Raw genomic sequence first — 57,671 nt, 5'->3', positions numbered from 1 at the left:
CCACGCGGCCGACAAGCCACCCGACGGGCCGGACGCCGCCGCCACGAATGCGGTACCGATCCGCACCGAGTTCTCCCCGGTCGTGACGTTCGCCGATCACGTCCTGCGCACGAGCGCCCGCGAGCGCCGCGCCGCCGCCCACGCCGGCACCCCCTTCCCGCGTCTGGCCGAATCGCTCGACGTTCCCTTCCTGCCGATCGCGATCACCGCACCGGACACCGAACCCGCCGACGCGGACCTGGTCCTGCAGTTCCTGCCCGCCGCGCCCGGTCGGGCGCCGGCGGTCGTCGCACATCACGCCAACGACGTGTTCGAACCGGAGGTCGTCGCCGCCCTGGTCACGCGGCTCCGGCTGGTGCTGTCCGCGGTCACCGCGGATCCCGAGACCCTGTGCGGCGACGTGCCGATCACCTCGGACGCCGAGGCCACGGCCCTGACCCCGGTGTGGGGACCGGAGGCCGTCGCCCCCCGCACCCTGGGCCGGATCCTCGCCGACGCCGCCGCGGCGCAGCCGGATCACGACGCCGTCGTCGCCGGTGACCGGACCGTGACCTATCGGGAGCTCGACCGCCGGTCCCGAGCGCTGGCCGCACGGCTCGTCGCCCGGGGCATCGGACCGGGTTCCGTGGTGGCACTGTCGATCGCCCGGTCCGTCGAGTCGGTGACCGCGCTGTGGGCGGTCGCCAGGAGCGGGGCCGCGTTCGTCCCGGTGGACCCGAACTACCCGCCGGACCGAACCCAGCACATGCTCACCGACTCCGGTGCCGCGCTGGGCCTGACGGTGCGCGCCCACCGGCACCAGCTGCCCGCCGTCGTCGACTGGGTCGACGTCGACGAGCTCGACCTCGACGCACCCGCCGGGGTCGAGGGCACGCCGGTGCACCCGCCCCGGCTCGACGACGCCGCCTATCTGATCTACACCTCCGGCTCCACCGGTGTGCCCAAGGGCGTGGTGGTCACCCACCGTGGCCTGGCGAACTTCGCGGAGGAGCAGCGGCAGCGGTTCGCGGTGACTCCGGACGCGCGGACGCTGCACTTCTCGTCGCCGAGCTTCGACGCGTCGATCCTGGAACTGCTGCTGGCCGTCGGGTCGGCCGCGACGATGGTCGTCGCGCCGCCCACGATCTACGGCGGCGCCGAGTTGACCGCGCTGCTGCGCCGCGAACGCGTGACCCACGCGTTCGTCACCCCGGCCGCGCTGGCATCGGTGGACGCGGACGCGCTGCCGGACCTGGTGTGCGTCGCGACCGGTGGCGACGTCTGCCCGCCGGAACTGGTGCGGCAGTGGGTGACGCCGCCGTCCCCGGGTACCGCGGCGGGCCGGCGCATGTTCAACGCGTACGGACCCACCGAGACGACCGTCGTCGCCGGGATCAGTTCCCCGCTGGCGCCCGGGGCGCCGGTCACGATCGGTGGGCCGTCCCGCGGCAGCGGGTCGATGGTCCTCGACTCGCGTCTGCATCCGGTTCCCGTCGGGGTGACCGGCGAGTTGTACGTCACCGGACCGAGTCTCGCGCGCGGCTACCGGGGCCGGCCCGGCACCACCGCGGAGCGGTTCGTCGCGGACCCGTTCACCGGCGGGCGCATGTACCGCACCGGCGACCTGGTGCGCTGGAACGACGTCGGCGAACTGGAGTACCTGGGGCGCAGCGACTTCCAGATCAAGATCCGCGGCTTCCGGATCGAGCTGGGCGAGATCGACTCGGTGCTGCGGGCCCATCCGACCGTCGCGTTCGCGGTCACCACCGGCCACACCCGCCCGTCCGGCGACGTCGCCCTGGTCGGCTACGTGCGGCCCGCCGCAGGCGCCACCGTCGTCGAGTCGGACCTGCTGGCGCACGCCGCCGAGTCGCTGCCCGCGCACATGGTGCCCGCGACGATCGTCGTGCTCGACGAGATCCCGCTGACGCCGGCCGGGAAGGTGGACCGGAAGTCGTTGCCGCAGCCCCGGTTCGACACCCCGGTCGCCGAGTACCGGCCGCCGCGCACCGACACCGAGACCACGGTCGCGGCGGTGTTCGCGGACGTGCTCGCGGCGCCGCGGGTCGGTGTCGACGACAGCTTCTTCGATCTCGGCGGCGACTCGCTGATCGCGACCCGGGTGGTCGCCCGCACCAACGCCGCCCTCGGCACCTCGCTGGGCGTCCTGGACCTGTTCGAGGCGCCGACCGTCGCCACCCTCGCCGCCCGCGCGGACCGGGCCGCGGCGGCGCCGACGCGACCCGAACTGGCGCCGCGACCGCAGGTCGGCCCGGTGCCGGTGTCGATGGCGCAGCAGCGCATGTGGGTGGTCAACCAGTTCGACACCCGTTCGGCCGTCTACAACATCCCGATCGCGGTGCGCCTGTCCGGCACCCTCGAAGTCGCGGCGCTCACCGCGGCGCTGGGCGACGTGATCGCCCGGCACGAGACGCTGCGCACGGTCTTCCCGAACACCCCGAGCGGACCGGTGCAGCAGGTGCTGCCTGCCGCCGATGTCATCCCGGATCTGACCCCGGTCGACGTCGACGTCGACGAGCTGCGACCTCGGGTGCGCGCGCTGGCGACCGCCGGATTCGACGTGACCGCGACGATCCCGCTCCGCGCCACCCTGCTGCGCGTCTCGGAGTCCACGCACATCCTGGTGCTCGTCGTGCACCACATCGCGGCGGACGGGCTGTCGATGGGCCCGCTCGCCCGGGACGTGCTCACCGCGTACACGGCCCGGGTCGCCGGCGACGCCCCCGACTGGGCGCCGCTGCCGGTCCAGTACTCGGACTACGCGCAGTGGCAACGCGACCTGCTCGGCGACCCCGACGACCCCGACTCCCTGATGGCGCGGCAGCTGCGGTACTGGACCGCGGCGCTGGAGGGCGCACCTGAGGTGCTGGCGCTGCCCGCCGACCGGCCGCGGCCCGCGCGGGCGTCGATGCGCGGCGGGACCGTCGACGTCACCGTCGACCCGGTCCTGCACGGCCGCCTGCAGGACCTGGCGCACGCCCACGGCACCAGCCTGTTCATGGTGCTGCACGCCGCGCTGGCGGTGCTGCTCGCCCGCTCGAGCGGCGACACCGACATCTCGATCGGGTCGCCGGTGTCGGGCCGCGGCGAGGCCGGACTCGACGACCTCGTCGGCATGTTCGTCGGCACGCTGGTGCTGCGCGCGCAGGTCGATCCGGCGGAGCCGTTCACCGCCCTGCTCGACCGGGTCCGCGCCGACGACCTCGCCGCGATGGGGCAGACGGACCTGCCGTTCGAGGCGCTCGTCGACGCGATGCACCCGACCCGCACCACCGCCCACTCGCCGTTGTTCCAGGTGATGCTCGTGCTGCAGGGCGCGGTAGAGGCGCATCTCGAGATGCCCGGCATGACCGCGGACATCCGCGACGTCGACACGGGCACCGCGAAGTTCGACCTGCAGGTGATCGCCACCGAGCACACCGGCGAGGACGGGCGACCCGGCCAGCTGCACACCCAGTTCGCCTACGCCCTGGATCTCTTCGAGCACACCACGATGTCCGCGATGGCCGACCGGTTCCTCCGGCTGCTCGAGGCGGTGGCCGCCGACCCGGCGGCCGTGGTCGGGGACCTGCCGTTCGTCGGCGCCGACGAACGGCGTCGCGTCGTACAGGACTGGAACGACACCGCCGCCGCCGTCCCGGTGGACACCCTGCCCGGACTGCTGCACACGCAGGTCGCCCGCACTCCAGACGCGGTCGCGCTGGTGTTCGGGGACCGCCGCCGCACCTACGCGGAGTTCGCGGAACGCGTCGACCACCTCGCCCGCGTGCTCGTCTCGCGGGGGGTCGGCCCGGAGTCCCGGGTCGCGGTGGCGCTGCGTCGTTCGGAGGAGCTGCTGGTCGCGATCCACGCCGTCGTCCGCGCCGGCGCGGCGTACGTGCCGCTCGACCCGGACCACCCGCCGGCCCGCACCCGGCACGTCCTCGAGAACGCCGAACCGGTGTGCGTGCTCACGACCGCGTCCCACCGACCGGAACTGCCCGAGGGCGTCGACGTGCTCGAGCTGGACGGCCTGGACGGGGTGACGGCACCCGAGGTCACCCTGCCCGTGGTGCGGCCCGACACGGCCGCGTACGTGATCTACACCTCCGGCTCCACCGGCCGGCCGAAGGGTGTCGCCGTCTCGCACCGCGCCATCGTCAACCGGCTGCGGTGGATGCAGGACACCTACCCGCTCGACACCTCCGACGTGGTGCTGCAGAAGACCCCGGTCACGTTCGACGTGTCGGTGTGGGAGCTGTTCTGGCCGCTGATGACCGGCGCCCGCCTGGTCGTCGCCGCCCCCGACGGGCACCGCGACCCCGACTACCTGTCGCGGACCATCGCCGCCGAGCACGTCACGACCGTGCACTTCGTCCCGTCGATGCTCGCGACGTTCCTGTCCGCCGCCCGCCCCGACGACTGCGCCGGGCTGCGGCGGGTGTTCTGCAGCGGTGAGGCGTTGCCGCCCACCACCGCCGAGACGTTCCGCCGGTTGTGCGGTGCCGCCCTGCACAACCTGTACGGCCCGACCGAGGCGGCCGTCGACGTCACCGCGTGGGAGACCTCGGCCGCCGACACGGTCACCGTGCCGATCGGCGCACCGGTGTGGAACACCCGCCTCTACGTCCTCGACTCCCGGCTGCACCCGGTCCCGGTCGGGGTCCGCGGCGAGCTGTACCTCGCCGGCGTGCAGGTCGCGCGCGGCTACGTCGGCCGCCCCGACCTGACCGCCGACCGGTTCGTCGCGGACCCGTTCGGCGGCCCGGGCGAGCGGATGTACCGCACCGGCGACGTGGTCCGCTGGCTGGAGCGGCCCAGCCGGGCCCCCGGCCGGCCCAGCATCGGGGTGCTCGAGTACCTGGGCCGCACCGACTTCCAGGTCAAGCTCCGCGGCCAGCGGATCGAGCTGGGGGAGGTGGAGGCCGCGCTGCTCGCGGCACCGGGGGTCGCGCAGTCCGTGGTCCTCACCCACCGCGACGACATCACCGGCGAGTCGCTGATCGGGTACGTCGTCGCCGAGCCCGGCATCGCCGTCGACCCGGCGGCCGTGCGGGCCGCCGCGGCCGGCGAACTGGCCGCGTACATGGTGCCGGCCCAGATCATCGTCCTCGACGAGTTCCCGCTCGGCCCGTCCGGCAAGCTCGACCGCCGGGCCCTGCCGGAACCCGAATTCCTGGTGTCGTCCGCCGAATTCGTCGGACCCCGCAACCCGGTCGAGGAGATCCTCTGCTCGACCGTCTCCGACCTGCTGTCGATGCCGCGCGACGGTGTCGCCACGATGCGCCGCGTCGGCGTCCACGACAACTTCTTCGACCTCGGCGGAAACTCGCTGATCGCGGCGCGCCTCGTCGCCCGGGCCAACAGCGCCCTGGGCGGGCACATCGGTGTCCGCGAGGTGTTCGACGCGCCGACCGTCGCGACGCTGGCGCTGCGGGTGGAGTCCGGGATCGCGGCCGCGGCGAACCGGCCGCCGTTGCGGGCCGCGGACCGCCCGGACCCGGTGCCGATCGCGTTGGCGCAGCAGCGGATGTGGTTCGTCAACCAGTTCGACACCGCCTCCCCGGCCTACAACATCGCGATCGCGATCCGGCTGTCCGGTGCCCTCGACACGGGGGCCCTGCAGGCCGCGGTCGCGGACGTCCTCGACCGGCACGAGGCGCTGCGCACCCGGTTCCCGCTGGTCGGGCGCGAACCCGCCCAGGAGGTCCTGCCCGCCGACGCGGTGACCCCGGATCTGACGCCGGAGCCGGTGCCTGCCGCGGACCTGCCTGCCCGGATCGCGGAACTGACCGGCACCGGATTCGACGTCACGACCGCGGCGCCGCTGCGGGCCCGGCTGCTGCGCCCGGCCGACGACGAGCACGTCCTGGTCATCGTCGTCCACCACATCAGCGCCGACGGGTTCTCGATGGCCCCGCTGGCCCGCGACGTGATGGCCGCCTACGGCGCCCGCACCGCCGGGCTGGTGCCGCAGTGGACGCCGCTGCCGGTGCAGTACGCCGACTACGCGTTGTGGCAACGCCACGTCCTCGGCGACCCCGGCGACCCGGCCGCACTGATCGCCGAACAGCTGGCGTACTGGACGCGGACCCTCGACGGGCTGCCGGACCTGCTGCCGCTGCCGACGGACCGGCCGCGACCGGCCACCCAGTCGCTCCGCGGCTCCGCGCTCGCCTTCGACATCGGCGCCGACCTGCACCACCGGCTCGTGGCGACCGCCCGTGAACGCGGCACCACCGTGTTCATGGCGATGCACGCCGCACTCGCGGTCCTGCTCGCCCGGTCCACCGGCACCACCGACATCGCCGTCGGCACGCCGATCGCCGGACGCGGCGAACCCGAACTCGACGACATGGTCGGCATGTTCGTCAACACGCTGGTGCTGCGCAGCGAGGTGCCGCCCGAGACGTCGTTCACCGAGCTGCTCACCGCGATCCGGGAGACCGACCTGCAGGCGTTCCACCGCTCCGACCTGCCGTTCGAGCGGCTCGTCGACGCGCTCGCCCCGGAACGCAGCACCGCGCACTCGCCGCTGTTCCAGGTGATGTTCGAGTTCCGCAACAACGAGCGGCCCCGCCTCGAGCTGCCCGGGCTGTCGGTGTCCGCACTGGACCTGGGCACCGAGATCGCGAACTACGACCTGCAGCTGACCTGCACCGAACAGTTCGACGACACCGATGCGCCGGCCGGCATCGCCGCCGGATTCACCTACGCGTCCGACCTGTTCGAACCGGCCACGATCGAGGAACTGTCCCGGCGGCTGCGGCGCGTCCTGGCCGCCGTCACCGCGGACCCCGACGCCCCGGTCGGCGACATCGAGATCCTCGACCCGGCCACCGCGAGCGCACTGACCCCGGTGCCGGGCCCGGACCCGGTACCGCCGCGGATGCTCCCGGACCTGCTGTCCGCGGCGGCGGCCGCGAACCCGGACGGCGTCGCCGTCGTCGCCGAACCGTGGAACGGTTCCGCCGGGGCGGCGCTGTTGGACATCGCCGCCGTCGGCGACGGCGAACTCCGTTACCACCAGCTCGACGAACAGTCGAACCGGTTGGCCCGGATGCTGATCGGGCTCGGCGCCGGACCCGAAACCGTGGTCGCGCTCGCCCTGCCGCGGTCGCTGCCGTCGATCCTCGCGGTGTGGGCGGTCGCCAAGACCGGCGCCGCCTTCGTGCCGGTCGACCCGACGTACCCGCGGAACCGGATCCTGCACATGCTCGAGGACTCCGGTGCGGCGCTGACGGTCACGCTGGCGCAGTACCGGCAGATCGTGCCCGGCGACATCGCGTGCCTGGCGCTCGACGACCAGCTGACCGCCCTCGCCGTCGACGGCATGTCGGCCGCCCCGATCGACGACCGCGACCGGACCGCGCCGCTGCGTCTCGACCACCCGGCCTACCTGATCTACACGTCCGGGTCGACGGGTGTGCCGAAGGGTGTGGTGGTCACCCACCGCGGACTGGCGAACCTCGCCGAGGACGAACGCGTCCGCTTCGGTGTCACCGCGCGGTCGCGGACGCTGCACTTCTCGTCGCCGAGCTTCGATGCGTCGATCCTGGAGCTGCTGCTGGCCGTCGGGTCGGGCGCGACGATGGTCGTCGCGCCCCCGCAGATGTACGGCGGCACGGAACTGACCGCGCTGCTGCGCCGCGAACGCGTCACCCACGCGTTCGTCACCCCGGCCGCGCTGGCGTCGGTGGACCCCGACGACCTGCCCGCCCTCGTCTCCGTCGTCACCGGCGGCGACACCTGCCCGCCGGAACTGGTCCGGCAGTGGACCCGTCCCGGCCGGAGCCTGTTCAACGCGTACGGCCCGACCGAGGCCACCGTCGTCGCGGCCGTGACCGGACCGATGACCCCGGACGTCCCGGTCACGATCGGCCGGCCACCGACCGGTGCCGCGGTCGTCGTCCTCGACGACCGCCTGCACCCGGTGCCGATCGGGGTGACCGGCGAGCTGTACGTCACCGGGCCCGCGGTCGCGCGCGGCTACCGCAACCGCCCCGGCACCACCGCCGAACGGTTCGTCGCCGACCCGTTCACCGGCGGCCGCATGTACCGCACCGGCGACCTGGTCCGCTGGACCGCGGTCCGGGCGGACGAGGCGACCGGGGAGGCCACCGCGGAGCTGGAGTACCTGGGCCGCAGCGACTTCCAGGTCAAGATCCGCGGGTTCCGGATCGAGCTCGGCGAGATCGAGTCCGCGCTGATGCGGCACCCGTCGATCGCCCGCGCCGTGGTGACCGCGCACACCGACGACACCGGCCGCTCCCGGCTCGTCGGCTACGTGGTGCCGGACGAGGCGGTCGCGCCGATCGTCGACGTCGCCGAGGTGCTCACGTTCGCAGGCACCCAGCTCGCGCCGTACATGGTCCCCGCCACCCTGATGGTGCTGACCGAACTGCCCGTCACCCCGGTCGGCAAACTCGACCGTCGCGCGTTGCCTGCACCCGACTTCACCCGACGCACCACCACGCGCCGCGCCCCGACCGGCCCCACCGAGACCGTCCTCGCCGAGCTGTTCGCCGACGTCCTCGGGGTCGACGAGGTCGGCGCCGACGACTCGTTCTTCGCGCTCGGCGGCGACAGCATCATGTCGATCCAGCTCGTCGCCCGCGCCAAGGCGGCCGGGGTGTACCTGTCGCCGCGAGAGGTGTTCGAGCACAAGACCGTTGCCGCACTCGCCGCGGTCGCGCAGACCGGCGACGCCGAGACCGCGGTGCTCGAGGAACTGCCCGGCGGCGGGGTCGGCGACGTGCCGGCGACCCCGATCGTGCGGTGGCTGCTCGAGCGCGCCGGTCACCGGGGCGCGTTCGACCGGATGTCGCAGCCGACGCTGCTGCGCGCGCCGCAGCACCTGACGACGATCGAGCCGCTGATCGCGACCGTGCAGGCCGTGCTCGACCGGCACGACATGCTCCGCGCACGGTTGCGGTACGACGACGACGCCGCAGGCGGGGCGGTGCTCGAGGCGCGCCCGGTGGGGGCGGTCGACGCCGCGACCTGCGTTCGTCGCGTCGCGATCGACGCCGCACCCGGCACCCCCGCGTACACCGACGCGGCCCTCGCGGTCCTCGACGACGCCCAGGACCGACTCGACCCGGCCGGTGGCGTGATGGTCCAGGTGGTGTGGCTCGAGTCCACGACCGGTGAGGACCGTCTGCTGATCGTCGTGCACCACCTGGTGGTCGACGGCGTCTCGTGGCGGGTGCTGGTGCCGGACCTGGCGACCGCGTGGGCGCAGATGACCGCCGGGCAGGCCCCGACCCTGCCCGAGGTCGGCACCTCGATGCGCAGCTGGGCACACGCCCTGGTCGACGCCGCGCCGGGCCGCCGCGACGAACTGGCGTTGTGGCGCGCGGTCCACTCCGGTGCGGACCCGCTGCTGGGGTCGCGGCCGCTCGACCCGGCCGTCGACGTCGAGGACACCGTGCGCCGCGTCACCGTCGCACTGCCCGCCGAGGTGAGTGCCGCGGTGCTGACCACGGTCCCGGACCGCTACCACGGCACCGTCACCGACGGGCTGCTCACCGCGCTGGCGATGGCGCTGACCCGGTGGCGGCGCCGCCACGGGCAGCCCGCCGACGGCGGCACCCTGATCGGAATCGAGGGCCACGGCCGCGAGGACCAGGTTGTCGGCGGCGCGGACCTGTCCCGGACCGTCGGCTGGTTCACCGCCGTCCACCCGCTGCGCCTGCACCTGCCCGACGTCGACCTCGACGACACGTTCGCCGGCGGTCCGGCCGCGGGCGCCGCGATCAAGGCCGTCAAGGAACAGCTGCTCGCGATCCCCGACCACGGCGTCGGTTACGGGATGCTCCGCTACCTCGACCCCGAGGCCGGCGCGGAACTCGCCGACTTCGCCGCCCCGCAGGTCAGTTTCAACTACCTCGGGCGGATCGCCGCCGACCTCACCGAGGAGGGTCCGGCGACGGGGTGGACGCCGTCCGCCGACGTCGACCTGCAGCGCGTCCAGGACCGGGACCTGCCGATCGCGTCGACGCTCGACGTGAACGCCGTCACCACCCTGGTCGGGGACCGCCCGCAGCTGCGGGCGACCTGGGCGTACGCGTCGGGTGTCCTGACCGCCGAGCAGGTCGACGAGATCACCGGCCTGTGGGTCGAGGCGCTGACCGCGCTGGCCCGGCACGCCGCCGGCCCCGACGCCGGCGGACTGACCCCCTCCGACGTCGACCTCGTCGACCTCGACCAGCCGACGATCGACCGGCTCGAGGCCCGCCACCCGGGCCTGCAGGACATCTGGTCGCTCTCGCCGCTGCAGTCCGGACTGCTGTACCACGCCGACGCCGCCCAGACGCCCGGCTCGGTCGGCACCCGCGCGGTCGACTCCTACACCGTGCAGCTGACCCTCGAGGTGCGGGGCGCGGACCCGGCACGCGTGCGGCGGGCCGGGCAGGCGCTGCTGGACCGGCATCCGAACCTGCGGACCGCGTTCGTCACCGACGACGGCGGCCGGCCCGTCCAGATCGTGCACCGCCGGGTCGACCTGCCGTGGGCCGAGGTCGATCTCGGCGATCTGCCCGCCGCCGAGCGGGACCGCGCGCTGGCCCGGCTGACGGACGAGGACCGGGCCCGCGGCTTCGCCATGGACACCGCGCCGCTGCTGCGGATCACGATGGTGCGCACCGGCGCCGACGAGCACCGGATCGTGCTGACCAACCACCACATCCTGCTCGACGGATGGTCGATGCCGCTGGTGCTGCGGGACCTGCTCACCCTGTACGCCACCGACGGCGACGCGGGCCCGCTGCCGCGGGTCCAGCCGTACCGCGACTACCTGACGTGGCTGTCGCGCCGGCCGGTCGAGCAGTCCCTCGCCGCGTGGCAGCAGGCCCTGGCCGGGGCCACCGATCCGACGCTGCTCGATCACGGGACCACGCCCCCCGCGACGGCCGACGAGATCGCCGTCGACCTCGGCACCGACGTCACCTGGGGGCTGCGCGCGCTGTCCCGCGAACGCGACGTCACGATGTCGACGATGATCCGCGCCGCCTGGGGAATCGTGCTGGCGGAGTTGACCGGACGCGACGACGTCGTGTTCGGCGGCACCGTCGCCGGCCGGCCGCCGCAGATCCCCGGCATCGAGTCGATGGTCGGCCTGTTCATCAACACCCTGCCGGTGCGGGTGACCCTCGACCCCCACGACACGCTCGCCGGGCTGCTGGCCCGACTGCAGTCCGAGCAGTCCGCCCTGCTCGACCACCACCACGTCGGGCTCTCCGACATCGTGACCGCCGCCGGGCCGGGTGCCGTGTTCGACACCCTCACCGTGTTCGAGTCGTACCCGATCGACCGGGACGCGCTGACCGCCGACACCGACATCGCCGGCATGCACGTGACCGGCGTCCACGACACCGCGAACGCCGCGCACTACCCGTTGGCGCTGATCGCGGGCGACGACGACGCCCTGACCCTGACGCTGGCGTTCTCGCCGGAACTGTTCGACGCCGCGCTCGTGCACCGGCTGGGGGACCGGATCGCCGGGGTCCTGCGCGCCCTCGTCGACACCCCGGACCTGCCGCTGGCGCGGCTGCGGCTGCTCTCCGACCGCGAACACGCCGACCTGGTCCCGGCGCGCGGTGCCCCCGCCACGCCGCGGCGGACCCTGCCGCAGATCCTCGCCGACGCCGCCGCGATCGACCCCGACGCGATCGCGCTGCGCAGCGGCGACCGGTCGGTCGGCTACCGGGAGCTCGACGAGACGTCGAACCGGCTGGCACGGCTGCTGATCGCCAACGGCGCGGGCCCCGACACGCCCGTCGCGTTGTGCCTGCCGCGGTCGATCGAGTCGGTGACCGCGATGTGGGCGATCACCAAGTCCGGTGCCGCGTTCGTGCCGGTCGATCCCCACTACCCGCCGGACCGGGTCGCGCACATGCTCACCGACTCCGGCGCGGTCCTGGGCGTCACCGACGCGGCCACCGTCGACCGGCTGCCCGGCGAGACGGTCTGGCTCGTCCACGACGCCGCCGACACCGCCGACCTGCTCGCGTCGGTGTCGGCGGCGCCGATCACCGACGCCGACCGCCGGGCGCCGCTGCGGCTCGACCACGCCGCGTACGTCATCTACACCTCCGGGTCGACGGGCACCCCGAAGGGTGTCGTGGTCCCGCACCGCGGCCTCGACAACTTCGCCCACGAACTGCAGCAGCGGATGGGCGCGGACCGGCACAGCCGCACGATGCACTTCGCGTCGCCGAGCTTCGACGGATCGGTCCTCGACTACCTCCTCGCGTTCGGTCCCGGCGCGACGATGGTCATCGTCCCGCCGACCGTGTACGGCGGCGCCGAACTCGCCGACCTGATCGCGCGCGAACACGTCACCCACTCGTTCGTCACCACCGCCGGCCTCGAGTCCGTCGACCCCTCCGGGCTGGACGAGTTCGAGTCGGTCATGGTCGGCGGTGAGGCCTGCCCGCCCGAGCTGGTCGCCCGCTGGGCGGCACCCACCGTGCCGAGTCCCCGAGGAGTCACACCCGGCACCCCGCATCCCCGCCGGTTCTTCAACGGCTACGGACCGACCGAGGCGACGATCATGGTCGCCATCAGCGACCCGTTGGAACCCGGGGAGCGGGTCGGGATCGGCGGACCGCTGCTCGGAGTGTCCGTGGTGGTGCTGGGTTCGCGGCTGCAGCCGGTGCCCGCCGGGGTGCCCGGCGAGCTGTACCTGTGCGGCCCCGGCCTCGCCCGCGGCTACCACGGCCGGCCCGGCTTCACCGCCGGCCGCTTCGTCGCGAACCCGTACGGCGAGCCGGGGGAGCGGATGTACCGCACCGGGGACCTGGTCCGCTGGGCACCGGACCGCACCGGCAGCTACGCGATCGAGTACCTGGGCCGCAGCGACTTCCAGGTCAAGATCCGCGGTTTCCGGATCGAGCTCGGCGAGATCGACTCCGCGGTCGCCGCACACCCGGACATCGACTTCGCGGTCACCGTCGCCCACCAGGTCGGGGGCGACACGCACCTCGCCGCCTACGTCACCACCGCCGACCCCCGCCCGACGGCCACCGCGATCCGCGAGTTCGTCCGCGGCCGGCTGCCCGCCCACATGGTCCCCGAATCCGTCACGTTCCTCGACGCGATCCCGCTGACCCCGGTCGGCAAGCTGGACCGGTCCGCCCTGCCCGCCCCCGATTTCGGTGCGGCACAATATATTCCGCCGTCGACACCGCTCGAACAGACCGTCGCGGACGTGTTCGCCGCCGTCCTCGGACTGGACCGGGTCGGCGCCGACGACGACTTCTTCTCGCTCGGCGGCAACTCGCTGATCGCGACCCGGGTCGCCGCACGGCTCGGCGCCACGCTCGGCACCACCGTCGGCGTGCGGACCCTGTTCGAGGCGGGCACCGTGCGCGACCTGGCGCACGCGCTGGCCGACGTGGACACGGGCGCCGACCGGCCGCCGCTCCTCGCCGGACCCCGACCCGCCCGGCTGCCGCTCTCGCCCGCGCAGCAGCGGATGTGGTTCCTCAACCAGTTCGACACGACCTCGCCCGCGTACAACATCCCCCTGGCGGTCCGGCTGTCCGGCGACCTGGACGTCGACGCCCTCACCGCGGCCCTGCGCGACGTGCAGGAGCGGCACGAGTCGCTGCGCACCGTGTACCCGCTCGGTGCCGACCGCGAACCCGAGCAGGTGATCGTGCCGGTCGACGAGGCGACGACGGAGCTGCCCGTCCACGACGTCACCGAGGCCGACCTGCGGGCCCGCCTGGCGGAGTTCGTGGGGACCGGCTTCGACGTCACCGCCGCGGTCCCGGTCCGGGTCGCCCTGCTGCGCCTCGCGCCCGACGACCACGTACTCGCGATCGTCGTGCACCACATCTGTGCGGACGGCTTCTCGATGGCCCCGCTGGCCCGGGACGTGATGGTGGCCTACCAGGCGCGGGTCGGCGGGGACGCCGCGGTGCGCGACCCCCTGGACGTGCAGTTCGCCGACTTCGCGCTGTGGCAGCGGGACCTGCTCGGCGACGCCGCCGACCCGTCGTCGCGGCACGCGACCGAACTCGCGTTCTGGACCCGGGAACTCGCCGGTCTGCCGGAGGTGCTGGCGCTGCCCACCGACCGGCCGCGGCCCGTCGCACGCACGATGCGCGGCGACCGCGTCCCGCTGCGCATCGACGCAGGCACCCATCGCGCCCTCACCGAGATCGCGCACACCCGCGGGGCGACGATGTTCATGACGATGCACGCCGCGCTGGCGGTGCTGCTGGCGAAGCTCACCGGCACCGACGATCTCGCGATCGGCACCCCGGTCGCCGGCCGCGGAGACGCGGCGCTCGACGAGATGGTCGGCATGTTCGTCGGCACACTCGTGCTGCGCAGCCCGGTGCCGCCGGAGCAGTCGTTCCGGGACCTGGTCGGGGACCTGCGGGCCCGCGACGTCGCCGCGTTCGAGAACACCGACCTGCCGTTCGAGGTGCTGGTCGACGAGCTCGCCCCGGACCGCTCCACCAGCCACACGCCGCTGTTCCAGGTGCTGATCGAGTTCCAGAACAACGAACTGCCGTCGTTCGCGCTGCCCGGGCTGACGGTCACGGCGGTCGAGCCGGACCTGCCGGTCGCGAAGTTCGACCTGCAGCTGACCCTGGCCGAGTCGTTCGCCGCGGACGGCAGCCCCGCCGGGATGACCGGCGCCCTGACCTACGCGACCGACGTCTTCGACGCCCGGACCGCGGCCACGATCGCGGACCGCTTCGGCCGCCTGTTGACGGACGTCAACAGGCACCCGGATCGTCCGGTCGGCGACCTCGACCTGTGCACGGACACCGAACGCGACGCGATGGTGACCGAGTGGAACCTGCCCGGCAGGAGCGCCCCGGCGATCACCCTCGCCGACGCGTTCGCCGCGGCCGCGGCCGCCACCCCGGACGCGCCCGCCGTGACGTTCGGCGAGGACACCGTCTCGTACGCGGATCTCGCCGCGCGCGCGAACCGCCTCGCCCGCGTGCTGATCGACCTCGGCGCCGGGCCGGAAACCCTGGTGGCGGTGGCGCTCCCACGCGGCATCGACCTGGTGGTGGCGCTGCTCGCGGTGGTCGAGTCCGGCGCCGGCTACCTGCCCCTCGACGTCAGCTACCCGCCGGACCGGTTGGCGTTCATGCTCGCCGACGCCGGGCCGGTGTGCACCCTCTCGGTCGCCTCCGACGTCGACCGGGTCCCCGACAGCGACGTGCCGACCGTCCTGCTCGACGACCCGGACGTCGGCGCACGACTCGCGGCCGCGTCACCCGCACAAGTCACCGACGCCGACCGGACCGCACCGCTGACCCCGGCCGCGACCGCGTACGTCATCTACACCTCCGGCTCCACCGGCCGCCCCAAGGGCGTCCTCGTGGGCCACCGCAACGTGATGACGCTGTTCGAGAACACCCGCGACACCTTCGATTTCGGGTCCGCGGACGTGTGGACGATGTTCCACTCGTACGCGTTCGACTTCTCGGTGTGGGAACTGTGGGGTCCGCTGCTGCACGGCGGCCGGCTCGTCGTCGTCGACCACGACACCGCCCGCTCCCCGGAGCAGTTCCTCGACCTGCTCGAACGGGAACGGGTCACCGTCCTCAACCAGACCCCGACCGCGTTCTACCAGCTCGCGGAGGCGGACCGGGCGGCGGGCGGCGCCGACCTGCTCACCGCGCTGCGGTATGTGATCTTCGGCGGCGAGGCCCTGGACTTCGCGCAGCTCGGCCGGTGGTACGCGCGGCACGACTCGCAGGCGCCGGAACTGGTGAACATGTACGGCATCACCGAGACGACGGTGCACGTCACCCGGCTGCCGCTCACCGCGGAACTCGCGGCGTCGTCGTCGGCGAGCATCGTCGGCCGGGCGATCCCCGCGTTGCGGGTGACGATCCTGGACCGGCGCCTGCGCCCGGTTCCGCCCGGCGTGGTCGGCGAGATGTACGTCAGCGGCGACCAGGTCACCCGCGGCTACCTGGGCCGGCCCGACCTGACCGCGGCCCGGTTCGTCGCCGACCCGTCCGGCGTCCCCGGCGCGCGGATGTACCGCACCGGCGACCTGGCCCGCTGGAACCACCGCGGACAGCTCGAATACCTGGGCCGCAGCGACATGCAGGTCAAGATCCGCGGCTTCCGGATCGAACTCGGCGAGATCGAGGCCGCCGCACTGCGGTTCCCGGGGGTCGCGGCCGCGGTCGCGGCCGTCCACGACGACGGCGCCGGCCGCACCCGCCTGGTCGGGTACGTGGTCCCCGAACCGGGTGCCGCGCTCGACCGCGTCGGGCTGCGCGAGCACCTCGCCGCGGACCTGGCCTCGCACATGGTGCCTGCCGCGTTCGTCGAACTGGACCGGCTGCCGCTGACCGCGAACGGCAAACTCGACCGGAAGGCGTTGCCGGAACCGGACTTCGGGGAATTCGCGGGAGCCGGGCGCGCCCCGGCGTCCGAGGCCGAGGCGACGCTCGCCGCCCTGTTCGCCGAGGTGCTCGGCGTCGACCAGGTCGGCGTCGACGACGCGTTCTTCGCGCTCGGCGGCGACAGCATCATGTCGATCCAGCTCGTCGCCCGCGCCAAGGACGCCGGTCTGCTGCTCACGCCGCGGCAGGTGTTCGAACACAAGACCGTCGCCGCGCTCGCGACGGTCGCCGAACACACCACCGACACCGGGCCGGTTCTCGAGGAGTTGCCGGGCGGCGGCGTCGGCGAGTTCCCGGCCACCCCGATCGTGCGCTGGCTGCTCGACCGCGCCGGCGACGGGGACCTGGGCCGCTACACGCAGACCGCGCTGCTGACCCTGCCCGCCGGCGCCGACCGCGACCGGCTCGAACGCACCCTCGGCGCGGTCCTGGACCGGCACGACATGCTGCGCGCCCGCCTGGACCGCGACACCGCGACGGTGACGGTGGCCGCACCGGGGACCGTCGACCCGGCCGCGCTGCTGACCCGGATCCCGGTCGCCTCGGTCACCGGCCCGGAGTTCGAGCGGCGCGCGTCCGAGGCCCTCGCCGACGCCGCCGGCCGGCTCCGCCCCGACGCCGGAATCATGCTGCAGGCGGTGTGGTTCGAACCGCCCGCCGGTCCCGGCCGACTGCTGCTGGTCGTGCACCACATCGCCGTCGACGGCGTGTCGTGGCGGGTGCTGGTGCCGGATCTGGCGATCGCGTGGGCGCGGCTCACGGAGGCGGCGGCCACCGACGCTGCCGCCGACCTCGACCTGCCGGGGGTCGGCACGTCGGTGCGCCGCTGGGCGCACGCGCTCGCCGACATCGACCGCAGCGACGAGATCGACTACTGGCGTGGCGTTCTCGCCGGGCCCGACCCGGTGCTCGGGTCCCGCCCCCTCGACCTGGACGTCGACGTGGCCGGCACGACCCGGCGGGTCCGCGTCGAGGTGCCGCCCGACGTCACCGAGTCGCTGCTGACCGCGGTACCGGAGTCGTTCCGCGGCGGTGTCGGCGACGGACTGCTGGCCGGATTGGCGCTCGCCCTGACCCGGTGGCGCGCCGACCGCGGCGAGACCCACACCGACGCGCTGGTCTCCCTCGAGGGCCACGGCCGCGAGGAGCAGGCGGTGGCCGGCGCGGACCTGGCCCGCACCGTCGGCTGGTTCACGACGATCCATCCCGTCCGCCTCGACCTGACCGGAATCGACCTCGACGAGGCGTTCGACGCGGGACCCGCCGCCGGCGCCGCGATCAAGGCCGTCAAGGAACAACTGCTCGCCGTTCCCGGCCACGGCATCGGGTTCGGCCTGCTGCGCTATCCGGCCGCCGGCGACTCGGCACTGGCAGGCACCCGCACCCCGCAGGTCAGCTTCAACTACCTCGGCCGCCTCGCGGGTGGCCGGCCGCTCCCGGACGACGCCGGCTGGATGCCCGTCACCGACGTCGACCTCGACGACACTCCCGGCCCCGACCTGCCGGTCGCGTCGGTCCTCGACGTCAACGCCGTCACCCTCGCGGGCCCCGACGGCCCGCGCCTGCGCGCCACCTGGGACTTCCCGGCCGGGGTGCTGTCGGCGGAGGAGGTCACCCTGCTCGCCGACCTGTGGGTCGAGGCACTGACCGCGGTCGCGCGGCACGCCGCCGATCCCGACTCCGGTGGTCTGACCCCGTCCGACGTGGACCTCGTCGACCTCGACCAGCCCGCGATCGACCGGCTCGAGACCCGCTACCCGGACCTGTCCGAGATCTGGTCGCTCGGGCCGCTGCAGTCCGGGCTGCTGTTCCACACCCGGCTCACCGAGCACACCGTCGACCCGTACGTCGTGCAGTTGACGATCGACCTGAGCGGCATCGTCGACCCGGACCGGCTGCGGCGCGCCGGGCAGGCCCTGCTCGACCGGCACCCGAACCTGCGGGCCGCGTTCACGCAGGACGGCGACCACGGTGCGGTGCAGGTCGTTCCCGCGCATGCGCGGTTGCCGTGGACGCACGCGGACCTGTCCGCGCTCGACCGCGACGCCGCGGACGCCGAGTTCGGCGCGATCCTCGACGCCGACCGGACCGCCGGATTCGACATGACCGTGCCGCCGCTGCTGCGGATGCTGCTGGTGACGATGGCACCGGGGGAGTACCGGCTGGTCCTGACCAACCACCACATCCTCCTCGACGGCTGGTCGATGCCGCTGATCGTGCGGGACCTGCTCACGCTGTACGCCACCGACGGTGACGCGTCGAATCTGCCGCGGGTGCGCTCGTACCGCGACTACCTGCGGTGGCTCGCCGGCCGGGACCTGAGCGCGTCGGCGTCCGTGTGGCGCGAGACCCTCGGCGACCTGACCGACCCGACGCTGCTCGTTCCGGCCGAGCCCGGGCAGCCTGCTCCAGCGGGGTCCCGCGAGTACGGGGTGGATCTCGGCGTCGACGACTCCGCCCGGCTGCGTGAGCTCGCCCGCGGGCGCGGGATCACCGTCAACACCGTCGTGCAGGCCGCCTGGGGTGTCGTGCTCGGCGCGCTGACCGGCCGGGACGACGTCGTGTTCGGCGCCACCGTCTCCGGACGGCCGCCGCAGATCCCCGGCATCGAGTCGATGGTCGGCCTGTTCATCACCACCATCCCGGTGCGCGTCACCCTCGACCCGCACCTGACCCTCGGTGGACTCCTCGACCGTCTGCAGGCGGACCAGGCCACCCTGCTCGATCACCACCTGCTCGGCCTGCCCGCGATCCAGAAGGCCGCCGGGCCGGGGTCGGTGTTCGACACGCTGACCGTGTTCGAGTCGTACCCGATCGACCGGGCCGGGCTCACCGAGGACACCGACATCGCCGGGCTGCGCGTCGCCGGGATCGGCGGCCGCGACTCGGCGCACTACCCGCTCGCCCTGGTCGCCTCCGAAAGCGACCGGCTGCACCTGAAGTTCGAGTTCTCGGACGCGTTCGGGCGCGGCGAGGTGGCGCGGATCGCGGACCGGGTGCAGCGGGTGCTGGCACTGTTCGCCGACCGACCCGACGTCCGGGTGTCGCAGGCCCACGCCCTCGACGCCGTCGAACGCGCCGACCTGCTGCCCGTCGCAGGCACCGCGGGCGCGTCCGAGCGCATCCTGCCGCAGATCCTCACCGACGCGGCCGCGCTCGACCCCGATGCGATCGCGTTGACCGCCGACGGCGTCACGGTCACCTACCGGGAACTCGACGAACGCTCGAACCAGTTGGCGCGGGTGCTGATCGCGCTCGGTGCCGGACCGGAGTCGTTCGTCGCCCTGGGCATCGCCCGCTCGATCTCCTCGGTGCTGTGCATGTGGGCGGTCGCGAAGACCGGGGCGGCGTTCGTGCCCGTCGACCCGAACTACCCGCCGGAGCGGATCACGCACATGCTCACCGATTCCGGTGCCACCGTCGGGCTCGCGCTCACCGCGCACCGCGGCCGGTTGCCCGATTCGGTGCCGTGGCTCTACCTGGACGCCCCGGCGTTCGCGGAGCGGTGCGCCACCCGCTCCGCCGCGCCGATCACCGACGCCGACCGGGTCGCCCCGATCGCGCTGACGAACGCCGCGTACCTGGTGTACACGTCCGGATCGACCGGCACCCCGAAGGGCGTCGTCGTCACCCACACCGGCCTCGACAACTTCGCCCACGACCAGATCGCCCGGTTCGGCGCGGCGCCCGGCTCCCGGACCCTGCACTTCTCCACCCCGAGCTTCGACGGGTCGGTGTTCGAATACCTGCAGGCGTTCGGTGCCGGCGCGACGATGGTGATCGCGCCGCCGACCGTGTACGGCGGCTCCGAACTCGCGCAGCTGATCAAGTCCGAACACGTCACCCACGCGTTCGTGACGACGGCGGCGCTGGCGACCGTCGACCCGGACGGGCTCGACGAGTTCGCGCACGTCGTGTTCGGCGGCGAGGCGTGCCCGCCGGAACTGGTGACCCGCTGGGCCGCACCGACCCTCCCGAGCACCCGAGGCGGGGGGAGGCTGCTGCACAACGCGTACGGCCCGACCGAGACGACGGTGATGTCGAACATCAGCGCGCCGATGAACCCGGACCTGCCGATCACCCTCGGCGGCCCGATCCGCGGCGTCCAGGAGCTGGTCCTCGGCTCGCACCTGCAGCCGGTACCGGTCGGCGCACCCGGCGAGCTGTACATCTGCGGCGTCGGCCTGGCCCGCGGCTACCACAACCGTCCCGGCTTCACCGCGAGCCGGTTCGTCGCGAACCCGTACGCGCCGGGGGAGCGGATGTACCGCACCGGCGACGTCGTCCGGTGGACGCGCACCGCCGACACCGGCGACTACGCACTCGAGTACCTCGGGCGCAGCGACTTCCAGGTCAAGATCCGCGGCTTCCGCATCGAGCTCGGCGAGATCGACACCGCGATCATGGCGCAGCCCGGGGTCGGGTTCGCCGTCACGGTCGCCGTCGCCGGCCCGTCCGGGGACACCGCGCTCGCCAGTTACGTGCTGCCCGCGACCGCGCACCGGGTCGACGCGGCCGAACTGACGACGGCGCTGGCGCACCGGCTGCCCGGCCACATGGTCCCGACCAGCATCACCATCCTCGACGAGATCCCGCTGACCCCGGTCGGCAAGCTGGACCGCGCCGCGCTGCCGGAGCCGGCGTTCACCGCCCCCGCCGGCGAGTACACGCCGCCGGCCACCGCGCTCGAACGGGCGGTCGCGGCGGTCTTCGCCGAGGTCCTCGGGGTCGAGCGGGTCGGCGCCCTGGACGACTTCTTCGACATCGGAGGCAACTCCCTGATCGCGACGCGGGTCACCGCCCGGCTGGCGTCCGCCCTCGGCGTCACCGTCGGGGTGCGTGCCCTGTTCGAGGCGCCGACGGCCCGGTCCCTCGCGCGCTGGGTCGACGCGAGCGGGCGCGACCACGACCGGCCGGCGCTGACGGCCGGGCCGCGACCGGACCGCGTCCCGATCTCGCTCGCGCAGCAGCGGATGTGGTTCCTCAACCAGTTCGACACCACCTCGCCGGCCTACAACATCCCGCTGGCGGTGCGGTTGACCGGCGACCTCGACGTGACCGCGCTGCACGCCGCCGTCGCCGACGTCCTCGACCGGCACGAGTCGCTGCGGACCGCGTTCCCGGTCGTCGACGGTCAGCCGACGCAGCAGATCCTGCCGACCGCCGACGCCCTGGCCGACTTCTCCGAGGTCGAGGTGCCCGAACGCGAACTGTCCCCGCGGATCGCCGAATTCGCCTCCCGCGGTTTCGACGTCACCGCCGGAGCACCGATCCGGGCCGCGGTGTACCGCGTCGCGCCGCGCGAGCACGCACTCGTGATGGTGGTGCACCACATCTGCGCGGACGGCTTCTCGCTCGCGACACTGGCCCGCGACGTGATGACCGCGTACGCGGCGCGCAGTGCCGGCGACGCACCGCGGTGGAGCCCGCTGCCCGCCCAGTACGCGGACTTCACCCTGTGGCAGCATCGGGTGCTCGGCTCCGAGGACGACGAACGGTCCCTGATCAACCGGCAGTGGCGGTTCTGGCATGACGCCCTCGACGGGCTGCCGGACGTGATCGCGCTGCCCACCGACCGGCCGCGGCCGCTGCAGCAGACGATGCGCGGCGATCGGGTCGAGTTCACCGTCCCCGCCGACGTGCATCGCGCCCTCACCGAGCTGGCCCGCGGCCAGGGCGCCACCGTCTTCATGGCCGTGCACGCCGCGTACGCGTTGATGCTGGCGCGGCTCGGCGACACCGACGACATCGCGATCGGGACCCCGATCGCGGGCCGCGGCGACGCCGCGCTCGACGAGATGATCGGCATGTTCGTCGGCACCCTGGTGCTGCGCACCCGGATCGACGCGTCGGCGTCGTTCACCGAACTGCTCCGCGACGTCCGCGATTTCGACCTGGACGCGTTCGCGCACGCGGACCTGCCGTTCGAACTGCTCGTCGAGAAGATCAACCCGCCGCGGTCGACGGCGTACTCGCCGCTGTTCCAGGTGTCCCTCGAATTCCAGAACACCGAGTCGCCGCGACTGGACCTGCCCGGCCTGACCGCGGAGGCGCTGGACCTGTCGACGCGCGTGGCGAAGGAGGACCTGGAGCTGATCCTCGCCGAACGCTTCGACGAGGACCGGAATCCGGCCGGGATGACCGCCGCGTTCGACTTCGCCACCGACCTGTTCGACCCGCCGACGATCCGCGCACTCGCCGACCGGTTCCTCCGGATCCTGCGTGCGGTCACCACCGACCCGGCCGGGGCGGTCGGCGACGTCGGCATCCTCGGCGCCACCGAACTCGCCGAGTACGCACCCGCCCACGGCCGTGCCGGCCGGACGCCGCGGCTGTGGCCGGACCTGCTCTCGGACGCGGCCCGGATCGAGCCGGACGCGGTCGCGATGACGTTCGAGGGCCGCCGGGTCAGCTACCGCGAACTCGACGACCGCTCGAATCGTCTGGCGCGCGCCCTGATCGCCCGCGGAGTCGGACCGGAGACGTTCGTCGCGCTCGGCCTGTCCCGCTCCCTGGAGGAGATCACCGCGATCTGGGCGGTCGCGAAGGCGGGCGCCGGGTTCGTGCCCGTCGACCCGACCTACCCGAGCGAGCGCATCGAGTACATGCTGCGTGACTCCGCCGCGATCCTCGGCCTGACCGTCCCCGGCCGGCGCGACCGGCTCCCGGACACGGTGCCGTGGCTGGTCCTCGACGAGGACGTCGACCGCGAGCTGGCGTCGATCTCCGCCGCACCCGTCACCGACGCCGACCGCGCCACCCCGCTGCACCTGGCGCACCCGGCGTACCTGATCTACACGTCGGGCTCCACCGGCCTGCCGAAGGGTGTCATCGTCACCCACCGGGGCATCGCGAACCTCACCGCCGAGGAACACGACCGCTTCAAGGTGGTGCCGCAGTCTCGGGTCTCGCACCTGGCGTCGCCGAGCTTCGACGCATCGGTGTTCGAGCTGATGATGGCCTTCAGCGCCGGCGCCCGCGTCGTGATCGTCCCGCCGACCGTCTTCGGCGGCACCGAGCTCGCCGACCTGCTCCGCCGCGAGGGCGTCACCCACGCGTTCATCACCCCGACCGCGTTGTCGTCGATGGAGGACGTCGGGCTCGGGCAGCTGAAGGTCCTCGCGGTCGCGGGTGAGGCCTGCCCGCCCGAACTGGTCGCCAAGTGGGCTGCGCCGAAATCCCCGAGTTCCGGGGAGCCGGGCCGTCGGATGTTCAACGGCTACGGCCCCACCGAGACGACCATCCAGGCCAGCGTCAGCGACGCGATGAGCGCCGGCGAGGTCGTCAACATCGGCCGCCCGGCGACCGGGTTCGAGGAGATGATCCTCGACACCCGCCTGCAGCCGGTCCCGGTCGGCGTTCCCGGCGAGCTGTACATCTCCGGGCCGGGCCTGGCCCGCGGCTACCACCACCGCCCGGGCCTGACCGCCGGCCGGTTCGTCGCCAACCCGTTCGGCGATCCCGGCGCCACGATGTACCGCACCGGCGACATCGTGCGGTGGCGGATGCCCCACGGCGACGGTCCGAGGGCGGCCGGGGACGGCGAGGCGACGAGATACGTCGTGGAGTACCTGGGCCGCAGCGACTTCCAGGTCAAGGTCCGCGGGTTCCGCATCGAGCTCGGCGAGATCGACACCGTCCTCGCCGGGCACCCGGCGATCACGTTCGCCGCGACGATCGGCTACACCGCGCCGTCCGGGGCGACGATGCTCGCCGCCTACGTGGTCGGCACCGACGGGATCAGCCCGGATCCGGGGGAGATCCGCGCCTACGCCGCCGCCCGGCTGCCGGCACACATGGTGCCCGCGGCGGTGACGGTCCTGGACCGGGTGCCGATGACCCCGGTCGGCAAGCTCGACCGCCGGGCCCTGCCCGCACCGGAGTTCGGGTCCCGCGCCGACCTGTACCAGCCGCCGCGGACCGCGACCGAACGCACCGTCACGGACGTGTTCGAACGGGTGCTCGGCGTGGACCGGGTCGGCGTCGCGGACAGCTTCTTCGATCTCGGCGGAAACTCCATCGTCGCGACGCAGCTGGTCGCCGAGATCCAGTCCCGGCTCGGGTTGCGGCTGCCGCTGCAGGCGGTGTTCCTGGATCCGACGCCGCGGGGCATCGCCCTCGCCCTCGACGAGCCCGGTCGGGCGGCGCCGGTGGACGAGGCGCTGAGTGTCGTGATCCCGCTGCGCACCCAGGGCAGCAAGTCGCCGCTGTTCTGCATCCACCCCGGGATCGGGCTGTCGTGGGGCTACGCCGGCCTGATCCGGCATCTGTCCGGCGACCGTCCCGCGTACGGTCTGCAGCTGCCCGTCATCAGCGGCGGACCGCACTTCACGTCGGTTCGGGAACTCGCGCACCGTTACGTGCAGGAAATGGTCGCGGTGCAGGCGCACGGCCCGTACCACCTGCTCGGCTGGTCGCTCGGCGGCGTCCTCGCCCACGCGATCGCGGTGGAACTGCGCGCCCGCGGCGAGCAGGTCGCGACGCTGGCGATCATGGACAGCTACGTCGGGTTCGACGAGGACACCCCCGACAGCCTGACCGTCGGGGAGTTGCTGCACGGTCTCGGTCTCGACCTGCCGGATGCGAACGGCGCCGCCCTGACGTACGAGCGGGCCGTCGAGCTGCTCGACGAGTCCTTCGGGCAGAGCACCGGCCTGACCGCCGACCACCTGCAGCGGATCAACGCCGGCTTCACCGATTCGGCCCGGATCATGCGCAGCTTCACCCCCGACGTGTTCGACGGCGACATGCTGTTCTTCCGCGCCGCCCGGTCGGCCGACGGCGACCACTCGCCGCAGGAGTGGCGGGACGCCGTCACCGGCGGCATCCGCGAGGTCGAGGTGGACTGCGAACACAACCAGATGATCGAACCCGACGTCCTCGCCGTCGTCGGCCCCGTCCTCGACGAGTACCTGACCGCCCACCGGGGGTAGCGGCGAGGAGTCGTGCCGCGCCCGCGACGACCTCGCGGGTGCGGGCCGACACCGACCACCGCTCGCGACACGTGCGGTACGCGGTACACTGGTGGCACACCAGGAGGTGGTCATGCTCGCCAACCGAGACCGCGCCCGCGACTCCATCCACGCCCTGTCCGACCAGGACCTCGTCGACCTCGTCGCCGAGGAGATCTCGCGGCGGCCGAACCTGCGTCCGGTCCGCGACGACGTCACCGCGCTGCTCGCGATGAGCCCCACCCTGGCCCTCCAGCACGAACGCGCCGTCACCAACCCCGCCGCCGCGGCCGTCGCCCGCACCCGCATCGTCACCGACGCGATCGGCGCGATCGTCGACGACCACGAGATGCTCGACTCCACCGCCGTGAGCCGCGTCCTCGGCAGGGCCGCCACCAGCCGCAACACCGCGAGCCGGCTGGGCGCGTCGGGCACCGTCGTCGCGCTGCCCGTCTCCGGCCACAAGCTCTACCCGGCGTTCCAGTTCGACCCGGCCCGCAGGCAGGTGCGGCCGATCGTCGCCGAGATCAACCGCCGGCTCGGCGCCAAGGACGACCCGTGGGGTGTCGCGTCGTGGTGGCTGAGCCCGACGGCGTTCGCCGACGACCCCCGGTCGCCCGCCGAGCTGGCCGCGGCCGGCGGTCACGATCAGGATCTGCGGGACATGGCCGACGACCTGGTCGCGGACTGAGCGGCCGGTGCACTACCCGGACCCACCCGCGCCGCTGCCCGCTGCGCTCGTCACGACCGTCGCCGCCGACACCTCGATCTGGCGGATCCACAGCGCCGAACGCGGCGCGAGCGACCTGAACCCGACACCACGACCGCGCCCCCGGCTGGGCGGCCGGTTCGACAGCCTCGACGGCTCCTTCGCGTACCTGTACATCGGGGACAGCCCCGCCGCCGCGGTCGCCGAAACCCTGTGCCGCAACCTGCCCGTGAACCAGTCGCCCCGACTGATCCCGCGCGCCCAGATCGCCGGACGCGTCCTCAGCGAGCTGCGCACCACCCGCGACGTGCGCGTGGTCGACCTGACCGGCACCGGCACCGCCCGCCTCAACGCCGAGGTGTGGCTGACCAAGTGCGACCCGTCCGGGTACCTGCACACCCGGCGGTGGGCGGCGGCGATCCTCGCCGCCAACCCCGATGTCGACGGCATCCAGTTCCGGCCCCGCCACGACGAGAACACGCTGTCCTGGATGCTGACCGGCGCCCCGACCACCCGGACGCACCCGGCCGTCGCGCCGGTCGGCGGCGTCATCCCCCTGGACTCCGCCGACGGCCACCATCTCCTCGGGGCGCTGCTCACGCCGCACAACGCCGCGCTGGGGCCCTGACGGGCAGGCCGGCCCGATCGGGCCAGGGCCGCACGCTCAGGCGGCCGCGGCGCCGAACCAGGTCGGCAGCCGGCCCAGGAGATCCCGCTGGTCGTCACCGACCCACGCCACGTGTCCGTCCGGTCGCAGCAGCACCGCGGGCACGTCCAGTTCGTCGCTGACGTCGACGACGTGGTCGACCCGGTCCGCCCATCCGGCCACCGACAGCCGGCCGGTCTGGTCGAGGAGCAGCCCGCGGCCGCCGTGCATCAGCGCGTACAGGCGTCCGCGCCGGAGCCCGACGTCCCGCAGCCGACGGCCGAGCAGTTCGTGCCCGGCACCGAAGTCGTAGCGGACCCCGATCGCCGTGATCTTCTCGATCAGGTACCGGTTGACGTCCTCGAAGCCCATCAGCTCGGTCAGCAGCCGGCGCACCGCGCGCGGTCCGGGCTCGGTCGACATCAGCTCCATCTGCGCGCGGGTGTTGTTCAGCACGTCGGCGGCCACCGGGTGCCGTTCGGCGTGGTAGCTGTCGAGGAGTCCGTCCGGCGCCCACCCGGCCACCTCGGCGGCCAGTTTCCAGCCGAGGTTGAACGCGTCCTGGATGCCGAGGTTGAGCCCCTGCCCGCCGGTCGGCGGGTGGATGTGCGCCGCGTCGCCGGCCAGCAGCACCCGCCCGACCCGGTAGCGCTCGGCCTGCCGGGTGGCGTCGCCGAAGCGGGACAGCCAGCGCGGTGAGTGCACACCGAAGTCGGTGCCGGCGATCGCCCGCAGCTGCTGCCGGAACTCCTCGAGGGTCGGCGGGGCCGAGCGGTCCTCGGTCACTCCCTCGGCGGGCACGATGACGCGGTGGACCCCGTTCCCGAAGTCCGCGAGGCCGAACCTCTTCTGGGTCTCACGGACCCGGGCCACCACCGCGGCGACGGTCTCCGGCGGCGCGGCCACCTCCATCTCGCCCAGCAGCGTCTCGACCCGGGACGGCTCGCCCGGAAAGCCGACACCGAGCAGCGTCCGGACCGTGCTGCGACCGCCGTCGCAGCCGACGAGCCACCGCGAGCGCAGCCGGGTGCCGTCGGCCAGCTCGGCGGTCACCCCGTCGTCGTCCTGACTCAGCCCGACCAGCTCACGGCCACGCCTGATCTCGGCGCCGAGCTCGGCGGCATGGTCGGCCAGCAGGCGATCGGTGACGGGTTGCCGGATGCCGAGGACGTACGGGTGTGCGGTGTCGATCCGGTCGGGTGCGGGCTGGTCGATACCCGCGAAGAAGCCGCCCAGCGGGTACTGCCGACCGTGCGCGAGGAACCGATCCAGCAGACCGCGCTGGTCCAGCACCTCGATGCTGCGCACGTGCAGGCCGAGCGCGCGAACAAACGCGGCCGGCTCCGCCTCCTTCTCCAGCACGACCACCCGCACCCCGTGCAGCCGCAGTTCGGCGGCCAGCATCACACCGGTCGGCCCGCCGCCGGCGACGATCACGTCGATCACGAAAACCCCCATTCGACAACGACATCCCTGCGATCGGCAGGTCCTGGCGGGAGATTCTGCAACGCCACCGGGGCCTTGCCGCAAGGCCCCGGTGGCGTTGTATGTTGACAGTGGCGGGAAGTCGACGATCGTCTCGGAGCCAGTCGCTCCGACGATGCGGTGCGACTGGCGTTGTCGCGGGCCGCTGGTGCCGTGACCCGCGGCTACTCACTCACCGAGCCGCTCGAGCATCCGGTCGACCGCACTGCAGTCCTGCATGATCCGACGGCGGTCCGGGTCGTCGGCGACGTCACGCAGCAGCGCCTCCGCGCCCGCCACGCCCTCCGCGTCCAGGATCGCGGCCCACACCGACAGATCGGTGGTCGTGAAGGCGTCGACGCCGTCGCGCAGCGCCGCCACGAGGACCGCCCGGTCGCGCGCGTCCAGCTTGTCGTGCACGAGCGCGATCATCTCGGTGGCCACCGACGCGTGGGCACACTCGTCCCGCCGGTGCAGCACGACCGTCGCCCGGTTGACCGGCTGGATCGTCTCGTCGTCGGCGATCAACGACAGGTAGTCGCCGATGGAGGTTTCCGCGACGGTCGCACACGCCAGCGTCGTCAAGGCCGCCGTGCGCACGTCGGGAGCCGCCGCCACGGCCTCCCGGTGCCTGCGCACCGCGTGTGCCTCCGGCAGCGTCGCGTCGGCCAGCGGCCGACCCCGCCGGCGCCGGGTCAACGCGGACGCGTTCAGGTGCATCAGCGTGTGGTACTCCTCGTCGACCATCGCCTGCACGACGGAGGCGCGGGCGACGTCCGAGAACCCGGTCCCGAAGGCGTCCCGGAACAGCAGTCCGAAACCCGGTGTCACCACGTACTGCTCGACGTCCATGACGTTCTTGTTGTAGGCGATCCACGCCCACGCGCCGATCCGGGCACGGGTCGGCCCGTCGAGACGCTCGTACCCGGGGTGGCCCGCGAACGGCACCAGCGTGAGCGGATAGTCGGCGCGCGCCGGATCGAACAGCTCGTCCATCGTCGGGCCGTCGAGTTGCGGTTCGGAGCGCCGCACCGTCGCCCGCCGCGGCCAGCTGCGCACCAGCCCGCGGATCACCGCCGTCTCGACCGGATCGGCGGGGTCGTAGTCGGGGAGCCGACCGGTCATCGGTCCAGCCCCTCGAACAGCTCCGCGCACCGGACCGCGTATCCGGACCAGCGGTCGCCCAGCGGGGCGGCGGCGTCCGCCAGCAGCGCCGCGAACTCGGCCTCGGTCCCGGTGCCGCAGACGTCCGCCAGCCGGGCCATCGCCCGCGCCAACGCCTCCCGGGCCGGTGCCGCATACGGGTTCGCGACCTGAACGTCCCGGTACACCTCGGGTGAGCCACCGGTGATCCGCGCGAGCAGCGCCGACAGCACGGTGTGCGGCGGCGGTGCCAACGACTCCGTCTCGGCCGCGTCGACATCGAGGTCGGCGAGCGCCAGGCCGAACGACAGCACCGCCGCATGGGTCAGTGCCTGCATCGCCGCACACCACCGGTCGTGCCGGTCCGCGGTCGTCACCTGCACCCGGGCGCCCCACCCGGTCAGGTCGGCGACGATCCGGTCCACCGCCGGGCCGCCGCGGTGCACCACGACCGCGACCGCCCGCCCCGGCAGCCCCAGCGACGGCGCGAACATCGGGTTCACCCCGACCACCTCCGCGGCGAGTTCGGACGCCGCCACCGCGGCGGCGAACCGCGACTTCACCGACAACGTCTCGACCAGCACCGCACCGGGCCGCAGGAGCGGTCCCACCGCCCCGACCGCGGTGAGCGCCACCTCCTCCGGTACCGCCAGCACCACGACGTCCGCGGACCCGATGTCGGCCCGCAGCCGCGTCCCCGGAGACCGGATGTCGCAGCCCGGCCCGGCGGCCACGTCCGGGCGCAGCACCGACGCATCGGCCCCCGCCCACAGGTCGGCCAGCATCGACCCGACCGCACCCTCGCCCCCGGCCACGACCACGGACCGCGGTGTCGTGGCGGCGGCCGTGCTCACGGCCCCTCGGGCGGTTCGCTCGCGACGGACAGGCAGCGCCGCATCGACAGCGCCTTGACCATGGTCTCCTCGAACTCCTCGTCGGGATCCGACAGCGCGACGATCGCGCCGCCGACCCCGAACGTCACCTCGTCTCCCGCCGCGACCATCGTCCGGATCACGATCGAGAAGTCCGCGGTCCCCGTCAGCGAGAAGTAGCCGATCGCACCGGAGTACACGCCGCGGGGCCCGGCCTCGAGCTTGTCGATGATCTCCATCGTCCGCACCTTCGGCGCACCGGTCATCGACCCGCCGGGGAAGGCCGCGCGCACACAGTCGACCGCCGACAGCCCCTCCCGCAACGTTCCCCGGACCGTCGACACCAACTGGTGCACCGGCGCGTAGGTCTCGACGTCGAACAGGCTCGGCACGTGCACCGACCCCGGCACGCACACCCGCGACAGGTCGTTGCGCACCAGGTCGACGATCATCAGGTTCTCGGCCCGGTCCTTCTCGCTGAGCAACAGGTCCCGGCGCAGTGCCTCGTCCTCTGCCGCGTCCCCGGACCGCGGGCGGGTGCCCTTGATCGGCTTCGACTGCACCGTCTGGTCCGCCCCGACCTTCAGGAAGCACTCCGGTGAGGCGCTCAGCACCGACATCCCGGTGAACTGCAGCAGCGCACCGTACGGCACCGGGCTGATCTCCCGCAGGCACGCGTACCCCGCCAGCGGGTCGAGGGTCCGGTGCACCCGAACGGCATTCGTCAGGCACACCTCGTACGACTCGCCGGACCGGATCTCCGAGAGTGACAGCTCGATCAGGCGCAGGTACGTGTCCCGGTCGTGGCGGAACATGATCGGCACGTCCGCGTCCGCAGGCACCAGCGGCGGCGCGGACGGCATTGCCGCGGTGTCCTCCTCGTCGAGCCCCCGGATGGCCTCGGCGGTCCGCTGCAACCAGGCCGTCGTGTCGGCGTCGTCGGTGCCGTCGTCGAGGGCCAGCAGGTGGCAGCACCCGGCGGCGTGGTCGATCACCAGCGCCCGGTCCGCGAACACGACCGCGGCGTCGTCCTGTTCGGACGCGTGCGCCAACTGCCCGCCGGTGTCGGCCTTGAGCTCGTAGCCGAGGTACCCGACGTAACCGAGGCAGAACCCGAACGGCAGGTCCGACCTCGGTGCGACGGTCCGCGCCCGCAGCTGGGCGTCGAGGTAGTCGAACAACGTGCTGCGCACCTCCTCGGTCGACCCGTCCGAACGACGAACCCGCACGGTCGTTTCCGTCACCCGGTAGGTGACGTACTCGGCGCGGGGCCCCGAGCAGTCGCCCATGACGGAGAACTGGCCGTCGCTGTGGGCGGCCGCCGCACCGTCGAGCCAGTAACTGTTCGGGCCGGACGCGAACAGCCGCTCGTACACCGCCGTCGGGTCGACCGCTCGGTCGATGCGGACGCTGCGGACCCGGTACCGGTGCGCCGGCATCGGCGGTCGCGGCCGCTCCGGCGCCGGTGTGCGCGCCGCCCGGGCCCGCACCGGGGTCAGCGCCGCGAAGTTCTCCAGCAGCTCCCGGCCGTGGTCGGTGCAGATCGACTCCGGGTGGAACTGCACCCCCCACATCGGCAGTTCGCGGTGCCGCACCGCCATCAACACCCCGTCGTCGGACCACGCCCGCGGCTCCACCGACGGCGGCAGGTCGGCCACCGCGAGCGAGTGGTACCGCACCGCACGGAACGGGGACGGGATGCCGTGGAACAGCTCGCGGCCGTCGTGGAGCACGTCGCTGAGCCTGCCGTGCCGGGGCTCCGGCGCACTGACCACCCGGCCGCCGTACAGGTGACACAGCCCCTGATGCCCCAGGCACACCCCGAGGACCGGCAGGCCGCTCTGCTTGAACGCCTCCGCGCTGATGCCGAAGTCACGCACCCGGTCCGGCCGGCCGGGACCGGGGGAGACCACCACGTTGTCGAAGTCGGCGAGGTTCAGCGAGGTCCACGCCTCGTCGTTGGTGACCACCGTGGGAGTGCGGCCGTTCACCTCTGTCAGCAGGCTGTACAGGTTGTAGGTGAACGAGTCGTAGTTGTCGATCAGCAGCGTCCGCACCACACACCTCCTCAGTCCGACCCGCCGTTCGACGCCTCGTCGACGATCCGATCCTCGATCCGGCATGTCTCGGCGATCAGCAGGTCGTACAGGTCGCGCAGGAACATCGGCGACAGATGGTGGTCGAGTGCGTAGGTGCGCGCGTGTGCGTGCACCGCCCCCACCCGCTGCGGCTGCATCACCGGAATCGCGTACCGCTGCTTGACGACCGCGATCCGCGCGCACACCTCGATCCGCGCGCGTACGTCGTCGAGCAGGCGTTCGTCGATGCCGTCCAGTTCGGCGCGCAGATCCTCGAGCTCCCGCTCGATCAGATCGACACCGAAGTCGCCGGTCGTGTCGTCCATGCGCGGTACCACCTTGCAGTGTCCGAAGGAAAGTTCCCGACTTGTCCTCATATTCCCACCACGTCCCGCCGGTGAGGAGCCGATCGTCGATACTCCCAGGTCACGATTGGTCAACGCCGGACGGCGTAAGGCCGCGTTCACCGCAGCGGCAGCCGGCCACCCGGCGACAACTCCACCGCATCCAGGCCCGACGCCGCCGCACGACGCACGAATTCGCCCCCCGGACCGAAGAACCGGCGCGGCCGCACCGCGTCGAGCCCGATCGGCCACAACGTGCCGAAGTGCACCGGCACCGAGACAGCCGCCGACACCAGTTCGGCGGCCCGCGCCGCCCCCTCCGGATCCATGTGTCCGGGACCGAGACTCGGCCCCCAGCCGCCGACCGGCAACAACGCCAGATCGCACCGCGGCACCCACTCCGCCATCGCCGGATGCAGCGCCGTGTCGCCCGCGAAGTACGTGGTGACGGAACCCTCGACGACGTACCCCAGCGCCGGCGCGCCGTGCGGCCCGCGCGGCCACCGTCTGCCGTCGTGATCGGCCGGAACCGCCCGAACGGTCACGGTTCCGACCACCGTCTCCTCGCCGGGCAACAGTTCGATCACCCGATCCCCGAACTCGCGCAGTCCGCCGAACGCGCCGACCGCACCGCGTGGCACCACGATCGGTACCGCGCCGAGCAGGCGCAGCGACGGCACGTGCGTGTGGTCGGCGTGCAGGTGGGAGAGCAGCACCACGTCCGGCCGCGGCAGATCCGCCGTCGGGTCCGGACCGCGGCGGCGGCGCAGGTGACCGACCCGCGACGTCAGCACCGGATCGGTCAGCACCGTCGTGGCGCCGTCCGTCACCGCGACCGTCGCGTGCCCGAGCCAGCCGACCCGCACCGTCCCGTCGGCGCCCGTCACGGGCGCCGCCCGTCGCGGGAGAACTCCATCGATCCGTCGGTCAGCGAACCGAACCGCAGCGTCAGCAGGTCGAGCAGGTAGTTCTGGTGCAGCCGCCACGGCCGTCGCCCACCCTGCTGGGGGAACCGGTGGATGCCGCGCCGGATGTAGCCGGAGCTGAAGTCGATCGCCGGCAGCCGGGGCATCGCGGGGTCGGTGTTGTGCGGCGTGCACCACCGGTATCCGCGCTCGTCCATGTACGCGAGCAGCCGGCACACGTAGTCGCACGTCAGATCGCACTTGAGGGTCCACGACGCGTTGGTGTACCCGATGCAGAACGCGAGGTTCGGAACGCCGTCGACCATCATTCCCTTGTACGCCAACGACTTCGACAGCTCCACCGCCGCCCCGTCGACGTGCAGCGCGATCCCGCCGAGCGGCAGCAGTTCGAGCCCGGTCGCGGTCACCACCACGTCCGCCGGGATCTCGGCGCCCGAAACGAGCCGGATCCCGCCCGGGGTGAACGAGTCGACGGTGTCGGTGACGACCTCGGCCGTCCCCGCGCGGATCGCCGCGAACAGGTCGCCGTCCGGGACGAAGCACATCCGCTGGTCCCACGGGTCGTACCGGGGCGTGAAGTGCCGCAGGTCGTACCCGGAACCGAGCTGCGCCCGAACCGCCCGGCGCAGCAGCCGCTTCACCCACTCCGGCCGCCGCCGGCTCAGTTCGAAGAACGCCGCCATCCTCAGCACGTTCTTCCACCGCACCAGGGCGTACACCCACCTCGCGGGCAGCACGCCGCGCAGCCGCTCGGCCGCCTTCTCCCGCCCCGGCAACGACAGCACGTAGCTGGGGGAGCGTTGCAGCATCGTCACGTGCGCGGCGGTCTCCGCCATCGCAGGCACCAGCGTCACCGCCGTCGCGCCGCTGCCGATCACCACCACCCGCTTGCCGGCGTAGTCGAGGTTCTCGTCCCACCGCTGCGGGTGCACGATCCGCCCCGAGAACGCGTCCGCCCCGGCGAACTCGGGCCGGTAGCCGTCCCCGTAGTCGTAGTAGCCGCTGCAGACCAGCAGGAACCCGCACGTGATCTCGACGATCTCGCCGTCGTGGACCGCGGTGACCGTCCACCGCGCGTCGGGGGTGCTCCATCGGGCTCCGGTCACCCTGTGCCCGAACCGGATCCACCGCTCCACGTCGTACTCGGCGGCCGTCGCCCGCACGTAGTCGAGGATCGACGGTCCGTCCGCGAGCGCCCGTCCGCCGGTCCACGGCCGGAACGCGTAACCGAGGGTGTACATGTCGGAGTCCGAGCGAACACCCGGGTACCGGAACAGATCCCACGTCCCGCCGAGCGCGTCGCGGGCCTCGAACACCGCCACCGACGCCGACGGCCGGGACCGCCGCAGGTGGCAGGCCGCCCCGACACCGGACAGCCCGGCCCCCACGATCAGAACGTCGACGTGTTCGGCCGCCATGTCGGTCACCACCGCCCGAGGGGATCGTCGTGCCTCGACGATAACACCGCCCCTGCCCCCTACGATCGCCGTCGAGGGGAGGTGCCGGATGCACCGTCTTGGGTCCGTGGCACGGTTCGTCGTCGAGTTCGCGGTGCTGTGGCTCATCGCTGCCCTCGCACTCGTCCTCACCGACTCCGTCCTGTCCGGTGTTCGGCTCACCGCGATGCCCGGCGTTGGCCCGCTGGCCACCCTCCCCGCCGCGCTGGCGCTCGCGCTCGTGTTCGGCCTCCTGTCGGTGACCCTGTGGCCGCTGCTGATGCGGGCGATGCTGTGGGCCGGCCCGGCGCTGCTGTTCCTCTTCAGCTTCGTCGGCAACTGGCTGATCATGATGCTGACCGTGTGGATCGTGCCGCTCGCGACCGTCGAACGGGCTCGTGACGTGCTCCTCCTCGCGGTCGTGCTGTCCGTCGTCGGTTCCGGCGTCGCCGGCGCCGTCGCCGCCCGGCGCGACGACACGTACCGGCTGATGCTGGTGCGCCGCAGCACGTCCCGCATGCGCCGCCGCGGCGCGACCGCCGGTGACGGCCGTCCCGGGCTGCTCTGCATCCAGATCGACGGCCTCGGTCACGGCGTGCTGCAGCGGGCGATCGGGGACGGGGTGGTGCCGAACCTCGCCGGCCTGGTGCACGACGGCTCCCACGTCCTGACGCCGTGGCACACCGACTGGAGCAGCCAGACCGGCGCCAGCCAGCTCGGAATCCTGTACGGCGACAACCACAACGTGCCCGCGTTCCGCTGGTACGACAAGACCCGGAACGCCGTCGCCGTGTTCAGCAACCCCGCCGACAACGCGCTCCGCGAGGTCGAACGCGCCGACCGCGACGCACTCCTGACCGGCGGCGCCAGCCGCGGCAACCTGTTCTCCGGCGGCGCCGACGACAACGTGCTGGTGGTCAGCCGCATGCGCGGCGCCCGGATGGGCGGCGGCGCAATCGGATACGCCGACTACTTCGTCGACCCCGCCGGGGCCGTGCGGACCGCGGTCCGGCTGGTCGCGGAGGTGGTCCGCGAGATCGTGCAGGCGGGCAGGCAGCGCTTCGCCGACGTCACCCCGCGGGTGCGACGCGGCGGCCTCTACCCGCTCGTGCGCGCGTTCACCACGGTCGTCGAGACCGACGTCGTCGTCGCCGCCGTCGCCGGCGACCTGATCGCCGGCCGCAGCCCCGTCTACGTCGACCTGGTCGGCTACGACGAGGTCTCGCACCACTCCGGGATCGACCGCCCGGAGACCCGCGACGTCCTGCGCAAACTCGACGCCGAGATCGGCCTGCTCGCCGCGATCGCAGCGCAGGCAGGGCGGCGGTACCGGATCGTCGTGCTCTCCGATCACGGTCAGAGCCAGGGGGCCACGTTCGGACAGCGTTACGGCGAAACCCTCGACGAGCTGGTGCTGCGGGTGTGCGACGGAACCCCCGCCGCCCACCACCCGCACACCGCCGCGACGATGGGCACCCGGGGTCGCGGCGCCGAGGGCCTCGGGTACGCCGAGGCCAGCCTGCGGTCCGGCGCCGTGGACACCCGCGCACCCGGCTCTCCGACCACGCCGGTGGTCCTCGCGTCCGGGAACCTCGGGCTGGTCAGCTTCCCCGTCGTTCCCGGCCGCGCGGACACGTCGTGGATCACCGAGCACCACCCCGGTCTGCTACCCGCGCTGACCGGGCACCCGGGTGTCGGATTCGTGCTCGTCGCCCGCGAGGGCGGCGGCTCCGTCGTGATCGGAGCGGACGGCACGGTCGACGTCACGACGGGGGAGGTGACCGGGCGGGACCCGCTGGCCGCGTTCGGCCCCGGCGCCCTGGACCGGGTCCGCCGCACCGACGGGTTCGACAACGTCGCCGACGTGATGGTCAACGGCCGCTACTGGCCCGACAGCGGGGAGGTCGCGGCGTTCGAGGAACAGGTCGGTTCCCACGGCGGACTCGGCGGACCGCAGAACACCCCGTTCCTGCTGTACCCGGCCGACCTGCCGGCGCCGCCGACCCCGCTGCAGGGCGCCGAAGCGGTGCACGCGGTGCTGACCGGCTGGCGCGACCTCGACTGAACGGCGCGCGCCAGGCATTCCGTTGTGCGCGGGTACCGCGCCGCTTTACCGTGTACACATGCGCCTGCGAGACAGGACCTGCGCCGTACTCGGTGCCCTCGCCGTGACGGGTGGGATGCTGGCCGGAGGGTCGGCGACGGCGTCCGCCGAACCGGAAGTCGGCTGCGGCTGGCAGTTCATGTCCAATGCGACCACGCTGAACATCGCGTTCCCGGACGCCAACGCCACCTACTGGGTGCTGCCCTACGCCCTCGCCGGCGACGACCGCATCGAACTCAGCGGCTGGTACCCGTACGCCCGGTACATGTCCCTGAACACCTACGGCACGAACTTCGACACGGTCGACACGTTGCGCGACAACCAGATCGCGCCCGAGCCCGGCAGCGGCAACCCGTTCGCCGACCCCGCCGCCACCGGACTTCCCGCCGCGCAGCGCCGCTGGCACGCCACCGTGACGACCGGCGCCGCCGACCACACGCGCAACGAGATCTCCGCGCTGCCCACCGGCGCGGGCGCGCAGCGGGTTCCGGTGGGATTCCTGATCATTCGCGTGTACGTGCCCGACGACCCGCGGTCCGCGGCCGGGGGAGTGCCACTGCCCGAGGTGAGCCTGACCCGCGCGGGCCGGACCGCGTCCGTGCCGACCTGCACCACCCCGTTCGACCCGGCCACCGTGACCGCCGGCCCGCTCGGCGCGGCCGCGACCACCGCGTTCGACAAGGTGATCGCCGGTGCCGCGTCGGGCGCGTTCCCCGGCAACGTCCCGGAGGCGACGTTCGTCAACCCGGCCAGCACCGCCGGGCTCTTTCCGAACGGGGACAACAAGTACGTCGGCGCCGGGCTGACGTACCAGCCCGGCCGCATCGTCGTCGTTCGCGGTCGCGCGCCCAGCTACCCGGACACCCGAGCCGGAACACCGCCGACCGAGCCGGGCACCGACGTCCGCTACTGGTCGATGTGTCAGAACGACATGGTCTCGCCGTACCCGGTCGTCGCCTGCGCGGCGGACTTCCAGACCGCCGTCGACGAATCCGGGTACTACACCTACGTCGTGGCCGTGCCCGGCGAGGTACCCGCCCACGCCGCCGCCGACCCGACGGTCACCGTGCTCCCGTGGGGGTCGACCGGCGTCGCGAAGAAGGTGCTGTTCCTGCGGCACATGCTGCCGAGCGCACAGTTCTACCCGCAGTCGGTGCAGGCGTCGCAGGCCGCGGGCGCCGACCCGGCGACGACGATGGGCGAGTACTACCCGCGCGCCACCTACTGCTCCGCCGACACCTACCGATCCGGCGGCTGGCGAGCCTGTTTCGGCGGCTGACCCGACGTTCCGGCCCGGCGTCGGTCGGGCGCGGCGTCGGCCTCCGGCCGACACCGCCTCGCCTCACGAGGTGACGAGAATCTTCACCTCGGTGTCCCGTCCGTCGCCGCGGAGCAGGGCGATCCCGTCCTCGAGAACGTCTTCCAAGCGGATGCGCTTGGTCACCAACGGCAACGGATCGATTCGACCGTCCGCGACGGCCTCGATCACGGACCGGAAGTCGTCGCGGGTGTAGGCGAAGCTGCCGGTGCACGTCTTCTCGGTGACCATCAGCATCCCGGGGTCGAACTCGACCCGCTCGTGGTACATCGCGACGGCCACCGTCGTTCCGCCCTTGCGCAGCGCCTCGACGGCCGGGACGAACGTCGCCGGCCCGACTCCGGCGGCGTCGAACGACGCGTCCGCGCCCTGCCCGCCGGTCACCTCGCGGGCGTACGCGACCGGGTCGGTCTCCCGCGGGTCGACGGCGTCGGCGCCGAGCGCCGCGGCCAGTGCGCGCCGGCTCGTGCTCACCTCACTGACGATCACCCGGGCGACGCCCTGGGCCCGCAAGCACAGCAGCAGACCGAGTCCGATCGGACCGCCCCCGACGACCAATGCGGTCTGCCCCTCCGAGATCCGGCTCTGACGGACGGCGTGCAGGGCCACGCTCAGCGGCTCGATCAGCGCCCCGAGTTCCGGGGTGAAGCCGTCGGGGAGCACGAAGACCGCGTGCGCGGGCACCACGACGTACTCGGAGAATCCGCCGCCACCACCGTTGACCCCGATGAAGCCGCTCTGCTCGCACAGGTTCGTCTCGCCTCGCACACAGGCCGGGCAGGTCCCGTCCGCCAGGCTCGGCTGCACCGCGACGAGCGCCCCGACCGGGATGTCGTCCACGCCGTCGCCGACCTCACTGACGTGACCGGAGAACTCGTGCCCGAGGACGTGCGGACCCTGCTCACCCAGGAGCGGATGCGGCCAGTCGAGGGGGATCGGCGCCGTCTCGTAAAGGGAGAGGTCCGAGCCACAGATCCCGGCACAGGCGATGCGGACCTTCACCGTGCCGGGCCGGACCTCCGGCTCCGCGATGTCGTCCAGGCGCGCGTCACCCGCACCGTGGAGTCGTAAACCGAGCATTCCATTCCCTCCGTTTCCGACCGGAGGCGGGATCCGTTCCGTCCAACCGACCGAATCCCACCTCCTGTCGAGGCTGATTGCTTCCGAGATAGAGGTCCGTCACCAACCGGTCGAGGCGTCGAGCACGACCTTGCCGTGCACGCCGCCGGCCCGGAGGTGCTCGTACGCGTCGCGGGTGTCGCGAATCGGGAAGGTCCGCGCCACGACGACCTGCACCCGGCCGTCCGCCGCCGCGCCGGCGAGCTCCGCGAGGTCACCGCCGTTGGGTGCCACCACGAGGTAGCGCCCGCCGTGCGTGCCGATCTCCGGTGCCGCGACCGAGACCGCGCGCGCCGGATCTCCGAGCACGGCGACGAGATCCGCCAGTGCCTCGCCGCCGTGGGTGTCGACCAGCGACGTCCTGGCCGGATCGAGGTCGGGCAGACGCGACGTCAGTCCCGGGCCGTAGGCGACCGGTTCGGCACCGAGGCGTCGCACGTGGTCGGCGCCGGCGGGCGAGCAGATCCCGACGACCCGGGCGCCCGCCGACCGGGCGAGCTGGGTGGCGAAGGTGCCGATGCCGCCCGCGGCCCCGTTGACGACGACCGTGTCGCCCGGTTCGGGGGCCAGCGCCCGGATCGCGGTCAGCGCGGTCAACCCGGCGGTCGGGAGGCAGGCGGCCTCGGCGAAGGTCAGGCGGTCGGGCTTGGCCGCGGCAACGGCGGCCGCGACCGGGGCGAGCTCCGAGAAGGCGCCGATGAACGGGGCCACGGATCCGATGACGTCGTCCCCGACGCGGAACTCGGTGACGTCGTCGCCGACGGCGACCACGGTGCCGGACACGTCCGATCCGGCGACGGCGGGGAACTCGACCGGCGCATAGTCGGCCAGGTACCCGGCGGTCGTCTTCCAGTCGACCGGGTTGACCGAGGCGGCGACGAGCCGCACCAGGATCTCGCCGCGTCCGACCGGGCGATCGGTGATGTCGGACAGTTCGAGCACGGACGGCTCCCCGTAACCCGGGTAGGTGATTGCTTTCACGGTTGCTCCTGGGTTCCGGTCAGTGTGCGGATGTCTCGGTGTGGGCGGCGCGTTCGATGTTCTCGGCGACCTCCGCCTCCCAGCTCTGCACGGCCCGGGTGGTGTCGATCTCGAACTCGAACCGCTTGGTCATGTCGTCGGTGACGTCCTCGACGTCGACGTAGAACTGCTGGTACCAGCGGCGCTGCTGGTAGACCGGGCCGTCCTCCTCGGACAGCAGCGGGTTGTCGATGCGGGCCTTGTTCTTCCAGATCTCGACGTCCTGCTCGAAGCCCATCTCGACGCCCTCGGCGAACTGCTTGGCCATCGCGCCGGCCTGCTCGTCGGACATGCCCTCCGGCTTCTTGACCATCGCGCCGTACATCAGCACGAAGGAATCCGGGCTGACCGGGTAGTGGCAGTTGATCAGCACGGTCTCGATCGTCATGCCGTTGGCATCGCTCCACAGGCGGTCGATCATGTAGGAGGGGCCGTAGTAGGAGGCCTCCGACCGCAGGGCCGAGTTCGGATCGTCGTAGCTGGTGCCGACCACCATGTCCTGGCGGGGGGTGGAGTGCATGATCTGGGTGGCGACGTGGCCCTCGAAGACGTTCTTGAAGAACCGAGGAAAGGCGTAGTGCACGTAGAAGAAGTGCGCCATGTCGACGTTGTTGTCGACGATCTCGCGGCAGTGCGAACCCTCGATGAGGATGGCGTTCCAGGTCCAGTCGGTCCACTCGTCGGTGCCGACGCCCTCGATCTCGGGGATCGTGACCTCGTCGGTGGGCTTGCTGCCCTGCGGGTCGTGCCAGACGAACAACTGGCCGTTGCGCTCGAGCGTGATCCAGGCACGGGTGCGGGCGGGCGGCGGGACACGACGGGCGTAGGGGATGCCGGTGCACTTGCCGTTTCCGCCCCAGCGCCAGTCGTGGAACGGACAGGCGATCGAGTCGCCCTTGACGGTGCCGTGGGCGAGGTTGCCGCCCATGTGCCGGCAGTACGCGTCGAGCACGTTGATCGTGCCGTCGGACTCGGACTGGAAGACGACCAGCGACGTGCCGAACGCGTCGATCTGGTGCGGCTTGCCGTCCTGGAAGTCTTTCAGTAGTCCGAGGCAGTGCCAGCCGCGGGCGAACCGGGTGGGGTTGGCACCGGCCTCGATCTGCCGGATCTCGTCGCGTTCGTCTATGGCGGTCATGTGGGGTTTCCTGTTCTGGTCGACGGCGGGGAATGCGGGAGGGGGTCAGCCGAATGTGCGGACGGGATCGGATCCGTCCCAGCTGCGGGCCTGCTCGATCCCGTAGGCGACCATCTCCCGCAGGCCCTCGCCCTGGATGTACTCGAAAATCACGCCCGGCCGGTCCGCCGCGTGGACGTACGCGACCTCGGTCGACGGGTTGCCGGCGCGGAACAGCACCTCGAGACCTCGTTCGCGGGCGGACTCGACGGCCGCGTCGAGGTCGTCGGTGATCCAGGCGACGTGATGCGGACCCACCAGTGGCTGCCCGTCCCCGGTCGCGTAGGGGGAGGGAGTCGACGAGGTGATGTGCATGAGTTCGATCTGGACCTCACCGGAGTAGCCCATCGCCACGTCCATCGTCACCGTGGTGTCCTGGTCCCGGTAGCGACCGTCGAGGGTCACCCCGCGAAACACGGTCCACGGACCGACCCCGGCCTGGTCGAGCCACTGACGGATGCCCTCGTCCAGATCGTCGACGACATAGCCGACCTGCATGATCGGTTCGCTTGCGTGGTGCGGCATACGAGCTCCTCGTCCTTCGAGCGATTGAAGTTGTGCCGCAACGGTTACCGGGCCCGGTTGCCCGCCGAACCGGGGTCGTGTTACAAAATATGAATGCATGATTCCAATGCGGCGAGTGATTCTAAGCACACATCGCCGGACCCATCAAGGGTCGGTTCCGACGCGGGTCGCCGGCGCGCGTCCGTGGAGCGGAAGTCGCCGCCGACGGATCGGGTCGTCCAGATCCTCAACCTGCTGGCCGATTCGCCACGGGAACGCCTCACGTTGACCCAGGTGGCGGAGGCGCTGGACCTGAACAAGCCCACCTGCCTGGGCATCCTCACCGCACTGACCGATGCGGACTTCGTCACCCGGGACGACGCGAAGACGTACGGGCTCGGGCCGGCGTTGATCAGGCTGGGATCCGCCGCCGAATCCGGACTCGCCAACCTCGACCTCGTCCGGCCGTTCGTGACCGAGCTGCACGACACGCTCGGCGTGAGCTGCATCCTGACCGCCGTTCACGAGGGCCACATCGTCATCCTGGACCGCCGCGGCCCCGCAATTCCGGGCGACCGACGCGATCTCGTTGGTGAACGATTCCCGCTCGCCCCGCCGCTCGGCCTGGTCAACGTCGCCTGGGAACACGACACCCTGGTCGACGCGTGGCTGAACTGCCCACCGCTGGCGCCGCTGCCGCCGACCGACGACGTGGTCCGCGCGATCGTCGACGGGGGCCGCACACGCGGCTTCATCGTCGAATGCCTCAGCACGTCAACGGCATCGAGCGTGGTGCTCGCGAGCCTGCTGGCCTCGGGGATGCCGCAGCGGATCATCGACGAGCTGCGCTCCCACCTGCCGCCCGTGGACTGGTCCGAGTTCGTCACCGAGATGCCCGTCGACGACGCCGAGACCCTCCCGGTCGCCAACATCAGCGCACCGATCTTCGACCGGCACGGCACCCAGCAGTACACGCTGACCCTGGTACCCGAAGAGGCGGACGCGAGCGTCGCGCAGTGCCGGGACTGGGCCGCAGTCGTCGTCCGCGTGGCCAGGGCCGCGACCGCCGCGCTGGGCGGCAAGGGAATCTGAACGGCCCGGGACTCCGGGCGTCACGGACGGTGGGGGAGCTGCCCGCTCGGTGGTACGGGGTGCCGAGGGGCGACCGGTCCTCAGTCGACGAGGTAGCGCAGCATCAGCACGGTGTTGAAGTGCCTCGTCTCCGCCAGTCTGAGGTGGATGCGCTTGTCCAGTGTCGGGAACATCGGAGTGCCGCCACCGAGCACCACGGGCGAGAGGAACAGCTGGTACTCGTCGATGAGCCCGTGCGGCATCAGCGAGGCCGCGAGGCTCGCGCCACCGACCTCCATGACGCCATCGCCTCCGGCCTTGAGCCTGCGGACCTCCTCGACCGCGTTCACGCTGACCAGGGTGCTGTTCCAATGGACCTCGGTGAGCGTCCGGGAGAAGACGACCTTGGGCTTGTCCGTCCAGAGCGCGCCGAACTCACGTTGGATGCGTGGCGCGCCCTCGGGCACGTGTGGCCAGTACTCGGCCATCAGCTCGTACAGCCGGCGTCCGTGCAGTGAGATTTCGATCTCGCGGTATCTGTCGTTGTGGAACTGATGCAGCTCGTCGTCCGGTTCGGTCCAGTCGATGCTGCCGTCGCGGTCGTTGACGTAGCCGTCCAGGGACACGCCGAACGTGTAGATCAGTTTCCTCATGACCGGTAGACCTCCTACGCGCTCGAAACTCATCGGTGCTCATCGCAACTCACCAGACGGTGGGCGCATCCATTTGGTCTTTCGGCGATCTCACCAGTCGGCAACCCCCTGTCCGGCAGCCGGGTCCAGCGGTCGTCGACGGTTCGGATCGTCGCGACAGGTCGACCGAGGGACACCTGGTCGACGCCGTTCCCTGAACCTGAATACGTCACTGTGACGTATTCAGGTCCAGGGAACGGGAGCCAGAGGAGGGAACTCCGACGACCGAAGGCCGGCGGCAACAGAGTTGTGGACCGAGCGCCGGCGGACAACTCATCCAACCGAGGCAGCGGCAAACATCGCGGCACGAGCGCGGAGCGACTCGAGACCACCGCCGACGACGTCCGAGCATCACAGAAATCCTCGGACGACACCCACGGGACGCCGCGGCAATACGACGACACCCGGCGAAACCCCAGGAACGCCATGGGCATTCACCGGCCGAAACCCCTGATATACCGCACACCCGATAAGGGACATTATGTCACTTTGCGTGGCGGGGACGGTCCCCACGCGCACCGGCCGAGGTTCGATCGAACACCCGGGCGACTGCCCGGAGTCGGGCGCCGAACGGCCACGGGCGCAGCCACTCTCGCGGGCCGGATCTCCGGGTCGGCCACACGTGTCGGCACCGCCTCCGTGCGTCGCACACGCGAATCCCGGATCCGTCGCCGCCGCCGGCGTGCGGTCGACAGAACGACAATGCCATCCCGGGCGCTGCCGGGCCGCGCCAACGTGACACGCGATTGAACGGCGCGCGGCCGCGCTCCCCGCCACTGCCGCACCGGGCCTCGTCCGATTTTCGTGGATAATTGCGATTATCCACGAAACATGGAGTGCTCCACCATCATTGGTCGACCGGATCGTGTGAATCGTCACGCGCAGGCCGCCGGATCGGGCTGGCTGGGAACCGGCGGTGGCCGCACTCGGTTCTCTGCTCGCACTCGTCCTCGGCGTTTCGCGCTCTCCCCGTGGCGCGACCGGCACCTGTCTCCCCGGCTGGCCGCCGTGCATCCGGGTACTGCGTCGCGCCGAGGTCACCGTCGGCGTGATCGTCGCCGTGCTGGCCCGTGACCGCTGATGTGCGCGCGGCCATCGGCTCCTCCTCGTTCGGGGTGCTGCTCTACTACGCGGTCGCCAACGCGGCGGCCCCGACATCGACCCCGTGGCGAACCGGCCGCCGCGGGTGATCCCGGCCCTCGGGCTGGTCGGCTGCCTCGCGTCTTTCCTCTACCCTGACCAGCCGGGCTCCGGCCGCTTCGACAAAGCCGGTATCCCCTCCCCCGGGATTATTTCGCACCGCTGGACGGTGTCTTCGAAATCTCCTGCGGCGCACTGATCCTCGCTGGTCTGCTCACCCGGCTGACGGTCATCCCCGTGATCGTCGACACGGCCGGAACCCGATTGGCGGATTTGCAGGTGGCTGTCGATCTGCCCCCCGAGTGCAGTGATCAGCGAAGCCTATGGCCACTCCAGGTCACTTTTCGCTGCTCAAAGACTGCTCCGCCAGGAACTCATTGAAAGCAGCAAAGGCTCGGGGGCCGTACACGGTTCCCGGCCCGCCGGCCATCATGATCGCGACACCGATGGCCTCGGCTGTTTCCTCGGGGGTGCTGCCCTGCGTTGCGGCTCCCCGCGCATGCGTGGCGATGCAGCCGTCGCACTGCGTCGTCACCGCGATCGCCAGACAGATCAGTTCCTTGGTCTTGGCATCGAGCGCTCCGGGCGCCAGGGACGCAGCGTGGAGCTGCCCGAAACTCTCATAGACCTGCGGAATCGCCTGACGCAACGCGCGGGCGGGCGCGCGAAGCGCCTGCTGGACATCCTTGCCGTAGCCCATGACGGCCTCCTACCACTCGGTTGCGGGCCTGCCGAAAACGTTCCCGACCCGCCGACAGTCTTGCGCTCGACAGCGGAGGTCATCTCTCGACGATGCCAGTTGCCCCACAGTGCCTGCCAGTGCCTTTCGGCCTCCCGTGGTCGGCACCCATGCTCACGCGCGCCGAGGTACGGCTACACGACCCGGTGGGACCGCGAAGGGTGCAGGGTCCAGCCGGCGAGAAGCGGCGCGAGCAGGTAGGTGAGCAGGACGTAGGGCCACATGTAGCCCCGCTCGACATGCCAGCCGATGAGGATCTCGTGGACCGGGCGGCCGATGAGCAGGCTGCCACCCCACTCGAACACCAGCCACAGCCCCATCCAGAACGCCCCGGCCAGCAGCAGGCGCGTGGGTGTGTAGTTACGGGCGAAGTAGGCAATGAAGTAGGCGAACACCAGCACGTAGGCGATACGTGCGGACATGGCGATCTGGTGCGCCATCAAGACGCCGACGCGTGGCGCGTAGACCCGGTCCATCAGCACGAAGAAGCTCAGCGCAGCCACCGGGATCTCTATCAGCCACGCCCGGAACGTAATCACCAGCAAATATGCCATCGGCGTCAGCCGTCGCACCGGACGGGAACCGGTCGAGGTCCTCACCCTCACTACTACCTCCCTGCACCGCAGCTCACACCACAACCCGCGCGCCGACAAGGGCCGTTCGTCCCACATGCCGGCCCGACTCGCCCAGTGAGGCAGCGACCGGACGTCGGGTGCAACGGGACCTCCGGGCCCAGGGATGGGGCCTGCCGCCGATGCACCGCTGTTCGGAGTCCCCTGACTGGCGGCCCATCGCGCACGCCGCTCCGGTTCACCTCGGTCAGGGCGTAGAGCTCGAATGCACTTGTGAATCGCGGCAGGCCACGAGTCGACTCTGGACCGCACGACGGCACCGTGAGCGCGGGCCTGCACCTCGCTGTGCAGCGGCGCCGACTGAGCCCGGATCCACCGTCGGAACACCTTCATGGTCAACGGTCAGCTCATGGAGATGAACCGGATCGACCTCGATGTACTCGACGGCGCCGAGGAGATCTGGGCCGTCACCGGTGAGGACCGCATCTGGCCGCACAACTTCCACGTGGTCGATGGATGCGCGTCTGTCCCGCACCGCGGGATCGGCCGCGTCCTGCTGAGTTCAGTCCTCCCCGAGGACTTCACGGGCGAGTTCGCGCAGTGCGCGCCGGTCCTCGGCCGGGGCCGCACGTCCGGCGTCGGTGGCCCGGTACACCCGGCGCGATGGTGAAGCAGCGGGGAAGGGTCGCCGGTCAACGACACCTTCGATTTCAAGAACAGAACCTGTGGATCCCGGTAGTGCGTGCCTTCCGAGTCACTGCTGCGGTTCGGCTCCGAACGCGAACCGTCGGCCAGTGATCTCCTTGGGGGTGATCTCCACGTAGTTGTACTTGGGAGTCGGCACCCAGGACTGCAGGGGTAGTTCGTCGGCTGCGGCAATCTCCGCCGAGGTCTGCAGTCGCCGGGCCGCCCCGTGGACGACGACACTCCATCCGAGTCCCTCGCTCACGTGGTCCACTTCGAACGCCACCTGTTGCTGAATGGTGAGGCCGACGAGTTTGGTTCCTTCGGCTGTCCGGAAGAGCAGTTTTCCCTGGTGTGCAACGTAGTTGACTGGGAAGACATCGATTCTGTCCGATACGCTCACCACGAGACGTCCCAGTCTTTCGCCGCCGAGCAATTCCCAACTCTCTTCGGGCGTCAGTTCCGTGACGGGTCCGTCGGTGCCGCCGCTTGCGGGATTGGTCATATCTGATGATTACACTCGGCCTTCGATGTTGTCCCCGGTAATGGAGCGTTGCCGGCGAACGCCGATCGGGTATGGCCGGACGGGTCGTATCATCTCGCGGCCGGGCAGCGGTTCGCAAACCGTGTCCTCACACCCGGGATGCCGGACGCGCCAATGTGGTGTATTCCGGCGCCACTGCGAGGTTTGCACGCGTCGGCGTAACGGGGCGACCAGGCGCAGGGCACGATCACACCATCTCAACTCGTGTGGTCGAGTCGGGTCATCATCCCTGCTTCCTGGTGGTAGCCGTTGTGGCAGTGCAGCATCCAGTCGCCAGGATTGTCGGCGACGAGGTCGACCGCGAGGGACTGCATGGGCAGCGCGACGACGGTGTCCTTGCGCGGGCCCGGGCTGCCGCCGGGCCGGATGACCTGGAAGGTGTGCCCGTACAGGTGCATCGGATGCCACATCATGGTCATGTTGGTGAAGGTCAACCGGGCTCGTTGGCCCGCGTCGATGGTCAGCGGCTGCATCTGGCCGAAGGTGCGGCCGTCGATCGTCCAACGGTAGCCGTCCATCATGTCGCGGCCGAGGGTCGCGGTCAGGGTCGCATCGGGCCGGCCCGGAGGAAGGAGCATTGCGGGGGCGGCGGCGAAGTCGGCGACGGGTGCCTACCGGCCGGTCGAGCTCGACCGGCCGGTAGGCCGGGTCGGGGGCCGCTCCCGTGCCGGTGCGCAGCAGCGCCCGCGTCTGACCGTTCTTCCCTTCGGCGGTGGCGACCAGGGGGAAGACCCCGTCCCCGGCGGTGACGAGCACGTCGTAGCGTTCCCCCATGCCGAGCAGCAGTGCGTCGGCGTCGACGGGAGTGACCGGGTAGCCGTCGGTGTGGGTCACGGTCATCCGGTGGCCCGCCAGGGCGACCCGGAACGCGGTGTCGGCCCCGGCGTTGACGATCCGAATCCGGATCCGCTGAGCGGGCCGGGCGGTGAAGGTTGTCGGCGCGGTCGAGACGCGCCCGTTGACCAGGTGGTGCGGGTAGTCGACGTCGCCGGCGTCACCGCCGAGCAGCGCGCTGTGCCCACCCCGCCACCGGCGATGCCGTCCCCGCCGCCGGGGGACATGCCGGCATGTTCATCCCGGGCATCATCGAGCCCGGTCCCATTCCGTTCCGCCTCAGGTTGTCGTAGATCTGTTGCGGGATTCGGTCCGATTCCGTCGGTCCGGTCGTCGAGGACGACGATCCATTCGGCGTCGTGGGCGGCCGGTTCGTGGGGGTCGTCGACGATCACCGGGACGTAGAGCCCGTGGTCGGTTTGCAGGCCCACGTGCGGGTGGGCCCAGTAGGTGCCCGGGCGGGGTACCGAGAATCGGTAGGTGAACGCGTCGCCGGCGGCGATGTTCGGGCTGGCCGGTTCGGCGCCGTCCATGTCGTTGCGCAGTGCGATGCCGTGCCAGTGCACGGAGGTGGGGTCGTCATGCTGTTGGTGACGGTGATCGCGAGCTCGTCGCCGACGCCGGCGCGGATCGTCGGGGCAGGCACCGTGTCGCCGTAGGCGAGGGTGCGCACCACCGGACCGCCCAGGTCGATCTGGGTCGGTTGCGCGGTCAGCGCACCGGTGACGGTGCGTCCGCTGTGCGGGCGTGTGGCCTCGGCCGTGGCGAGCGCTTGCGGGTCGACACCGGAGGCGGTGGGGGCGCGGGACCGGGTGCCGCAGGCGGTCAGCGAAAGGCCGGCGAGCCCGACCGCCGCCGCGGTGAGGAAGGAGCGTCGGCTCAGCGGGGTCCCGAAAGCGTCGGGGGTTGTCATGATGGTCTCCGGATGATGTGTGGGTGCCGCGACTGCGGACCTCACTCACACGGGTGAACGGCCGGGGTCTGGTCTGGTCGGGTCCGTGACGGGCACCCAGGGACGACGGTGCCGCTCGGAGGATGGCTCGGCGGTTGGTCGTGGTGATCGTGCGGCCGGCTGGTGTTGGGCGGCACCGGTTTCCACCGTGGGTTCGATCGCGGGCGGTTCGGCCGGCGGGAGTGGCTCGACGTGGTGGCGGCGCAGGCGGTTGGCGTTGCCGACCACCGACAGCGAGGACAGCGCCATCGCGGCGGCGGCGATCATCGGCGAGAGCCGCAGCCCGAGCAGCGGGTAGAGCACCCCGGCTGCGACGGGAATGCCGATCGCGTTGTAGACCAGGGCGAAGAACAGGTTCTGGCGGATGTTGCGCATGGTGGCCCGTGAGAGCCGGATCGCGGTGACCACGCCGGCCAGCGATCCGGAGATGAGCGTGATGTCGGCGGCCTCGATGGCCACGTCGGTCCCGGTCCCGATCGCCAATCCGACGTCGGCCTGAGCCAGCGCGGGGGCGTCGTTGATGCCGTCTCCGACCATGCCGACCCGCCGTCCTTCGGCTTGCAGGCGGCGGATCTCGCCGGCCTTGTGTTCGGGCAGGACCTCGGCGAGCACGCGGGGAACACCGACCTGGCGGGCGATCGCCGCGGCGGTGCGGGCGTTGTCGCCGGTGATCATGACGGCCTGCAGGCCGAGCTCGCGCAGCGCGGCGATCGCGGCGACGGAGCCGTCCTTGACGGTGTCGGCGACGGCGAGCACCCCGGCGGGTTCGTCGTCGATCGCGGTGAGGATCGGGGTCTTCCCTTCGGCGGACAGTCGGATGCTGACCGGATCGAGTTCGCTGGTGTCGACGGCGGCTTCGGCCAGCAGCTTCGCCGTGCCGACCAGGACAGTGCGCCCGGCGACGGTGGCGCGCACGCCCTTGCCTGTGATCGAGGTGAAGTCCTCGGAGGTGGGGATGGAGTGTCCGCGATCGCGGGCGCCGGCCACGATCGCGGTGGCCAGGGGGTGTTCGCTGTCGGACTCGGCGGCGGCGACCAACGTTAGCAGCTCGTCCTCGCCGAGTCCGCCGACAGTGTGGACGTGGGTGAGGGCGGGCTTGCCGGCGGTGATGGTGCCGGTCTTGTCCAGCACGATCGTGTCGAGCTTGTGCGCGGTTTCCAGGGCTTCGGCGGAGCGGATCAGGATGCCGGCGCGGGCGCCTTTCCCGGTTCCGACCATGATGGACAGCGGGGTGGCCAGCCCGAGCGCGCAGGGGCAGGCGATGATCAGTACCGCGACCGCGGACACCAGTGCCTGCGTCACCGCGGGCGCCGGTCCGGCCACGAACCAGATGGTGAAGGTGGCGATGGCGATCGCGATGACGACAGGCACGAAGTACGCGGACGCTGCGTCCGCCAGCCGCTGGATCGGCGCCTTGGACGCCTGGGCCTGCTGCACCATGCGGATGATCTGCGCCAGCATGGTGTCCGCGCCGACCTTGGCCGCACGGACCCGCAGTGAGCCGGTCGTGTTGACGGTGGCGCCGATGACGGTTTCTCCGGCGTGCTTGGTGACCGGCATGGGTTCGCCGGTCACCATTGACTCTTCCACCGCGGACTGTCCGGACAGGACGGTGGCGTCGACCGGGATCTTCTCTCCGGGCCGGATGAGGACCTCGTCGCCCACCGCGACCTGATCGATCGGGATCTCGACGTCCTGGCCGTCGCGCAGCACGCGGGCGGTGCGGGCCTGCAGGCCGAGCAGGGCGCGGATGGCCTCGCCGGTGCCGGCCTTGGCGCGGGCTTCCAGCAGCCGGCCGAGCATGATCAGGGTGAGGATCACGCCGACGGCTTCGAAGTACACCTCCCGCACCTCGGCGGGCAGCAGCTCCGGGGCCAGGGTGACGAGCAGGCTGTAGCCGTAGGCGGCGACCGTGCCGAGGGTGATCAGGCTGTTCATGTCGGCGCTGCGGTGGGCCAGAGCGAGCCAGCCGGTCCGGTGGATCGGCCACCCGGTGTAGAGCATGACCGGGGTGATCAGCGCGAGTTGCAGCCAGTGGTTGAGCAGCACCGCCGGTACCCAGGTCGCGCCGAACAACGACTGCGCCATCACCGCGAACAGCACCGGGGCGGTGAGCACCGCGCCGGTCACGACGCGGCGGGTGAGGTCGGTGATCTCGGCGCGGCGTTCCTCAGCCTGTGCCGCTTCGACGTCCGCGGCGGATTCGGACACGGCCTCCGGCGCCGCGGGCGGCTCGGCCCGGTCGTGCTCGTCCGGCGAGGTGCCCTGGCCGTCGGGGGTGACCACGAGGGTGCCGTGGATCATGTTCATGCCGCAGGCGAAACCGAACGACCCCGCGTGGAGTGGAGTGAATCGGACGGTCGTGTGCTGGTGTGCCGGCAGGGCGGCGGAGACCTGCAGGTCGGGGAAGACCACGCGGGAGGTGCAGTCCCCGCTTTCCTGCCGGTCGAACTCGATCTCCACCGGAATGCCCTGGCGGACCTGCACGACGCTCGGGCTGTACCCGCCCCGGACGGTGACCTGGACCCGCTGCACCCCACCACGCACGGCGGCGGTGCCGGCGCGACGGGGGGCGAAGAAGTACCAGCCCAGCGCGGCGATGGCCGCGACGGCGGCCACCACGACGACGAGGTCAACGCTCGACATGATCGGTTCCTTCGTGGCGTCCGGACGCGAGCTCGTTCATGCGTGCCTGATAGGTGGCGGCGTCGATCTGGCCGGAGACGCGCTCGCGGACGATGAGAGTCTCGGCGATCAGTGCCCGACACCGCGTGTACGGATCATCCACGTCGGTCGAGGGCACAGCGGTGGGCGGTGCCGTTGAGGCGCTCAGGGTGGCAGCATCGTGCCGTCGGCGTGCGCATCTCACCGTGACGATCGCGGTCGCGGCCAGGCTCAGCAGCACGATCCCGATCACGACCACGGGCCAGTAGCCGGTGGTGACCTGTCCGTACGCCGCCGTCATCGTACTCACCTCTCCCGAGTCCACTCCGGTCCACGCGCCGGGGCGGCGTCTCGACCATGTCCGGTGTTGTCGTCCATTGTTCGCGCGCATACCCACCCCAGGTAGGGACCTCTGGCACTCCACAAAGGGAGGAAGTCCCTGTTCCCAGCGGTGGGTGCGGACGATCGTGATGGGTGTAAGAGAGTTCACACGAGGGGTGCGACATGTCCGCGTCTCCGGCACGTGACCAATCGATGATTCCCCGATGGCGAACGGTGACCATCACCCAGAAGCTCGGCTTCGTCTCGCCCTCGCTGAGGAGGTCCTGATAACCACACCACACGAGCCCGGCAACCGAATCCACGACCCGCATCAGCCGTCCCGGCCGGACAAGCCCACCGACCACAGGAGACATGGCTGGATGATGATCGCCTGCTGCATCCCGACGCTCGTCATCGCGATCGTGTTGGTCGCCACCGGCGTAGTGAACAGCGGCTTCCTGATCGCGGCCGTGGGATGCACCGCGATGATGGCGATCATGATGCGCGGCATGGGGCACGGCGACAGCAGCATGCGGCATCCCTGAGCGCACACGATCAGTGCCCTTCGGACTGTGGTGGAGATCGATTGCCGACATGAGGAGTTCACGATGATGTACTGGTACGGCAACGGAATGAGCGGGTGGGGGTATGCGCTCATGACCGTGAGCATGGTGCTGTTCTGGGCCCTGGTGATCCTCGGCGTCGTCGCCCTGATCCGCTACCTGACCCGCGTCCCACAACCCCCCGACAGCGCGAGCGCGCAGCGCCCGACGCCGGAGCAGGTCCTGGCCGAGCGGCTTGCTCACGGGGAAATCGACGAGCAGGAATACCGGAATCGGTTGGCCGCGCTACGCGGATATCCACCCTCGACCGGGGGATCGTGAGCGATCCATTCCGCCTCCTCCCCCATTTCGCCGTTGTGACGAAATCGGGTGGGCAACAGGGTCTTTCTGCCCTATCGGCCGACCGGCCGCGAGGCCGATACTCATGCCGAAGCCCCGTACCGGCCAAGGCGGGGTAGACGAGGAGTGATCGAGATGACCGATCTCATGGCCATGTGTCACGAGATGATGATGTGGCTCCACCGCATGGGCGTGCCCATGCCGCCGATGCACAACATGCCGCCGATGCCGGGTATGTCCATGTGATCACCTGCCACGGTCCGGTTGTGCTGGACCTCTCACCGGAGCGAGCGGCCAGGACGGACACGCAGGCGCCCGGGGAACAACCGCCCTGTCGTCGACACGGCGGGTGGTCGACATTGAACGCAACCCGGTTCGACGGACTGCATCGTGAGAGAGGGATTCACAAGACCTCGAATCATGAGCCCCGACAGCTCGATCGACCAATCGGACGGAAGTGAGCCCGGTGTACGACGCACACACGGCCCTGCCGATCGTCGTCGGCATCGACGGGTCCGACGCGGCCGTCGCGGCAGCCAGGTGGGCTGCGGTCGAGGCAGCCGGTCGCGATGTCGAGATCCAACTCGTCTATGTGATCGCGAAGGACGAACTCGAACGCCGATACGGCGCGCGTGCACTCGACCTCGCGGAGACGGCGGTGCGCGAGACCGACCGCTCCATCGCAGTCGCGAGTCCACTACTGCTGCGCGGCCCACTTGTGCCCACGCTGTGCGAGCGGACCGAATCGGCGTCCCTGCTGGTGCTCGGCCCGGTGGGAACGGACCTCGTCCCCAGGGTGATGCTGGGATCCACTGCGGCGGCGCTCGCCGCGACGGCGGCCTGCCCGGTCGCCGTCGTCAGAGGCACCGACGAGGATTCCCCGCCGCGTTCGACGAGCCCGGTGATCGTCGCCCTGGGTGGGCACGACGTCGATGCCGCCCTGGTCGGCGCCGCAATGCACGAGGCCGAGATCCGCGGCACCCACGTGTTGGCCGCCCGCGCGGAGCCGGCGCTCCCCGGTCCCCGCGGTCGCCGGGCGCTGACGGCGGAACAGGAGTTCGAGGATGAGGTCGGTGGGCGAGTCGGCCGCTGGCGCGGCGATTTCCCCGAGGTCCCGGTGAACACCATGGTCGTCTACGGCGAGGCCGCGGATGCCTTGGCGTCGTTGAGCTCGAGCGCGCAGATGGTGGTGATGGGGTGCCGGGGCCGCGATCTGCTCGAAGAAGCGGCACTCGGATCGACCAGTCATGCACTGTTGCACAGCGCACGATGCCCGGTGTTCGTGTATCGGGAGCCCACCGGAACCGGGTGACTCGACCGAACGGGACTCCGGGGCGTGGTCGTGGTTGTGGGTGTCAGCCCACCGACCATCCCGGAGCTGTTCCGAGATCCCGCCACTCCCGATCCCACCGCATCAGGCGTTGCTTCGTGCCGACCCAGTGCACGCCCAGGACCAACAGCGAGACGAACCACGCTGCCATCGTCCACAGGGCGACGGCGGTGACCACCGCGACCGCGGCGCTTGCACCGCCGGTCTTCGGAGCGGCAACGGGCGTGCCGTTGGTGTCGACCCAGATGTCGACGGCCTGCCCCGCCTTCGCGCTCGGGCCGACCACGACGGTGCCGGCGTGGTCGGCGCCATTCACGGTCCACTGCGCGTGCGCTCGTGCCGGGCCGCGGACCTGTACCGCGGATTCTCCTGGCGTGACCGGAATCGGTGCGAGTTCGGCGTCCTCGACCAGTGCTGCCGTCACCTCGGTGTGAGTGGCGCGGTCGAGGTCGGCCTGGTCGCTCAGTCTGGTGTAGGTGGCGGTGCCGAATGTCGCGGCGAACGGTATCAGGGTCAGCACCACTGCGATCGCGACGAGTACGGCGGCGGACTCGAACCGATCACCTCCCCGCATGAGCCGGTTCGGACTCCACGGAGCCAACCTCCACATGCGCAGTGGCGCAATCCGTCCCGCACCCATCACAGTTCTCCTACATCTTCGTGATCCGAGTGTTCCGGTCGGCGGCCGGTCGGGGTAGAGGCCAAGGTCCTCGGCCGCGGAGCAGATTCCGGGGACCTCCGACCCCGACGCGGGCCGTCTCCATGACGTGCACGCGGCGTCCCGACATCCGATGACAATCGGCCCTAATCCGAGAGCTGGAACCGATGAACACTGGGGACATGCATCGGATGTGCGACACGAGTGACGATGCACGGACCGAGACGGAGACGATCGTGGACGCCACCATTCCCGACGTGAACGTGGTGCGAATCGCGGTGGATCTTGCCGGTCGCGCCCCGTCCGTACACAACAGTCAGCCGTGGCACTGGACGTACTCGAACGGTCGGCTGGACCTGCACACCGAGCGCGCCCGACTCCTTCCTGCCGCGGATCCAACGGGCCGGCAACTGGTGATCAGCTGCGGTGCCGCACTGCACCACCTGGGGACGGCGTTGACCGCTCTGCGGTGGGCGACCGACGTCGAACGCTTCCCCGACGGGCTGCATTCGGGGCATCTGGCGACCGTGCGCTTCCACCGTGATGCGCATCCCGTCTCGCACGACTTCGATCTCCTCGCTGCGATCCGCCACCGGTACTCCGATCGTCGGCCTTTCGGCCCGCTCGGTGCACAGCATCGGCTACCGGCCGCACTGCCGGAGTTGGTCCGCGGCCGGGAGGTGCAGGCGACAGTCCTGCCCGCCGACGCGCGACCGGCGCTGGCCGCGGCAACGCTGTTGACCGCCTCGGCAAGGAGATACGACTCCGGATATCAAGCCGAACTGCACTGGTGGGCAGGCCATTCCATCCCAAGCGGCGGAATACCTCCCGAGGCACTGGCGACAGCGGAGAACCTTGCACGCGTTGACATCGGGCGTGGATTTCCGGCCGGTGTCGACGACGGCTCCGTCGAGGAGATGGACCGCTCGACTGTGATCGTGCTGAGCACGGACTCGGACCACCGACCGGATTGGCTCAGGGTGGGCGAAACCCTGTCGCTGGTGCTGCTCGAGGCCACGGTCGACGGTCTCGGAACCTGTCCACTCACCCACGTGACCGAGCTGCGGCAGAGCCGCGACCTGGTCCGTGAACTCGTCCCCGAGGGCGGGTTTCCCCAGGTGCTGATCCGGGTGGGTGTCACGACGGGCGGCCCTACACCCCGACAAACCCCACGGCGACCGACGGACACGGTCTTCTCCGTCGTGCCTCGCCCGCCTCATTCGTGATACCGGGTCCGGCCCCGCGTCGTTCTTCGCAGCCCGTCGCCCGTGGTCACCGCGGTGATTCGCCACAGCGCTCTTCCGGCTCAGTGAGCACGAAGTAGTTCTCCTCCTCCTGGACGAAATGCAGTCGCAGCAACGCATACAGCCCGTACAGACAGGCGAGGAGGTCCTCGGATCGGTCGGGGGCGAGTTCGCCGTCCTGGTCGATTTGTCGTCGATGGGCGTGCAACCGACGGCCGAGCCGCTCGATCTCGGCGTGCATCCGGCTCATCGTCGCGGTCGCCTCACCGCTGCCGAGGGGTGCGGCGAGAGCCGGATACAGCTGCGTTTCCTCGGCCTGCTCGTGCGGCAGCAGGGTTCCGGTGAGGAAGTCGTCGGTGCTCCGCAGCAGCATCACGGTGCGACGAGGGTCCTCCCCCGCCGCGACAAGCTGAGCCGTGTCGCGCAGCAGGTTCAGTTTGTCGCGCATCGCGTCGTGCTCGGCGGAGAATCGGTTCAACATCTCCTCGGTTCGAGCGGGTACGACGGTCTCCCTCGCCCGGCCTCCACTCATGGCACGAAGTGCGTTGAGGATGACAGCGACGTCAATTGCCTCCTGCAGCAAAGCCCCGACGGCGGGAGCCAGCAATCCGACGGCCGCACATCCCATGGCCAGCAGCGACAGTCCCATACCGGCGGCCGCGCTCTCGACCGCGATGCGGCGGGATCGGCGGGCGATCTCCATCGCGTCGGCGAGTCGGTCCAGTCGATCCGTGGTCAGGACGATGTCTGCGGCTTCGGAACTCGCCGTCGATCCGCGCGCCCCCATCGCGACGCCGACGGTCGCGGCGGCGAGGGCAGGAGCATCGTTGACGCCGTCACCGACCATCACCGTCACCGCGGACTCCCGCTCACGTCGCACACCCGCGACCTTGTCCGACGGGGTCTGCTGGGCGCACACGAGGTCGAGACCGAGCACCGTTCCGATCTCCTCGGCAGGCTCGGGTCTGTCTCCGGTCAGCATCACGAGACGATTCAGGCCTGCAGACCGCAGTCGTCGCAGGGTGCGGGGCGCGTCTCTGCGCAGAGGGTCGACGAGCTGGACGGCGCCGGCCAGCCGACCGTCGACGGTCACCCACACGACCACCGCTCCGTCGAGGGCGCTGCGCGCGAAAACTG

General features: G+C 71.6%; 30 protein-coding genes and 3 pseudogenes (2 of these 33 only partly in view). 12 read left to right on the top strand and 21 right to left on the bottom strand.

Annotation, left to right across the window (positions count from 1 at the left end; genetic code table 11):
• From ABD951_RS24565 to ABD951_RS24555, 3 genes are all read left to right on the top strand, one after another.
• Positions 1-25,309 carry the 3' portion of a non-ribosomal peptide synthase/polyketide synthase gene (locus tag ABD951_RS24565; protein ID WP_345351667.1) on the top strand. The gene continues 1,661 nt to the left of window position 1, outside the view, so the window shows 25,309 of its 26,970 coding nt (coding positions 1,662-26,970); the start codon falls outside the window, past its left edge; it ends in the stop codon at positions 25,307-25,309.
• A gap of 112 nt (positions 25,310-25,421) precedes the next feature.
• Positions 25,422-26,018 carry a hypothetical protein gene (locus ABD951_RS24560; protein WP_345351664.1) on the top strand — a complete coding sequence of 199 codons (597 nt, stop codon included), beginning with the start codon at positions 25,422-25,424 and terminating at the stop codon, positions 26,016-26,018.
• A gap of 7 nt (positions 26,019-26,025) precedes the next feature.
• Positions 26,026-26,664, top strand: coding sequence for an RES family NAD+ phosphorylase (locus tag ABD951_RS24555; protein ID WP_345351661.1), 639 nt, complete (start codon positions 26,026-26,028; stop codon positions 26,662-26,664).
• 36 nt (positions 26,665-26,700) lie between these two features.
• On the opposite strand, the gene rox is transcribed toward ABD951_RS24555, so the two are convergent.
• The 7 genes from rox to ABD951_RS24520 all read right to left on the bottom strand — a co-directional run bounded on the left by rox (position 26,701) and on the right by ABD951_RS24520 (position 34,927).
• Positions 26,701-28,128 carry a rifampin monooxygenase gene (gene rox, locus ABD951_RS24550; RefSeq protein WP_345351747.1) on the bottom strand — a complete coding sequence of 476 codons (1,428 nt, stop codon included), beginning with the start codon at positions 28,126-28,128 and terminating at the stop codon, positions 26,701-26,703.
• 207 nt (positions 28,129-28,335) lie between these two features.
• The gene (locus ABD951_RS24545; RefSeq protein WP_345351658.1) at positions 28,336-29,271 is read right to left on the bottom strand and encodes a diiron oxygenase; all 936 of its coding nucleotides are present in this window, start codon (positions 29,269-29,271) and stop codon (positions 28,336-28,338) included.
• A complete protein-coding gene (locus tag ABD951_RS24540; protein ID WP_425569948.1) occupies positions 29,268-30,143 on the bottom strand; it encodes a prephenate dehydrogenase/arogenate dehydrogenase family protein in 876 nt (291 codons plus the stop codon). The genes ABD951_RS24545 and ABD951_RS24540 overlap by 4 nt, the downstream gene beginning before the upstream one ends.
• The gene (pabB, locus tag ABD951_RS24535; RefSeq protein ID WP_345351655.1) at positions 30,140-32,218 is read right to left on the bottom strand and encodes an aminodeoxychorismate synthase component I; all 2,079 of its coding nucleotides are present in this window, start codon (positions 32,216-32,218) and stop codon (positions 30,140-30,142) included. The genes ABD951_RS24540 and pabB overlap by 4 nt, the downstream gene beginning before the upstream one ends.
• 11 nt (positions 32,219-32,229) lie before the next feature.
• Entirely contained in the window at positions 32,230-32,565 is a 336-nt protein-coding gene (locus ABD951_RS24530) for a chorismate mutase family protein (RefSeq protein ID WP_345351652.1), read from the bottom strand.
• Between the two features lie 137 nt (positions 32,566-32,702).
• Positions 32,703-33,470 carry an MBL fold metallo-hydrolase gene (locus ABD951_RS24525; RefSeq protein ID WP_345351649.1) on the bottom strand — a complete coding sequence of 256 codons (768 nt, stop codon included), beginning with the start codon at positions 33,468-33,470 and terminating at the stop codon, positions 32,703-32,705.
• The gene (locus ABD951_RS24520) at positions 33,467-34,927 is read right to left on the bottom strand and encodes a flavin-containing monooxygenase (RefSeq protein WP_345351646.1); all 1,461 of its coding nucleotides are present in this window, start codon (positions 34,925-34,927) and stop codon (positions 33,467-33,469) included. Before ABD951_RS24520 ends, ABD951_RS24525 begins: the two co-directional genes overlap by 4 nt.
• An 88-nt stretch (positions 34,928-35,015) precedes the next feature.
• Between ABD951_RS24520 and ABD951_RS24515 the strand changes: the two genes are divergently transcribed.
• Both ABD951_RS24515 and ABD951_RS24510 read left to right on the top strand, forming a co-directional pair.
• Positions 35,016-37,010, top strand: coding sequence for a phage holin family protein (locus ABD951_RS24515; RefSeq protein WP_345351643.1), 1,995 nt, complete (start codon positions 35,016-35,018; stop codon positions 37,008-37,010).
• A 115-nt stretch (positions 37,011-37,125) separates the two neighbouring features.
• Complete coding sequence (locus ABD951_RS24510) at positions 37,126-38,328, top strand: hypothetical protein (RefSeq protein WP_345351741.1); 1,203 nt, start codon at positions 37,126-37,128, stop codon at positions 38,326-38,328.
• Positions 38,329-38,391: 63 nt separating this feature from the next.
• On the opposite strand, the gene ABD951_RS24505 is transcribed toward ABD951_RS24510, so the two are convergent.
• The 4 genes from ABD951_RS24505 to ABD951_RS24490 form a co-directional block, all read right to left on the bottom strand.
• On the bottom strand, positions 38,392-39,447 hold the full coding sequence (locus ABD951_RS24505; protein WP_345351640.1) for an alcohol dehydrogenase catalytic domain-containing protein: 1,056 nt from the start codon (positions 39,445-39,447) through the stop codon (positions 38,392-38,394).
• Positions 39,448-39,546: 99 nt separating this feature from the next.
• Positions 39,547-40,467, bottom strand: coding sequence for an NADP-dependent oxidoreductase (locus ABD951_RS24500; RefSeq protein ID WP_345351637.1), 921 nt, complete (start codon positions 40,465-40,467; stop codon positions 39,547-39,549).
• Between the two features lie 19 nt (positions 40,468-40,486).
• Positions 40,487-41,644: a 3-ketosteroid-9-alpha-monooxygenase, oxygenase component gene (locus tag ABD951_RS24495; RefSeq protein ID WP_345351634.1), complete on the bottom strand. Its 1,158-nt coding sequence runs from the start codon at positions 41,642-41,644 to the stop codon at positions 40,487-40,489.
• Between the two features lie 45 nt (positions 41,645-41,689).
• A complete protein-coding gene (locus ABD951_RS24490) occupies positions 41,690-42,208 on the bottom strand; it encodes a VOC family protein (protein ID WP_345351631.1) in 519 nt (172 codons plus the stop codon).
• Between the two features lie 183 nt (positions 42,209-42,391).
• On the opposite strand from ABD951_RS24490, the gene ABD951_RS24485 reads away from it, so the two are divergent.
• Positions 42,392-43,279, top strand: a complete 888-nt coding sequence (locus ABD951_RS24485) for an IclR family transcriptional regulator (RefSeq protein ID WP_345351628.1) — start codon at positions 42,392-42,394, stop codon at positions 43,277-43,279.
• 80 nt (positions 43,280-43,359) lie between these two features.
• Here the strand turns inward: ABD951_RS24485 and ABD951_RS24480 are convergent, their stop codons facing one another.
• The gene (locus ABD951_RS24480) at positions 43,360-43,911 is read right to left on the bottom strand and encodes a dihydrofolate reductase family protein (RefSeq protein WP_345351625.1); all 552 of its coding nucleotides are present in this window, start codon (positions 43,909-43,911) and stop codon (positions 43,360-43,362) included.
• Between the two features lie 952 nt (positions 43,912-44,863).
• On the opposite strand from ABD951_RS24480, the pseudogene ABD951_RS24475 reads away from it, so the two are divergent.
• A pseudogene (locus tag ABD951_RS24475) lies at positions 44,864-45,169 on the top strand (amino acid permease); the annotation flags it as partial.
• A gap of 83 nt (positions 45,170-45,252) precedes the next feature.
• Complete coding sequence (locus ABD951_RS24470) at positions 45,253-45,471, top strand: DoxX family protein (RefSeq protein ID WP_345351738.1); 219 nt, start codon at positions 45,253-45,255, stop codon at positions 45,469-45,471.
• Here the strand turns inward: ABD951_RS24470 and ABD951_RS24465 are convergent.
• From ABD951_RS24465 to ABD951_RS24435, 7 genes and pseudogenes are all read right to left on the bottom strand, one after another.
• Positions 45,428-45,790, bottom strand: a complete 363-nt coding sequence (locus tag ABD951_RS24465) for a carboxymuconolactone decarboxylase family protein (RefSeq protein ID WP_345351622.1) — start codon at positions 45,788-45,790, stop codon at positions 45,428-45,430. The two genes, ABD951_RS24470 and ABD951_RS24465, sit on opposite strands and share 44 nt — an antisense overlap.
• 173 nt (positions 45,791-45,963) lie before the next feature.
• Positions 45,964-46,383, bottom strand: coding sequence for a hypothetical protein (locus ABD951_RS24460; RefSeq protein ID WP_345351619.1), 420 nt, complete (start codon positions 46,381-46,383; stop codon positions 45,964-45,966).
• A 580-nt stretch (positions 46,384-46,963) separates the two neighbouring features.
• Positions 46,964-47,065 (bottom strand): annotated as a pseudogene (locus ABD951_RS24455) (PadR family transcriptional regulator); the annotation flags it as partial.
• A gap of 90 nt (positions 47,066-47,155) precedes the next feature.
• Entirely contained in the window at positions 47,156-47,590 is a 435-nt protein-coding gene (locus tag ABD951_RS24450; protein ID WP_345351616.1) for a pyridoxamine 5'-phosphate oxidase family protein, read from the bottom strand.
• 236 nt (positions 47,591-47,826) lie between these two features.
• A pseudogene (locus tag ABD951_RS24445) lies at positions 47,827-49,376 on the bottom strand (multicopper oxidase family protein).
• Between the two features lie 45 nt (positions 49,377-49,421).
• A complete protein-coding gene (locus tag ABD951_RS24440; protein ID WP_345351613.1) occupies positions 49,422-52,061 on the bottom strand; it encodes a heavy metal translocating P-type ATPase in 2,640 nt (879 codons plus the stop codon).
• Entirely contained in the window at positions 52,048-52,380 is a 333-nt protein-coding gene (locus ABD951_RS24435) for a hypothetical protein (protein WP_345351610.1), read from the bottom strand. The genes ABD951_RS24440 and ABD951_RS24435 overlap by 14 nt, the downstream gene beginning before the upstream one ends.
• Before the next feature lie 244 nt (positions 52,381-52,624).
• Between ABD951_RS24435 and ABD951_RS24430 the strand changes: the two genes are divergently transcribed.
• The 3 genes from ABD951_RS24430 to ABD951_RS24420 all read left to right on the top strand — a co-directional run bounded on the left by ABD951_RS24430 (position 52,625) and on the right by ABD951_RS24420 (position 54,614).
• Positions 52,625-52,945: a hypothetical protein gene (locus ABD951_RS24430; RefSeq protein ID WP_345351607.1), complete on the top strand. Its 321-nt coding sequence runs from the start codon at positions 52,625-52,627 to the stop codon at positions 52,943-52,945.
• Between the two features lie 63 nt (positions 52,946-53,008).
• Positions 53,009-53,284: an SHOCT domain-containing protein gene (locus tag ABD951_RS24425; protein ID WP_345351604.1), complete on the top strand. Its 276-nt coding sequence runs from the start codon at positions 53,009-53,011 to the stop codon at positions 53,282-53,284.
• 484 nt (positions 53,285-53,768) lie between these two features.
• Positions 53,769-54,614 carry a universal stress protein gene (locus ABD951_RS24420; RefSeq protein WP_345351601.1) on the top strand — a complete coding sequence of 282 codons (846 nt, stop codon included), beginning with the start codon at positions 53,769-53,771 and terminating at the stop codon, positions 54,612-54,614.
• Positions 54,615-54,657: 43 nt separating this feature from the next.
• On the opposite strand, the gene ABD951_RS24415 is transcribed toward ABD951_RS24420, so the two are convergent.
• On the bottom strand, positions 54,658-55,242 hold the full coding sequence (locus tag ABD951_RS24415; protein WP_425569951.1) for an Rv1733c family protein: 585 nt from the start codon (positions 55,240-55,242) through the stop codon (positions 54,658-54,660).
• Between the two features lie 284 nt (positions 55,243-55,526).
• Between ABD951_RS24415 and ABD951_RS24410 the strand changes: the two genes are divergently transcribed.
• Positions 55,527-56,516, top strand: a complete 990-nt coding sequence (locus ABD951_RS24410) for an Acg family FMN-binding oxidoreductase (protein WP_425569945.1) — start codon at positions 55,527-55,529, stop codon at positions 56,514-56,516.
• Positions 56,517-56,562: 46 nt separating this feature from the next.
• Here the strand turns inward: ABD951_RS24410 and ABD951_RS24405 are convergent, their stop codons facing one another.
• Positions 56,563-57,671 carry the final stretch of a heavy metal translocating P-type ATPase gene (locus tag ABD951_RS24405; RefSeq protein WP_345351592.1) on the bottom strand. Its footprint extends 1,246 nt past the window's final position, so the window shows 1,109 of its 2,355 coding nt (coding positions 1,247-2,355); the start codon falls outside the window, past its right edge; its stop codon occupies positions 56,563-56,565.

The organism is Rhodococcus olei, from assembly GCF_039540555.1.
Classification (GTDB): domain Bacteria; phylum Actinomycetota; class Actinomycetes; order Mycobacteriales; family Mycobacteriaceae; genus Rhodococcus_G; species Rhodococcus_G olei.
This window is presented reverse-complemented; position numbering and strand designations above follow the sequence as displayed.

Bases quoted from the DNA above. Each gene is read 5' to 3' on its own strand.
- ABD951_RS24560 (WP_345351664.1), top strand. From the start codon at position 25,422: ATGCTCGCCAACCGAGACCGCGCCCGCGACTCCATCCACGCCCTGTCC.
- ABD951_RS24545 (WP_345351658.1), bottom strand. From the start codon at position 29,271: ATGACCGGTCGGCTCCCCGACTACGACCCCGCCGATCCGGTCGAGACG.
- ABD951_RS24530 (WP_345351652.1), bottom strand. From the start codon at position 32,565: ATGGACGACACGACCGGCGACTTCGGTGTCGATCTGATCGAGCGGGAG.
- ABD951_RS24520 (WP_345351646.1), bottom strand. From the start codon at position 34,927: ATGGCGGCCGAACACGTCGACGTTCTGATCGTGGGGGCCGGGCTGTCC.
- ABD951_RS24515 (WP_345351643.1), top strand. From the start codon at position 35,016: ATGCACCGTCTTGGGTCCGTGGCACGGTTCGTCGTCGAGTTCGCGGTG.
- ABD951_RS24510 (WP_345351741.1), top strand. From the start codon at position 37,126: ATGCTGGCCGGAGGGTCGGCGACGGCGTCCGCCGAACCGGAAGTCGGC.
- ABD951_RS24505 (WP_345351640.1), bottom strand. From the start codon at position 39,447: ATGCTCGGTTTACGACTCCACGGTGCGGGTGACGCGCGCCTGGACGAC.
- ABD951_RS24495 (WP_345351634.1), bottom strand. From the start codon at position 41,644: ATGACCGCCATAGACGAACGCGACGAGATCCGGCAGATCGAGGCCGGT.
- ABD951_RS24490 (WP_345351631.1), bottom strand. From the start codon at position 42,208: ATGCCGCACCACGCAAGCGAACCGATCATGCAGGTCGGCTATGTCGTC.
- ABD951_RS24480 (WP_345351625.1), bottom strand. From the start codon at position 43,911: ATGAGGAAACTGATCTACACGTTCGGCGTGTCCCTGGACGGCTACGTC.
- ABD951_RS24465 (WP_345351622.1), bottom strand. From the start codon at position 45,790: ATGGGCTACGGCAAGGATGTCCAGCAGGCGCTTCGCGCGCCCGCCCGC.
- ABD951_RS24460 (WP_345351619.1), bottom strand. From the start codon at position 46,383: ATGGCATATTTGCTGGTGATTACGTTCCGGGCGTGGCTGATAGAGATC.
- ABD951_RS24450 (WP_345351616.1), bottom strand. From the start codon at position 47,590: ATGACCAATCCCGCAAGCGGCGGCACCGACGGACCCGTCACGGAACTG.
- ABD951_RS24440 (WP_345351613.1), bottom strand. From the start codon at position 52,061: ATGTCGAGCGTTGACCTCGTCGTCGTGGTGGCCGCCGTCGCGGCCATC.
- ABD951_RS24435 (WP_345351610.1), bottom strand. From the start codon at position 52,380: ATGACGGCGGCGTACGGACAGGTCACCACCGGCTACTGGCCCGTGGTC.
- ABD951_RS24430 (WP_345351607.1), top strand. From the start codon at position 52,625: ATGGCGAACGGTGACCATCACCCAGAAGCTCGGCTTCGTCTCGCCCTC.
- ABD951_RS24425 (WP_345351604.1), top strand. From the start codon at position 53,009: ATGATGTACTGGTACGGCAACGGAATGAGCGGGTGGGGGTATGCGCTC.
- ABD951_RS24415 (WP_425569951.1), bottom strand. From the start codon at position 55,242: ATGTGGAGGTTGGCTCCGTGGAGTCCGAACCGGCTCATGCGGGGAGGT.